The organism is Nocardioides ultimimeridianus, from assembly GCF_054777895.1.
Genome location: NZ_BAAHAB010000017.1, coordinates 278,379 through 319,406, shown reverse-complemented (window position 1 = coordinate 319,406; position 41,028 = coordinate 278,379). Strand labels below are relative to the sequence as shown.

Below are 41,028 nucleotides of genomic sequence, written 5' to 3'. Positions count from 1 at the left end.
GGCCCAGGCCAGGACCGCGGTGAGCTCGTCGAGGTCGGCTTGGCGTCGGGTGGTCACCGCACCGCTGATGGCGGCGAGGATGCCGCCGCAGCTGGAGTGATCGCCCGAGATCATGTCCCTATTTTAGTCGAACATAGTAGCGATACAAGTGGATAAGCCTGTGGATTGTGTGGATAACGGATCGCCTTCCGCGGGGCTGTCCACAGTCGTGCGGGCGGCCGCGCAGCGGCGGCGCGGGCGAAGCCCGTGCCGTTGTCGCGCCGTCCAGCCGTGCGCCAGGGCCCCGCGGTCAAGGACGGCCGAAGCCAGGGTCCAGTCATCGCGGTTGCCTTGCAGCCCGGTCGAACCGAGGCGGAGCGAGTCGTGTCGGCCGAGTTGGTTTCGATACGTCGCTCGCTGGCGCTCGCGACTACTCAACCAACGACAAGGGCTGATCGGCACTCGCCGCTTCTCAACCAGCGCGGCCGGCCCTCATCCCCGCCACCGCGCCGCATCGGAGCGCAGCAGCTGGATCGTGCTCACCAGGCAGCCGACCGCGACGAGCAGGAGGGGAAGGAAGGCGATGGCGCCGATGAGGGCGCAGACCCCGGCCCCGATCGCGGAGACGGCGAGCATGATCCGGGCCCAGCCGTGGCCGAACCACGCCAGGGCCGCCAGCGCCATCGCGAGGAGGCACCAGAGCAGCAGGAGCGCGAGGACGACGTACAGCTCGGTGCGGACCTGGGTCTCGGTGAGGCTGTCGGCCATCGAGCCCCACATCGCGTGCGAGCGGTCGATGACGTCGGCGATGAACGCGTCGCCGGATCGCGCCAGCCACACCATCGCGGCCACCATGCCGATCGCGGTGAGGCCCGAGCAGACCCACGCGGTCACGCAGGCGCGGACCAGGGAGACGGGCCGCCGAGTCAGGGGTGGGTACGCCGACGGGGCCCACGTCGGGGGCAGGGCCGTCGGAGGCGCGGCGGGTCCGGGCGGCGGCGGAGCGGCCACGGGCGTCGACACCGGCCGGGTGCGGGCCGCGGGCTCGCGCCCGGCGTACCAGTCCGCCACCGGGGGCAGCCAGAGCAGCGCGATGCCGACCAGCACGAACGGCTCGAAGTAGCCGGAGGTGCCGAACCACCCCACCAGCACGAACGGCGCGAGCACGCTCAGGCCGATCCGCGCGCTGCGCGAGCGCTTCGGCACCTGACCGGCCAGGACCGCCGCCGCGGCGGCGGCCCCGCCACCGATCAGGCACAGCACCCGCAGGACGGTCGCGAGCGAGGACACGGTGAGCCCGCCCAGCTGGCCTCGCGAGACCACCTCGGCGAGCTGCTCCTGCACCTCCAGGCTGTGCAGCCCGGCGATCCGCTCCCAGGCCGTCGCGATCACCAGCACCGACCCGCCCGCGATCAGCGCCGTCGCAAGGGGGACCTGGGCGGGGCGCGGCGCACTCATGCGCGCCATTCCACCAGATGCCGAACGGCCCCCGGGATTCCCCAGGGGCCGTTCGGGTGAGACGGTCTCAGCTCAGGACCAGGCCGTCCTCGCCGACGTCGACGGTGACCGATCCGCCGTCGGAGACGGTGCCCGAGATCAGCAGCCGCGCCAGCGGGTCGCCGATCGCGGACTGCACCAGCCGCCGCAGCGGACGGGCGCCGTACGCCGGGTCGTAGCCCACGTCGGCCAGCCAGGTCCGCGCGGCGTCGGTGACCTCGATGGAGATCCGCCGCACGGCCAGCCGCTTCTCGAGCGAGGCCAGCTGCAGGTCGACGATGTGGGCCAGGTCGTCCTTCGAGAGCGCGTCGAAGGTGACGATCTCGTCGAGCCGGTTGAGGAACTCCGGCTTGAACGCCTGCCGGACGATGCCCAGCACCGCCTCCTTCTGCGCCTCGGGATCCAGGGTCGGGTCGACCAGGAACTGCGAGCCCAGGTTGGAGGTCAGGATCAGGATCGTGTTGCGGAAGTCCACCGTCCGCCCCTGGCCGTCGGTGAGCCGACCGTCATCGAGCACCTGCAGCAGGATGTCGAAGACCTCGGGGTGGGCCTTCTCGACCTCGTCCAGCAGCACGACCGAGTAGGGACGCCGGCGGACCGCCTCGGTGAGCTGGCCGCCCTCGTCGTACCCGACGTAGCCCGGAGGGGCACCGACCAGACGCGCCACGGAGTGCTTCTCGGCGTACTCGCTCATGTCGATGCGGACGATCGCCCGCTCGTCGTCGAACAGGAAGTCCGCCAGCGACTTGGCGAGCTCGGTCTTGCCGACACCGGTGGGGCCGAGGAACAGGAACGAGCCGGTGGGGCGGTCGGGGTCGGCGATGCCGGCCCGCGCGCGTCGTACGGCGTCGCTCACGGCCTCGACCGCGGGACGCTGGCCGATCAGCCGCTCGCCGATGACCTGCTCCATCTCCAGCAGCTTGGCGGTCTCGCCCTGCAGCATCCGGCCGGTCGGGATGCCGGTCCAGGCCTCCACGACCTCGGCGATCTGCTCGGCGCCGACCTCCTCGCCGACCAGCTTGTCGCTGGGCGACTCGGCGTCCTCGGCGGCCTCGACGGCCTTGATCTGCAGCTCCAGTGCGGGGATCTGGCCGTAGAGCAGCTCGCTGGCCTTCTCGTACTGCTGCTCGCGCTGCAGCTTGTCGGCCTCGATCCGGAGCTGGTCGAGCTGGCGGCGCAGGTCGCCCTCGCCCTCGAGCTCGGCCTTCTCCCGCTCCCAGCGCAGCTCCAGCCCGCGCAGCTCCTCCTCCTTGTCGGCGAGGTCCTCGCGCAGGTCGGCGAGCCGCTCGGCGCTGGCAGCGTCGGACTCCTTGGCGAGCGCGAACTCCTCCATCTTCATCCGGTCGACCTGGCGGCGCAGCTGGTCGATCTCCTCCGGGGAGGACTCGATCTCCATCCGCAGCCGGGAGGCCGCCTCGTCGACGAGGTCGATCGCCTTGTCGGGCAGCTGCCGGCCGGTGATGTAGCGGTCCGACAGGGTCGCCGCCGCGACGAGCGCCGCGTCGGTGATCCGCACCCCGTGGTGCGCCTCGTACTTCTCCTGGATGCCGCGCAGGATCTGGATGGTGTCCTCGACGGACGGCTCGCCGACGTACACCTGCTGGAAGCGGCGCTCCAGCGCCGGGTCCTTCTCGATGGACTCGCGGTACTCGTCGAGCGTGGTGGCGCCGATCATGTGCAGCTCGCCGCGCGCCAGCATCGGCTTGAGCATGTTGCCGGCGTCCATCTGGCTGTCGCCGCCGGCGCCCGCGCCGACGACGGTGTGCAGCTCGTCGATGAAGGTGATGACCTGGCCCTCGGCCTGCTTGATCTCCTCCAGGACGGCCTTGAGCCGCTCCTCGAACTCGCCGCGGTACTTCGCGCCCGCGACCATGCCCATCAGGTCCAGGGACAGCACCCGCCGGCCCTTGAGGGAGTCCGGTACGTCGCCCGCGACGACCCGCTGCGCGAGCCCCTCGACGACGGCGGTCTTGCCGACGCCGGGCTCGCCGATGAGCACCGGGTTGTTCTTGGTACGCCGCGACAGCACCTGTACGACGCGGCGGATCTCCTGGTCGCGACCGATGACCGGGTCGAGCCTGCCCTCCTCGGCGGCCGCGGTCAGGTCGACGGAGTACTTCTCCAGCGCCTCGTAGGTGTCCTCGGCGTTCTCGCTGGTGACCCGGCGGCCGCCGCGCATCGCGCCGACGACCTCGCGCAGCCCGTCGGCGGTGAGTCCGGCCTGCTCGAGCACCGTCTTCGCGGTGGACTCGACGGTGGCGAGCGCGATCAGCAGGTGCTCGGAGGCGACGTACTCGTCCTGCATCGACTGCGCGAGGTCCAGCGCCGAGGCCAGCACCCGCGTGGTGGCCGGGGAGGCCGTGGGCTGCTTGACGGTCGCGCCGCTCGCGGACGGCAGCTTGTCGCGCTCGGCGACCGCGGCGCGCACGAGGGCAGGGGCGTCGACGCCCGCCTTCGTGACGACGTTGGCAGCCGATCCCTCGCTCTGCAGCAGCAGGGCGACGAGGAGGTGGATGGGCTCGAGGGTGCTGTTGCCCGCCGAGGTGGCGGCAAGGTTGGCGGCCTCGATCGCCTCGCGTGCGCGCGTGGTGAACTTGTCGGCCCCGAACTGGCTCAATGCAGGCTCCTGTGGTTGTCCGTCGGATAGATCATCTGGGGTGGCCCCCGGCAGCGCCAGGGACCATCGTCATCTGTCTCAACGTCGACAAAGTTGAGTCCATTCCACTCAACTTTAGATTCGTCGGCCTGTCTAGACCCGGAAGCCCCGATCGGGCCAAATCGGCCCGCGCCGGCGCGGCCACGCGGTACACATCGGGGATGCAGCGACCCACCTCGAACCGCAGCGGGCTCGTCGCCGCCCTGCTCGCCCTCGGCCTCGCCCTCCTCATCGCGGGAGTGGGCGCGGTCGGATTCGGATCCGGTACGGCGGCCACCGCGACCACCGCGACCTCCACGGACGCGCCGTCGCCCGGCACCACGACGATCGACGACTCGCACATGGTCATCGGCCTGCGGTACTTCCGGGTCCGCCACCTCTCCGGCCACCGCTACCGGATCGCCTGGGCGACCCAGAACGCCCCGACCACCACCGTGCAGCTGGTACGCCGCGACGGCACCGTCGTGCGCACCGTCCTGACCAGCCACGGCTCCTCCGGGAGCACCGCGGTGACCGTGCGACACCCGCGCCTGCGCAGGCTGCGCGTCCTGCTCCTCGCCCCGGACGTCCGCTACACCAGGGACTTCCGCTTCCCGACCTCGTGACGAACGGCCGGCGGACGGCTACTCCGCGTCGATCTCCGGCGGCGCGTCGTGCACGGGCAGGTCGTCGCTGGCGGCGACCCGCTCGTCGACCAGCGCCAGCTTGGTGAACTCCTCACCGAACGGCGTGAGGTGGATCGAGCGCCGCACGACCTTGGCGAACTTCACCGAGTGCAGGGCCGCCAGGACGTCCGGCTGCGCCTCGAGCACCTGGTACTCCTGGTGCTCCCTGACGGCCTCACGGGAGAACCAGATCAGGCCGAGCCGGAACAGGTTGTTGAGGTACGCCGGCACCTGGTCCAGGTAGCGCAGGCCGGCCCGCGCGCCCACCATGTTGAGCCCGGGCGCGACCAGCTGCGAGGAGACCATGCCGATCGGGCCGCCGGTGCGCACGTCGACGCTGGGCTGCGGGCCACGCTCGAGCAGCATCACCAGGATCCGCGCCTCGTCGGGCGCCATCTCGTCGAGGATCCGGTCGAAGGCGGGGTGCCGGTTGTCGCTGCTCCACACGTCGCGCGACTTGGCGAGGAGGTCCTGGCCACGCTCGCGCAGCGAGGTGGGGCGGCTGTCGATCACCTGGCCGTCCACGGTGGGCGTGGCCGCTGAGGGGCGCGACGGCGCGCCGCCGCCGAGCGCGCTGCCGGCATTCATCAGCGCGTTCGCGACGGGGATGCCGTCGGCGACCTGCTTGGCGATCTCGCTCAGCGCGCCGACGTACTGGCTCACGTCGCGGACCAGCGAGGCCGCCTCCTCGCGGCTCGTCACCGCGCGGCCGACCCGCATCCAGTTGCGGCTGGTGGTGCGCAGGCCCCAGCCGGCCGTGTGCAGCGCGGCCGAGCCGGCGACCCGGGCCAGACCCGGCAGCGTCTCGACGACCGCCGGGGTCGAGAGCGACCCGGGCACCGCGGGGAGGCGCGGCAGCCCCTCCTCGTCGTACGCCTCGTCCTTCGTCGCCCGCTTCGCCACGTCCACTCCCAAGTTCACTGTTCGTTGCGCCCGGTCACGCCGGCGGGAAGCCGGGGATCAGGCCGTAGTTGAAGATCGCCAGGTGCAGGAAGCCGCCGGCGGCGCCCATGATCGCGCCGTGCGCGTAGAGCATCCACTCGTCCTCCTTGATCGCCGAGCGCATCATCTCGACGAAGTCGCGGGGCGGGAGCTCCTTGGTACGCCGGGCGATGAGCGTCTTGATCTTGCTCGACTGCTTCGCGCTGAACTCCGGGTCGCGGAACGGCGTGATCGTGCGACCGACCGCCTCCAGCGCGAAGGAGTCCTTGATGCTGTTGTAGCGCTTGGCGCCCATGGCGATGTTGACCGCGCCGCGCAGCGGGCCGGCGGCCTTGTCGATCGCGGGCTTCATCGCGGTCCCGATCATCTGCCGGGTGCGGTCGCCGCGCGGGCCGTCCATGAGGAAGTCGCCGATCCGCTCGAGCGTGATGACGTCGTCGGCGATGATCTTGGCGTAGACCTCGGCGCACTCGTCCTGGCGGCGCAGGAACAGTCCCTGCACCTTGATGCCGAGGATCCGGTGCGGCTCCGGCGGGTCGAAGATCAGCCACATGCCGAGCAGGTTGGTGACCCACCCGACCACGATGCCCATGACCGGCAGCAGCCACTCCAGGTGCCAGGTCTGGTCGATGAGGGCGACCGGGATGCCGAGCAGGAAGCCGAAGATGAAGCCGAACGCCACCATCAGGTTCAACTCGCGCTGGCCGACGTCCTTGAAGACCTTGACCACCAGGTCCGGGTTCTTCCGGAAGTGGTCGATGACCATGATCTTCGGGTCGAGCAGCTGGTTGATGTGCACGCCGATCTCGTCGGTGATCGTCTTCACGACCGACGGCAGCTGGGCCTGGACCCGGTCCACGACCGCCTGGCGGACGCCGACGGGGAGGTCACGCCACAGCTTCGGGTGCTCCCGCATCATGACCTGGTCGACCAGCTCGGGCAGGTCGGGACGGAACACCGACACGATGTGCTCGGCGATCTGATCGGGCTCGAGCTGGGCGTAGAACTCCGCCGGCGTGCCGAGCTTCGCGATCACCTTGTCGACGGCGATGGAGCCCATCTTGGCGGCGCGCGCGGGCACGATGCCCTGCCAGCCGAAGCCGCCGTCCATCCAGCCCGGGATCTCCTGGAGCTTGCGCGGCAGGACACCGGCGATCTCCTTGAGGCCGGGCACCTTGAAACCGACGAACTTCACCGGGCTGAACAGCATCCACAGGCCCGACCAGTTGATCAGCCAGCCGATGATGCCGGTGAAGAAGGGGATGGAGACGAAGGCGAACCAGTCGACGCCGTCCGCCCAGTGGTTGAGCCAATCCAGCACGCGAAACCCTTCGTCCAGCCCTCTCCCTGGCCGAAGGCTAGTGCCTCAGCGACTCCGCGTCACACGTAACCGCAGATCAGACGGGGCGTGGCGATCGCTCAGCGCGGGCGGCGCCACACCACGACCGCCTGCTGGGCCGTCGTGGGGCGCAGGACCGGCAACCGGTCCGACGGCGTGGGAGGTACGACGGGCGGCGTGGCCGTCGCGCGGCGCAGCGCCTCGCGCGTGGCCTCCAGCTCGGCCATCAGCTCGGCGTTGCGGGACCGCAGGGCGTGCACCGAGCTCTCCAGCTCCAGGATCCGGCGGACGCCCTCGATGCCGATGCCCGAGGACGTCAGCTGCGCGATCGTGCGCAGCCGGTCGATGTCGTCGCTGGAGTAGCGGCGGCCACCGCCGCCGGTGCGGCCGGGCGTGATCAGACCCATACGCTCGTAGGTGCGCAGCGTCTGCGGGTGCAGCCCGCTGAGCTCGGCGGCCACGCTGATCACGAAGACCGCGGCCGCCGGGTCGTGCGACCCGGCGGCCTCGTCGGTCGGCCGGCCGGCCATCACGACGCCTCGAACAGGTTGGCCCGCAGCGGCGTCGAGGCCGTGACGGCGGCGTACGCCTCCAGCGCTGCCCGCGCCTCGTCGTCGAGGTGGGCGGGCACCTGGACCGCCACCGTGGCGAGCAGGTCGCCGTGGCTGCCGTCCTTGCGCTGCACGCCCTTGCCGCGCACCCGGAAGGTGCGGCCGTCGGGCGTGCCCGCGGGGATCCGCAGCGTGACCGGCGCGCCGCCGAGCGTCGGGATCTTCACCTCCGCGCCCAGGGCGAGCTCGGTGAAGGAGACCGGCACGTCCAGGGTCAGGTTGTCGTCCTTGCGCCCGAAGACGCGGTGGCCGGTGACCTTGACCGTGACGTAGAGGTCGCCGGCGGGACCGCCGTGCTCCCCCGGCGCGCCCTTTCCGCGCAGCTTGATCCGCTGCCCGTCCTTGACGCCGGCCGGGATCTTGGCCTGGACCGTGCGCGTGGCCTTGCCGTGGCCGGTGCCGTGGCAGACCGGGCAGGGCTCGTCGTACACCATCTGGCGTCCGCCGCAGGTCGGGCAGGTCTCGTTCATGGAGAACGCGCCGCCCATCGAGGCCACGACGTACCCGCTGCCGTCGCAGGTCGGGCAGACGTGCGGCTGGGTGCCCGGCTTGCCGCCGGACCCACGGCAGGTCTGGCAGACGCTGTCGGAGGAGATCCGCAGCGACACCGTGGCGCCCTCGAGCGCATCGCTGAAGCCGATGGTCGCCGTGGTCTCCAGGTCGCCGCCGCGCACCGCCCGTTGGGTACGCCGCCCGCCACCGCCGCCTCCGAAGAGGTCGCCGAACAGGTCGCCGAACCCACCGCCGCCCCCGGACCGCTCGCGGAGCAGGTCCTCGAGGTTGACGCTGCCGCCGCCCCCGAAGCCGCCCGAGCCGCCGCCGAAGCCCCCGCCGGCCGGGTAGCCGCCGAAGCGGCCGCCCGCGAACATCTCCCGCGCCTGGTCGTACTTCTTGCGCTTGTCGGGATCGCCGATCACGTCGTTGGCCTCGGAGGCGGCCTTGTACTTGTCGTGCTTCGCGCTGTCGCCGGGATGGGTGTCCGGGTGGTTGGCCTTGGCGATCTTGCGCCACGCCTTCTTGATCTCGTCGGCCGTGGCCGTCTTGGCGACGCCCAGCTCCTTGTAGAAGTCCTTGTTCGCCCAGTCGGCCCGGATGCCGTCCATCGGGTCACTCATCGCACACCTCCCATCCGTTCACTCCATCCGTCACTCAGGGTCGACGACCAGCACCTGCGCGGCACGCACGACCCGGTCGCCGATCTTGTAGCCGGCCTTCGCGACCAGCTTGATCGTGGTGACCTGTACGTCGGCATCCGCACCCAGGTGGCTGAGCGCCTCGTGCAGGGTCGGGTCGAACGGCTCGCCGGGCTCGCCGAACTTGACCAGGCCCACGCCGGCGACCACGCGCTCCAACTGCTCGGCGACGGCCTTGAAGCCGCCCTCGAGCGGCTCGTGCTCACGGGCCCGGTCGATGGTGTCGAGGACCTCGACGATCGGGGCGAGCGCGGCGTACGTCGCGTTCTCCTTGATCAGCTCGCGGTCCCGCTCCACGCGGCGCTTGTAGTTGAGGTACTCGGCCTGCAGCCGCTGGAGGTCCAGCGTCAGCTCGGAGACCTTGCTCTCTGCGGCCGCGAGGGGCTCGTCGGCCTGCTCGACCTCCGCGACGTCCTGGGGCTCCAACGGGCCGCCCTCCTCCAGCAGGTTGTCGATCCCGCTGATGTCAGTGTCACTGGCGGGGACCTCGACCCCGGCCCCTTCCGGGGCCGGAGTCGGGTCAGGCTGGCTGCCTTCGGTCACTTGGACTCGTCCTCGTCGACGATCTCGGCCTCGACGACGTCGTCGTCGGCCTCGCCGGTCGCACCGGTGGACCCACCGGCGGCGGCCTGCTCGGCCTCGGCGGCGGCGTACATCGCGGCACCCATCTTCTGGCTGGACTCACCCAGCTTGGAGATGGCCGGGGTGAGCTCGTCGGCGCCGGCCTCGGCGTTCTCGAGGACGGCCTTCAGCGCGTCGACGTCGGCCTGGACCTCGGTCTTGACGTCCTCGGGCAGCTTCTCGCCGTTGTCGGCCAGGAACTTCTCGGTCTGGTAGACGAGCTGGTCGGCCTGGTTGCGGACCTCGACCGTCTCGCGACGGGCGGCGTCCTCGGCGGCGTACTGCTCGGCCTCCTTGACCATCCGGTCGATGTCGTCCTTGCTCAGCGCCGAGCCACCGGAGATCGTCATCGACTGCTCGCGGCCGGACGCCTGGTCCTTGGCGGAGACGTGCACGATGCCGTTGGCGTCGATGTCGAAGGTGACCTCGATCTTCGGGACGCCCCGCGGCGCCGGCGGCAGGCCGGTCAGCTCGAAGTTGCCGAGCTGCTGGTTCTGCGCCCACATCTGGCGCTCGCCCTGGGCGACCTTGATCTCGACCGACGGCTGGTTGTCGTCGGCGGTGGTGAAGATCTCGGACCGCTTGGTCGGGATCGTGGTGTTGCGCTCGATCAGCGTGGTCATCACGCCGCCCTTGGTCTCGATGCCGAGGGACAGCGGGGTGACGTCGAGGAGCAGCACGTCCTTGACCTCGCCCTTGAGCACACCGGCCTGGAGCGCGGCACCCAGCGCCACGACCTCGTCGGGGTTGACGCCCTTGTTGGGCTCCTTGCCGCCGAGCAGGTCCTTGACGACGTCGGTGACCGCGGGCATGCGGGTCGAGCCGCCGACGAGGACCACGTGGTCGATGTCGGAGACCTTGACGCCGGCGTCCTTGAGCACGCTCTGGAAGGGCGCCTTGGTCCGGTCGAGCAGGTCGGCGGTGATCTTCTGGAACTCCGAGCGGGTCAGCTTCTCCTCGAAGTGCAGCGGGCCGTTCTCACCGTGGGTGATGTAGGGCAGGTGGATCGTGGTCTCCTGGCTGGAGGAGAGCTCGATCTTCGCCTTCTCCGCCGCCTCCTGGAGCCGCTGGGCCGCGATCTTGTCGGAGGCCAGGTCGACGCCGTTGGCGTCCTTGAACTTCTTGACCATCCAGTCGACGATCCGCTGGTCCCAGTCGTCGCCACCGAGGTGGTTGTCACCGCTGGTGGCCTTCACCTCGACGACGCCCTCACCGATCTCCAGCAGCGAGACGTCGAACGTGCCGCCACCGAGGTCGAAGACCAGGATGGTCTGGTCCTCGCCCTTGTCCAGGCCGTAGGCCAGCGCGGCCGCGGTCGGCTCGTTGACGATCCGGGCGACGTTCAGGCCCGCGATCTCGCCGGCCTCCTTGGTGGCCTGGCGCTGTGCGTCGTTGAAGTACGCCGGGACGGTGATCACCGCGTCGGTGACCGTCTCGCCGAGGTAGGCCTCCGCGTCGCGCTTCAGCTTCTGCAGCACGAACGCGCTGATCTGCTGGGGGGTGAAGTCCTTGCCGTCGATGTCGACGGTCCAGTCCGTGCCCATGTGCCGCTTGACCGACCGGATGGTCCGGTCGACGTTGGTGACGGCCTGGCGCTTGGCAACCTCGCCGACCAGCACCTCACCGCTCTTCGCGAACGCGACCACCGACGGGGTCGTGCGGGCGCCCTCGGCGTTCGCGATGACCGTGGGCTCGCCGCCCTCCAGGACCGCGACGACGCTGTTCGTCGTACCGAGGTCGATGCCGACAGCTCGTGCCATGTTGTGTTCCTCCTGATTGCTGTGCTTGAAGATCTTGGGTGCAACTTACTTGAGCCGCAACGACTCAACTCTACATCGATGCCAACGAGGGTGGTGGGCGGGATGTTCCCGGGCGCCCGAACTTTCTCGGCAGGGACCTCGCGGGGATCTCGCGGGGATCTCGCGGGGGATCCGGGGAGCGTGCCGGCGGGGCGACGGGGTACCGAGCGGACCCCACGCACCCGAGCACGGAGGTCACCCATGGACGCCAACGTCGTCGACCTGATCATGAACGATCACCGCGAGCTGGAGCGGATCTTCCAGCAGCTGCAGACCCAGCCCGACCAGCGCCCCACCCTGGTGCCGGTCATGATCTCGCTGCTCACCGCCCACAGCCGCGCCGAGGAGAGCGAGGTCTACCCGGCCGCGACCGAGGCGGGCATCGCCGACGACGTCGAGCACAGCCAGAAGGAGCACCTCGAGGCCGACCAGCTGGCCGCCGACGTGGCCGCCACCGACGTCGACGCCCCGGACTTCGACGAGAAGCTGCAGAAGCTCATCGACGCGGTGAGCCACCACGTCGAGGAGGAGGAGTCGACGGTGCTGCCCGGCATGAGCAGCGGCCTCAGCAGCGAGCGTCTCGCCGAGCTCGGCAAGGCGTTCCTCGCCAGCCGGGAGGAGCACCTCGGCGAGATGCCCGCCGACACCACGAAGGCCGAGCTCGAGCAGCAGGCGGCCAACGCGGGCATCAGCGGCGCCTCCTCGCAGACCAAGGAGGAGCTGGCCTCGACCCTGCGCAACGCCGCGGAGGAGTAGGCGGCGCTACTGGACCGTGACGTCGACCGGGTTCGAGGCGATGTTGCGCGACTTGTCGAGCACCCGGAAGGTGTTCTTGCCGCTCACGCCGGTCTGGATGTAGGTCGAGAAGGTCGCATTGCTCACCGGGACCGTGGCCGCGAAGTCGACCCACGCGCCGCTCTGCTTGCGCTGCACCTGGAGGATCTCGCCCTCGCCGCCCGGATAGACGCCGGTGAGGTCGATCTTGCCGAAGTTCGGCACCGTGGTCTCCAGGGCCTGCAGCGAGATCTCGCCGAGCGAGGGCTTGTCGCTCTTCGAGGCGGTGGGCTCGCTCGCGGCGGAGTCCGTGGACCCGGTGTCCGCAGGCCCGGTGGGCTCCTCGGTGTTGAGGGTGATCAGCGGGCCACCGGTGTCGGTCGTCCGCTCCGGCGGCGGGAGGTACATCGACTCACCCTGCCCGGCGCCGGCGTCGGAGCTGCCGCCCCCGGCGATGCCCAGCACGTGGGTGCCGACGAGCGCCGCGATCGCGAGGATCAGCCCGACCGCAAGCGAGACACCGACGAGCGCCACGAGGCCGGTGCGGACGGGGTTGTCGTCGTCGAACGGGCTCTGGCTCACGCGGCCAGTGTAAGGAGACTGCTCAGAAACCCCGCGTCCACACGACCTGCTCGTGCAGCTGCCGGCTGCGCCAGCCCACGTCGGTCCGCACGAAGGCGTGCCGGTAGACGCCGCCCACCTCGACGACGCGATGGCCGCCCTCGCCGTCGGAGACGACCATCGGGTTGTGGAAGTACGCCGCGACCTGCGCCGAGTCGCCCACGCCCTCGAAGTCGTAGGAGATCTGGCCGAGCGTGTGCAGGTAGCGCGTCGAGAAGGCCGGCAGGTTCTCGGCCAGCCACGCCTTGACCGTCGCGAAGTCGGCCGCGATGCCGCCGGACTCGGTGTAGTCGATCTGCGCATCCGGGGTGAACACCGTGTCGAGGCCGTCCCAGACCCGGGTGTCGACGGCGAGCGTGTAGCGGGTGATCGCATCGGCGATCTCGGTGCGGTCGAGCAGCTCGGCGACGTCCATCACGCGTCCTCCTCGGTCATCGGGGCTCGAGGACGACGACCGGGATCTCCCGGTCGGTCCAGGACTGGTAGCTGTCGAAGTCGGCGTACAGGTCGACCAGGCGGGGCCACAGCGCGGCACGCTCCTCCGGGCCGGCGACGCGCGCGCGGACCTTCCGGCCGCGCGCGCCGGGCAGGTCGATGGTGGTGTCGGGGTGGGCCTGCAGGTTGTGGAACCACTGCGGATTCCTCGGCAGGCCGCCCTGGGAGGCGACGACGACAGCATTCGGGCCGTCGGCCAGGTGCAGCAGCGGAGTCGTGAACGTCGTACCGCTCTTGCGGCCGACGTGGTCCAGCAGCAGGACCGGCACCGGCTTGCGCCAGCCGGCGCCGACGCGCCACTTCGCGCCGAGCCGGCCGTTGGTGAGCCGGAAGAGCGTGACGTTGGCGCGGGCGCCGTACTTGATGATCTTCGCGACGATCGGCTTGTCGAGGCCCTCGGGCTTCGGCTTGATCCCTGCCATGAGGCTCACTCTGGCACAGATCTAGAACACGTTCTAGTGTTGCCCCATGAGGTTCACCTACGCCGAGGCGATGACCCAGGCCACGTACTACGCGCCGCTCGCGCAGGCGGCCGAGGCCGCCGGCTACACCTCGATGACGGTCGCCGACTCGCTGATCTACCCGCAGGAGTCGGACTCGACGTACCCCTACACCGACACCGGGGACCGGGAGTTCCTGCTCGGCAAGGAGTTCATCGAGACCTTCATCCTGTGCGCGCACCTGTTCGCCGTGACCTCCACCCTCCGGTTGACCCCGTTCGTGCTCAAGCTGCCGATCCGGCCGCCGGTGCTCGTCGCCAAGCAGGCGTCGTCGCTGGCGTACCTGTCGGGCAACCGGCTCGGCCTGGGCGTCGGGCTGAGCCCGTGGCCCGAGGACTTCGCGGCGATGGGGGTGCCGTGGGAGCGGCGCGGGAAGCGGATGGACGAGTGCATGGACATCCTGCGCGGGCTGACGTCCGGTGAGTTCTTCGGCTACTCCGGCGAGTTCTACGACCTCGAGCCGCTGCAGCAGTGCCCCGCGCCGACCGAGCGCATCCCGCTGCTGGTCGGCGGGCACTCCGACGCGGCGCTGCGCCGCGCGGTGGTCAAGGGCGACGGGTGGATGCACGCCGGCGGCGACGGCGAGGAGCTCGACCGGCTGCTGACCCGGCTCGCGGAGATCCGCAAGGAGGAGGGCGACACCCGCGAGGACTTCGAGGTCCACGTGATCTCCTACGACGCCTATTCCCCCGACGGCGTGAGGCGGCTCGAGGACAGGGGCGTCACCGACTGCATCGTGGGCTTCCGGGTGCCCTACATCAAGGGCCCGGACACCGAGCCGCTCGAGCCGAAGATCCGGCACCTGGAGCAGTACGCCGAGAGCGTGATCGCGAAGGTGAACCCGTGAGCGCGGCGTACGGGCTGACCAAGCCGTTCCAGGACGCCATCGCGGAGGCCGAGGAGCTGATCGCGAACGCTCCCTTCATCCGCACCGAGGCGGACCGGCTGGAGGGCTACGAGTACCTCTCCGGCCGGATCCGGATGGCGATGCAGAACGCCTTCGACTACGACCTCGACCAGCCGGTGTTCATCAACCCGACCCACCAGTTCTCCAAGCAGGGCCTGGACAACCCCGACGCGATCTACTTCAACGCCTACCTGCGCGAGGGGGTCGAGTACGTCGTCCGCGGCCGCCGTGGCACCTCCGCGGACCTGTCCTTCCAGGTGATGGGCGGGATGTACTCGGCGTCGTCGACGGCGACCTCGATGCTGGCCATCGACGACCGCTCGCTGTCCATCGACGACGACGGCACCTTCGAGCTGCGCTACACCGCCGAGCCGGGCGCCAAGACGCTCATCGTGCGCGAGGTCTTCAACGACTGGGACCACGAGTCGCGGGGGACGTTGTGGCTGGAGCGGCCCGACACGCTCGGACTGCCGCGCAAGGAGCGGACCCGCGAGTCGCTGGCGAGGAAGTACGACGTCGCGGCCCGCTCGCTGACCGGCTCCATCCAGACCTGGTTCGCCTTCCCCCACTTCTTCCAGTACAAGGAGCCGGCCAACACCCTCACCGCCCCGGCCTCCACGCCGGGCGGGCTGGCCTCGCAGTTCTCCTCGATCGGCCACTACGACCTCGCCGAGGACGAGGCGATGATCGTGACGGTGCCCGCCTGCGGCGACTGCGCCTACCAGGGCATGCAGATCGGGTCCGACTGGTACGCCTCGACTGACTACGAGACCCACCAGACCTCGTTGACCAAGGCCCAGGCGTCGGTCGACGACGACGGGATGATCCGCTTCGTCATCTCCGAGCGCCCGCCCGGCGGCACCCCGATCGCGAACTGGCTGGAGGCCACCGGTCACCGCACCGGCCCGGTCATGCTGCGCTGGCAGCGGGTCGAGCGCGACCTCACCCCCGACGACGGCCCGACCATCGAGATCGTGAGGGCCGCCGACGCCGCGGCCGTCGCCGGCGCCGTACCGCTCACGGAGGAGGAGTACGCCGCCCGCATCGCCGCCCGCCAGATCGCGGTCGCCCGGCGGATGATCTCCTAGCCGCCGATCAGGGCACGTCGACGGTGCCGACGATGGCGGAGATCGGCACCCAGGGCGACATCGCGCAGTGCTTGAGGCGCCCCGGACAGATGTGCGATCTGGAGTCGGCTGAGTTCTCACGGTTGTCGCCCATCACGAAGACCTCGCCCGCCGGCACGGGGCCTATCCGCCAAGCGCAAGGTGTCCGCGTCACCGTGACCGGCAGCTCGGCTGCGCAGCGTCCGTGGACCGCGGCGAGATACGGCTCCGCGACAGGACGGCCGTCGATCTCGATCCGACCATTCGGCGTGCAGCACACGATGCGGTCACCCGCAATCGCGACGACCCGACTGATCAGTCGTCCGACATCGGGCGTGGAAGGCCCATCGAGCCCTGGCAGCCAACCGTGAGGTTCGTTGAACTCGATGATGTCGCCGCGCCGAGGCCCGTAACCCGCAGGAACCCCCACTACGACGATGCTCTCGCCACGTTCGAGCGTCGGCGACATGTTCGAGCCCCCGAACTGCAATCGTTCGCTGGGAGCGTTGGCGCGACCGCCACAGCCGGCCATCGCAAGCGCAGCCGCAAGGAGCAGGGCTACTGCCCCGATCCGGCGTACGCGGCAGACCTGACGAGCCATAGCGCCGACACTACGACGACATCCCCGCCACCGGATCGACTCGCTCCCCGTGTCACGACCGTCGAATCAAGGCTTGTGGCCCTCCGAGATCGCGATCTCGCAGGGCCACAAGCCTTGATTCGCGGGGCCAGAACTGTGGATTCGCGTGGGTAGGGTCGGGACATGACGGAGCGCATCGCCCTCGACCTGCCCGACGGACGCGTGCTGGATGTCCAGGTGTCCGGGCCGGCGGACGGGATCCCGCTGGTGTGGCACCACGGCACACCGGGGTGCAGCTACCAGTCGGCGCAGAAGCAGCAGGCCGCCCACGAGCGGGGGCTGCGGCTGGTGAGCTACTCGCGCGCAGGGGCGGCCGGCTCGACGCGCAACCAGGGCCGCACGGTCGCCGACATCGCGGGCGACGTCGCCGCGATCGCCGACCACCTCGGCGCGGAGCGGATCTACACCGGCGGGCAGTCCGGTGGCGGCCCGCACGCGCTCGCGACCGGCGCCGGGCTGCCCGACCGGGTGCTGGGCGTCCTGGCCGTCTGCTCGGTCAAGCCGTACGTCGGCCAGCCCGACTTCCTCGAGGGCATGGGCGCCGCCAACATCGAGGAGTTCGGGCTCGCGCTGGAGGGCGAGGACGCGCTGCTGCCGTTCCTGCTCAGCGACCGGGAGGGCATCATCACCGCCGACGCGCAGAGCGTGATCACGACCCTGGACAGCCTGCTCCCCGACGTCGACCGGGCGGTCCTCTCCGGCGAGGTCGGGGCCGACCTGCTGGCCAACCTCGCCGGCGGCGTCGAGGAGGTCTACGGCTGGCTCGACGACGACCTGGCGTTCACCCGCGACTGGGGCTTCGCACTCGACGACATCCGCATGCCGACGTACCTCTGGCAGGGGTCGGCGGACCTGATGGTGCCGTTCCACCACGGCCAGTGGCTGGCCGAGAACATCCCCGGCGTGGTCCCGCACCTGATCGAGGGCGAGGGCCACCTGTCGATCCAGGTGAACCGGTTCGAGGAGATGCTCGACGAGCTGATCCGTTAGGCCGGACCGTCGATGCTGGTTCGCTTGATCACGGAATCCAGTCGAAGGTGTCCGGGTTCGGGCCGGTCCGACCCGCCTCGCCCTTGTCGAGCGCGGTGAGGGCGGCGACGTCGTCGGCGGTCAGCGCGAAGTCGAAGATGTCGGCGTTCTCGGCGAGGCGCGCCTTGCTCATCGACTTCGGGAAGACGACGTCGCCACGGTCCAGCGCCCAGCGCAGCAGGACCTGAGCGGGCGTCTTGCCGAACCTCTCGGCCAGCGCCACGACGGCGGGATCCTCGAGCTCGCCACCGCCCTGACCCAGCGGCGACCAGGCCTCCACGACCGCGCCGTGCTGGGCCGTGGCGGCGCGCGCGGCGTCGTTGGCGAAGTAGGGGTGCGCCTCGATCTGGTTCACGGCCGGTACGACGCCGGTGGCGGCCACGATCCGGTCCAGATGGTCGGGCTGGAAGTTGGAGACGCCGACCGAGGTGGTCAGGCCGGCGGCCTGCAGCTCGACGAGCGCCTCCCAGGTGGAGACGTAGTCGCCGTCGTACTGGGTGGGCAGGGGCCAGTGGATGAGGAACAGGTCGACCTTGTCCAGGCCGAGCTTCTCCAGCGAGACCTCGAGCGCGGGGCGCACGTCGCCCTTGGCGTGGAAGCCGTTGTTGAGCTTGGTGGTCACGTAGAGGTCGTCGCGGGGGATGCCCGCCGCCTCGATGGCAGCACCGACGCCCTCCTCGTTGCCGTACATCTGCGCGGTGTCGAGGTGGCGGTAGCCGAGCTCGAAGGCGTCGGTCACGACGCGCTCGGCCTCACCCTGCGGCACCTGCCACAGGCCCAGGCCGAACTGCGGGATGGAGGTCTTGTCGTTGAGATCGATCCGAGGGGTGCTCATGCAGAGGTGCAACCCGTCCGTGCCGGACCTATTCCAGCGATGGCGAAAAACTGGAACACGTTCTAGTCTGTGCCCATGGTTGAGCTGCTCAAGGACAAGGTCGTCGTCCTCTCCGGTGTCGGTCCCGGCCTCGGCCGCGCGCTGGGCGAGGAGGCGGCCCTGATGGGCGCCGACCTCGTTCTCGCGAGCCGGACCCCGAAGCGCCTGGAGCGCATGGCCGAGGTGGTTCGCGAGCACGGTCGCCGCGCCCTCGTCGTACCGACCGACATCACCGACGAGTCCGCGCGGGCCGAGCTGGTGGCGGCGTCGCTCGAGGAGTTCGGCAAGGTCGACTGCCTGATCAACAACGCCTTCGGGATCCCGCCCATGGACCCCATCTCGACCCTGGAGCTGGACGGGCTGCGCACCGCGCAGGAGACCAATGTCTTCGCGCCCCTGCGGCTCTCCGCGCTCTTCGCCGACGCCCTCGCCGCGAGCAAGGGCTCGATCATCATGGTCAACTCGTGCGTCATCTACTCCAGCCAGCCCGAGTACTCCGGCTACAAGCTCTCCAAGGGCACCCTGGAGCACCTCGCGCAGTCGCTGGCCACCGAGCTCGGCCCGCGCGGCATCCGGGTCAACAGCATCGCGCCGTCCTACATCTACGAGGACGTCAACAAGGCCTACTTCGACTGGATCGCGTCCGAGACCGGCCGCACCCATGCGGAGGTGTACGCCGAGAAGGCCGCGCCGACCGACCTGAAGCGGCTCGCCACCCCCGACGAGGTGGCGCGGGCCGCCCTGTTCCTCGCCTCCGACCTGGCCAGCGCGGTGACCGGCCAGATGCTCAACGTCGACTGCGGGGAATTCCACGCATGAGCGCACCGCGGGAGCGCCCCGACATCGGCAGCCTCGAGGACATCCAGGCCGCGGCGACCCGCACCACGGGGCTGACCGACTTCGGCTTCGCCGACGCGCCCGGCCACGAGGAGGCGTTCCGGGTCCTGGTCGACGATCTGGCCTCCCCGGAGGCGGGCCTGACCGGGGTCGGCAACTACTTCATGCGCTCCCAGGTCAAGAGCGCGCTGGTGGCGCGGCTGCTGACCCAGGCGCGGTTCGCCGAGCTCCCGGAGCATGCCGAGGTCAGCATCGAGCGGCCGATCTTCGTGGTCGGCCTCCCCCGCACCGGTACGACGGCCCTGAGCCGCCTGCTCTGCGCCGACCCGGGCAACCAGGGCCTGGAGATGTGGCTCAGCGAGTTCCCGCAGCCGCGGCCGCCGCGGGAGACCTGGGAGAGCGACCCGATCTTCACCGCCATGCAGGCGGCCTTCCAGGAGCACCACATCAGCAACCCCGAGTTCATGGGGATCCACTACTCCGACGCGACCGAGCCCGAGGAGTGCTGGCGGATCCTGCGCCAGACCGGCAAGTCGATCGGCTTCGAGTCGCTGGCCCACATCCCGCGCTACTCGCAGTGGCTGAGCACCCAGGACTGGACCGACGCCTACGAGCGGCACAAGCAGAACCTGCAGCTGATCGGCCTCAACGACCAGGACCGGCGGTGGGTGCTGAAGAACCCCTCGCACCTGATCGCGCTGGACGCGCTGATGTCGGTCTACCCCGACGCGCTCGTGGTGATGACCCAGCGCGATCCCGTCACCTCGGTCGCCTCAGCGTGCTCGCTGTCGGCGGAGGCCACCGAGGGGCACTCGACCACCTTCGTCGGCGAGACGCTCGGCCGGGACCAGCTCGGCCACCTGTCGCGGCAGTGGGAGGCCTTCTGGACCGCCCGCCCGTCGTACGACGAGAGGCAGTTCTTCGACGTGGACTACCGCGGCTTCGTGGCGGATCCGGTCGGGACCGTCGGCGCGATCTACGACCACTTCGGGCTGACGTGGAGCCAGGACGCGCAGGGCGCCGTGCGGCGGCTGGACGAGGAGTCGCGCAGCGGGCCGCGGCGGCCCTCGCACCGCTACGACCTGGCCGACTACGGGCTCACCGAGGCGGAGATCCTCGCGACGTTCAGTCGATGAGGCCGCGGGCGCGGTTCTTGATCGCCGCCCACGAGCCGCGCTGCCGCAGGGTGGCGCCGCTCGGGGCGTCCGCGCTGACCCGCGCCCACTCGGAGTAGTCGGCGAAGGAGCCGGTCGCCCCCGGGGACTCCAGGTAGCGGGCCACGATCGCGACGACCTCGTCGTCGGTCCACCGCCGGCTGGTCGAGCGGGTCGAGTTGGCCCGCAGGCCCGCCGCCTCGCACGCCCCGCGCCAGGAGCCGAGCCGGCGGATGAGCAGCGCGGGCGACGCGGCATCGGAACGGCCGCGCTGCCAGGTGTCGTAGGCGCCGGCCGTGAGCGGCTCGCCGAGCTCCGCCGCCGCGGCGCGCAGGCCCGCGATCAGCTGGTCATCGGAGAAGTCGGGGCCGCGCACCTCGGTGACACTAGACGAGGGCCTGGAACCGGTCGACCGCGAGCGTGGAGCGGAGCTCGGCGCGGTCGCCGGGGTGCTCGAGGTAGTGCCGCAGGACCGCCAGTGCGTGCCACGGGTCGACGGCCAGCTCCGCGACGGCGATCGTCGGGTCTGCGGTGAGGGCGAGCGCCGAGAGGTGGGTGCGGCCCGCGACCTGCTCGGGATCGGCCGCCAGCGACAGCCAGTTGCTGACCAGGTCGTCGGAGCGGAACCAGCCCTGCCGCCGCGAGGTCCAGTGCGGGCGGACGGCGCGGATCGCGGTCCACGGCACGCGGACCGGCCTGCGCTCCGAGGTCAGCACGACGGCCTCCGGGGTGAGCAGCACGAACCGTCCCCGCGTGGGCCGGCGCTGCAGCACGCCGCCGACCGCTCCCAGCAGGAACAGCGCGGCGAGGGCAGCGCACAGGACCCCGCCGAGCACCGCGGCCACCGGGCTGTCGGCACGCGCCCGGCCCGTCACGATCAGGGTGAGGCCGGCGAGGGCGGTGCAGCCGAAGATCGTGCACCCGAGGACGGCGGGCCATGACATCGGGTTGAGCGGCAGCGCCAGCCCGGAGCCCTCCGGCCCCTCGTAGTCGTACGCCGGCAGCCGGCGCCGGCTGCGCCACCACGGCGCCAGCAGCGGGCCGACCGCGATCACCGCGAGCAGCACCGCGGCCGCCGGCCTCCCCGACCGGGCGGCGACCACCGCCGACCCGGCGAGGAGCACGCCCACACCGATGCCGACCACGGCGAGCCAGGTGTTGCGGGCCAGCCCGAGGTGCCAGCCCTCACCGGCGTCATGGCCGCGCAGCGGCGTGGCCGGCTCCCCCGATGGCTGCAGCGTCACCCCACCAGTCCATCACGCCGGGCGATGGCCGCGGCCTCGGTCCGCCCGGAGGCGCCGAGCTTGCCCAGGATGTTGGAGACGTGGACGCTGACCGTCTTGGTGCTGATGAACAGCTGCTTGCCGATCTCTCCGTTGGTGCGCCCCTCGGCGACCAGCGCCAGGATCTCGGTCTCGCGCTCGGTCAGCCTGCCGGGCTGCGCGACCGACCGGGTGGGCGCAGCTCCGGCCGCGGTGAGCGCGTCGTTGAGCCGCACCCAGCCGAGCTCCTTGGCGGTCGCCCGCGCGGCGTCCGCCAGCCGGCGCGCGCCCTCCCGGTCGCCGAGCTGCCGCAGGATCGAGGAGTACGTCGAGCGCACCCGCGCCCCCTCGACCACCTGGCCCATCGCGTCGGCCCGCTCGAGCACGAGGTCCCAGGCCGCGACCAGCTCGTCGCGCGCGGGCGGGTCCTCGCCGGCCAGCCAGCGGACCCGCAGCTCCTCGGCGACGAGCCGGGCCTGCCAGAGCAGCCCCTCGATCCCCCACTCGTGAGCCTTGACCACCAGCCGGCCGTCCTCGGCGACCCGAGCGGCCTCGGCCGCGAGCCGCGCGCGATCGGCACCGCTCGCCGTGGGAAGCGCCGCCGCCACGGCCGCCAGGGTCTGGGCGGCCATCCGCACCCCCGCCGGGAACCGCGGCTGCCAGATCTCGGTGAGCAGGCCGGTGACCCGGTCGTAGAGGTCCAGCGCAGCATCGGCGTCGACCGCATCGGCGTACACCTCGAGCTCGACGCCGGAGGAGAAGATCGCGATCGCGCCCTCCGCCCGCCAGAGGTCGCGCAGGGCGATCAGCTCGTCGAGGACGTCCTCCCCGCGCGCGTGGCGGATGCTGAGCCGGGTCGGCGCCAGGACCCCTTGGGGCACCGGGGGCGCGGCCTCGATGTCGGTGGACTCGATGACCTCGAGCGCGCCCTCCCAGTCGCCGCGCATCCAGCGCACGATGCCCAGCTGCCAGCGCGCGTCGAGGACGTAGAGCGCCCAGGGCTGGCCCACGCCGCGGTCCAGGATCGACCGGAACCACGTCTCCGCCTCGTCCCACTCGGCCGCGTCCTGGTGCGAGCGCGCGATGAGCCACCGCGCGCGGAGCTCGGGACGCATCGCACCCGACTCCTCGGCCTGCCGGACCGCCGCGAGGAGGGCGCGGCGCAGGTCGAGCGGCTCATCGCGCAGGCCGCTCAGCGTGGTGACCAGGTCGGACACGACCGCGGCGATGCCGAGCCGCTCGGCGAGCGCGAGCCCCTCCGTGGCCGCCGCCTCCGCCCGCGCGGTGAGGGACGGGTCGACCTGCTTGGCGTGCTTGGCGAGCAGTCGCGCGTAGGTGGCCAGGGCCTTCGCGCGCAGCGGTCCGCCCTCGGGCGCCAGGGACGCGGCCTTCGCCGCGACCTGCACCGCGTCGACGTCGGACTCGACGTAGCCGAGCAGGTCGGCGTAGGACTCCAGCAGCCGGGCCTCGCCCTCGGTCGAGCCGTGCCAGGACGCGAGCTGCTCCTCGAGCAGCGCGACCGCGCGTTGGACGTCGCCGCTCGCGGTCAGCGCCTCCGCGGCCTTGACGACGACCTTGGACACCGCCAGGCCGAGCCGGTCGGCCCGGTCGCCGTCGGCGAGCAGCTCCAGCACGCTCTCGTAGTGACCGGCCGCGTCGTCGGGGCCGCCGACCGACATCGCCTCGTCGCCGGCCGCGATGCCGGCGGTCACGGCGCGGTCCAGGTCGCGGGCGCGCCAGGCGTGGCGGGCGAGCTCGGCGGCGGTGCCGGCGGCGCCGGAGGTGAGCGCGGCGACGTACTGCTGGTGCAGGCGGACCCGCTCGCCGGGCAGCAGGTCGTCGTAGACGGCCTCGGCGAGCAGCGCGTGCCGGAAGGAGTACGCCGAGGCGCCGGCCTCCAGCAGGTTCGTCTCGACCGCGGCCCGGACGCCCGCCTCGAAGTCGGCCGGCGACAGGGTGGAGGCCGCCGCGAGCAGCTCGTGGCGCACCCGCCGCCCGGCGGCGCTGGCCAGCCGGACCACCTCGCGGGCCTCGTCGGGCAGGCGGTCCAGGCTCACGAGCAGCACGTCGGCGAGCTCGCCGGGCAGGCACTCGCCGCCACACTCGGAGGCGACCAGCTCCTCGACGAAGAACGCGTTGCCCTCGGCGCGGCGCACGATCGCCGCGGTGCGCTCGGCCGCGAACGGGGTCGGCGCGAGCTCGGCGACGAGCGCGCGGACGGCGGCGTCCGGGAGCGGCGCGAGGGAGAGCCGGCTCATCTGCGGCAGCCGCGCCCACTCCGCGACCTGACGGCGCAGCGGGTGGCGGCGGTGGAGATCCTCGGTGCGGTAGGAGGCGACGATCGCGACGGTCCCGGCGTACTGCCGGGCGAAGAGGAAGCCGAGCAGGTCGCGCGAGGACTGGTCGGCCCAGTGGGCGTCCTCGATGACCAGCAGCACGGGAGCCTGCGCCGCGGCGGCGTCGAGCAGCGCGTGCACCCCGGTGAAGAGGGCGGCACGGTCGGTGGCCTGCTTGTCGCCGGCACCCATCCGGTGGCCGGGCTGGAGCCGGTCGAGCGCGGGGTGGGCGGCGGCGACCTGCGCGAGCAGCTCGGGCTGCTCGGCGGCGAACCGGCCCACGACCACCGAGAACGGCAGGTAGGGCAGGGCGCTCTCGCCGAAGTCCAGGCAGGCGCCGGCATGGACCTGCCAGCCGGCGGCGACCGCGCGGTCGCGCAGCGCCATCAGCAGCCGGGTCTTGCCGACCCCGGCGTCGCCGGACAGCAGCACGTTGGCGCTCGCGCCGCCGTTGATGCCGAGCAGGTCGGCGAGCTCGTCCAGCTCGCTGTCGCGGCCGATCATGATCGGGCTGGAGCGGGCTGCCATGCCCACCATCATGGCGGTCGCCGGGGACACCCGGCGACCGCCTTTCCCGATGCTCACCTCCGGCTCGCCCCCGGCTCACTTCCAGGTGGACTCGGCCTGCCGGCGGCGCGCCCGCTCGGCCCGGGCCCGCGACCCCTCGCGGCGGCTCATCGAGCGCTGGTAGCCCTCGAGACGGGCCTCCTGGTAGGACATCGCGGCGTACATCTGCAGCTGGCTCATCGACTTCTCCTGTCGTTGTTGATGACCCGAATCTGCGCCTCTGAGGTAGGCACCCACATCGGGCGACCTCCCTATTCGTGCCTGCGCGCGACCTCCTCAGGCGCCGCGGCCGGGAATGAGGTAGCGACCGGGAATCGGCTGGGGGCGCGGTGCTGTTGGATGGGGATGTGGAGTTCGCGGAGGTCGTACGCCGGCGGCGGATGACCCGCGCCTACGACCCGGCTCCCCTGGACCCCGGCGTGGTCGAGCAGCTGCTCGCCCAGGCCCACCGCGCGCCCAGCGCCGGCAACTCGGCCGGGTGGGCGTTCGTCGTGCTGGACACCCCCGAGGACGTCGCCCGCTTCTGGCAGGCCCAGACCGACGAGGCGCTGCCCGGCGGCTCCCCCGACGCCTGGCTGACCGGGATGATGCGGGCGCCGGTCGTGGTCGTGCCGTGCAGCCGCCGGTCGGTCTACCTGGAGCGCTACGCGAGCACGGACAAGGCCCGGGCCGGTCTCGGCGACCGCGACGAGCGGCAGTGGGCCATGCCCTACTGGGACCTCGACACCGCGATGGCCGCGCTGCTGGTGCTCCAGGGCGCCACCGACCTGGGGCTCGGGTCGTGCTTCTTCGGGCTGGTGCCGGACCGGGTCAACGCGGTGAAGGCGGCGCTGGGGCTGACCGGCCCGGACGCCCCGCACCCGATCGGCGCCATCACCCTCGGCCGGCCCGACCCGGCCGGCCCGCCGGCGCGGTCGCTGCGGCGGCGTACCGACTGGAGAGCGGTGGCCCACCGCGGCGCCTACGGCAACGGCTGGCCCTCATGAGGTGCTCGTGAGGCCCGGGATCAGCGCCGACCACCTGACGAAGGCCGACCTGGCGCGCACCGACCCGGTGCTGCCGCGCATCGCCCGGCTGCTGCGGCCCTACCGCAGCCAGATCGTGCTCGTGCTCGTGGCGGTCGTGGTCGCGGCGGGCCTGAACTCGGTGCCGCCGTTCCTGACCCGGGCCATCTTCGACAAGGCGCTGTTCCCGCTGGACGGCTCGCGGCCGCACCTGACGCTGCTGGCCTGGCTGGTCGGCGGCATGTGCCTGATCCCGATCGTCGCCTCGATGATCTCCATCGTCCAGAACTGGCTGACCTCCACGATCGGCAACTCGGCGATGGCCGACCTGCGCGGCGACCTGTTCGAGCACCTGCAGACCATGGAGCTGGCGTTCTTCACCGCCACCAAGACCGGCGCGATCCAGAGCCGGCTGGCCAACGACGTCGCCGGCGTGCGGACGGTCCTCACCGACACCGCCACGAGCATCGTGCAGAACTCCGTGACCGTCACCGCCGCGTTCGTGTCGATGGTCGTGCTGTCCTGGCAGCTGACGATCCTGACCCTGGTCCTGATGCCGCTGTTCGTGTGGCTGCAGCTCAAAGTCGGCAAGCGCCGCCAGCGGCTGGCCCGCAAGACCCAGGAGTCGCTGTCGGAGATGACCGCGATCACCGAGGAGGCGCTGTCGGTCTCCGGCATCCTGCTCGCGAAGGTCTTCAACCAGCACGCCTTCGAGGTCGACCGCTACCGCGAGGCCAACCGCCGCCAGACCCGGCTGCAGGTCGAGCAGGCGATGACCGGCCGCACGTTCTTCGCGGTCGTGCAGACCTCGTTCGCGATCACCCCCGCACTGATCTACCTGGCGGCGGGCTGGATCCTGGCCGGCCGGCTCCCGATCGGCACCGGCGCGCTCACCGCCGGCACCATCGTCGCCTTCACCACCCTGCAGGGCCGGCTGCAGATGCCGCTGCTGCAGCTGATGCGGGTGTCCCTGGACGTCCAGACGTCGCTCGCACTGTTCCGCCGGATCTTCGAGTACGTCGACCTCGAGCCGGCCATCACCGACCGGCCCGGCGCGATCGCGCTGCCGGTGGCGGAGGCGAAGGGCCGCGTCGAGCTGGACGGGGTGTGGTTCCGCTACCCCGAGCCGCGCTCGCTCTCCGGCGACAAGCCGATCGTGACGACCCCTGCGGCGGCCGAGGAGCCGGTCGAGCCCGTCGAGCCCGTCGAGCAGTGGGCCCTGCGCGACGTGAGCCTCGTCGTCGAGCCCGGCCAGCTGGCCGCGATCGTGGGTCCGTCGGGCTCGGGCAAGACCACGACGACGTACCTCATCCCGCGCTTCTTCGACGTGAGTCGCGGGGCGGTGCGGATCGACGGGCACGACGTCCGCGACCTGACCCTGGACTCGCTCGCCGACCTGGTCGGCATGGTCACCCAGGAGCCGTACCTCTTCCACGGCACGATCCGCGACAACCTCGCCTACGCGCGGCCCGACGCGACCCAGGACGAGATCGAGCAGGCGGCGCGCGACGCCAACATCCACGACCGGATCATGGGCTTCCCGCTCGGCTACGACACGATCACCGGCGAGCGCGGCTACCGGCTGTCGGGCGGCGAGAAGCAGCGCCTCGCCATCGCCCGGGTGCTGCTCAAGGACCCGCCGGTGCTGATCCTCGACGAGGCCACGTCGGCCCTCGACAACGAGACCGAGCGGCTGGTGCAGGAGGCGCTCGAGCGCGCCACCCGCTCCCGCACCACGATCGCGATCGCCCACCGGCTCTCCACGATCCGCTCCTCGGACGTCATCTTCGGCCTGGTCGACGGCCGGGTGGTCGAGCGCGGCACCCACGACGAGCTGCTCGCCGACCCGGAGGGCCTCTACGCCCGGCTGTGGCAGGAGCAGCTGCGAGCGCGCCGGGGCTGACGCGTCGCGCGGTCAGGCCAGGCCGAGGATCCGCGCGCACTCCAGGGCGACGTACAGCTCGGCGGCGTCGACCGGCAGGGCGAGGTCGCGCCCGGTGACCTCCTCGAGGCGGCGGACGCGGTAGCGGACGGTGTTGCGGTGCACGTGCAGCTCGCGGGCCGCCGTCGACGTCGAGCCGCCGACCGCCAGCCAGGTGCGGGCGGTCTCGATGACGACCCCGCGGTCATCGGGTGGCAGGGCGAGGACCGGGCCGAGCACAGCCTCGGCGAGCTGGCGCGCCTGGTCCGGGCTGCCGGCCAGGAGCACCGCCAGCGGCTGCTGCTCGAAGCGCACGACCGCCACGGCCCCCGGGGTCGCGGCCGCGCAGGCGACCCGCGCCTGCTGCCGGGCCCGCGTGGCGTCCTCCAGCGAGGCGAAGACCCGGCTGACCCCGACCCGGCCGGTGGCCAGCTCGACCAGGGACGCGGTCAGCGCGTCGAGGTCGAACCCGACCCGCAGCGCGACGACGCCCTCCTGGTGGTCGCGGTCCAGCCGCCACGCCGACGCCACGTTGGTACGCCGGAGCAGGCGCTCCACGTCGCCGAGCGCGTCCTGCCCCGGCCCGGGTGTCTCGGCCGCCACGACCACGAAGCCCCGCCCGCCGTCGAGGGCGAGCACGTTCTCGCCCTCCATGCCACCCGGGTCGCCGTCGAGCAGCGCGCCGACCACGACCGAGCGCTCCTGGCTGTCGCGCCGGACCCGTTCGGCGAGGGCGCGCCGGTAGGCGTCGGTGACGTGCACCGCGAGGTCGTCGCTGACCGTCCAGATGTCGGCTGCCGCGCGCAGCAGCACCTCCTGCTCCTCCGGCGCGGCGTGCTCGACCAGCAGCTCCCAGACATAGCGGCCGCCGATCCGGAACGCCTGCAGCACCGCGGCGTAGGGGAAGCCCTGCGCGGCGCGCATGGCCCCGGTCGCGCGCGGGCTGTCGAGGCTGACCGGCTCGTCGCCGGCGAGCTGGCCGAGGATGTAGCGCACGTTGTCGGTGCAGGACTCGTCGACGCTCGCGCGGTCCTCGGGACGGGCGGCGTACTCGGGGATCTCCGCACAGATCCGGTCCGCCATCAGCCGGCCCAGCCGCTCGGCGTCGGCCAGCAGCCGCCGGCTCAGGTCGCGCACCTCGGCCGCCACCTCCGGACCCGGTGACGACGCGGACGGCGACCCGGAGGAGGGGACAGAGATGGCCACGTCCTGAACCTAGCCCGAACGGAGCGAGGTGACTGTGCACGTGCACACAGGCGAGGGCCGGAGTTTCGTGCCGCGGCCCGATGACGCGGCACCCCCGCGAGCACCACAGTTGAGTCATCCCCGGAAGCGCCGCCGCAGTCGCGATCCACACCGCTCGAGCCCCACGAACACCTGGAGACCCCGATGAGCGACCTGTCCACCCTCGCCGCCGACGCCGCACCCCTCGACGTCCTGCTCGTCGACGCCGCCCTCGGCCCGCTGCGCCGGTTCCAGCCCGACCTGTCCACCGCCAAGTGGGCGCTGTCGATGGCCCGTACGCCGCGCAACACCGCCCGCCGGATCGGCGACCTCGGAGCGGAGGCGGGCCGGATCCTGATCGGCTCCTCCGACGTCGTCCCGAGGCGTGGCGACCGCCGGTTCACCGACGCCGCCTGGCGCGACAACCCGCTGCTCAAGCGGCTGTCCCAGGTCTACCTCGCCGCCGGTACGACGATCGACCAGCTCGTCTCCGACGCCGACCTCGACCCGCGCGACCGCAAGCGGGTGCGGTTCCTGATGGAGAACCTGGTCGAGGCGCTCGCGCCGAGCAACGTCCCGCTGGTCAACCCCGAGTCCGCGAAGGCCGTCATCGACACCGCCGGGCTCAGCCTGGTCCGCGGCGGCGCCCAGCTGGTCAAGGACCTCGCCTCCGCGCCGCGCATCCCGGACATGGTCGACACCAGCGGGTTCACGCTCGGCGAGAACGTCGCCGCGACGCCCGGCGAGGTCGTCTTCCGCAGCGAGGTGCTGGAGCTGATCCAGTACGCCCCCACCACCGACGAGGTGTACGACGTCCCGCTGATGATCGTGCCGCCGACGATCAACAAGTTCTACGCCGTCGACCTGGCGCCCGGCCGCAGCCTGATCGAGCACAGCCTGCAGGCGGGCCGGCAGACCTTCGTCATCTCGTGGCGCAACCCCGACGCCCGGCACGCCTCCTGGAACTTCGACACCTACGTCCGCGCGATCCTCGACGCGCTCGACGCGGTCGAGGAGATCACCGGCTCCGAGCGGACCTTCCTGGGCGGCATCTGCTCGGGCGGCATCCTGGCCAGCATCACCGCGGCGTACCTCGCCGGCATCGGCCGGCAGGACCGGATCGCCGCCCTGTGCCTGGCGGTCACCGTGATCGACAACCACGACGCCGGCACCGTCTCCGCGCTGTCCGACCCGCGCCTGGCGAAGCTGGCGAAGGCCAAGTCGGCCCGCAACGGCTACCTGGACGGCCGGGCCCTGGCCGAGGTGTTCGCCTGGCTGCGGCCCAGCGACCTGATCTGGAACTACTGGGTCAACAACTACCTGCTCGGCAAGCGGCCGCCGGCCTTCGACATCCTGTTCTGGAACGCCGACACCACCCGGATGTCGGCCGGCCTGCACGCCGACTTCGTCGACATGGCGGTCGACAACGCGCTCACCCAGGCCGACGCGATCACCGTCATGGGCGTGCCGATCGACCTGGCCAAGGTCACCGTGGACTCCTACATCGTGGCCGGCATCGCCGACCACATCACGCCGTGGGAGAACTGCTACCGGACCACCCAGCTGCTCGGCGGCACCAGCCGGTTCATCCTCTCCACCAGCGGCCACATCGCCGCCCTGGTGAACCCTCCGGGCAACCCGAAGGCCAGCTTCCACACCAACGACGACACCACGGCCGACGCCAAGGCGTGGCTCAAGGGCGCCGAGACGCACCAGGGCACCTGGTGGACCGACGTGTCGACGTGGCTCGCCGAGCGCAGCGGGGAGATGATCCCTGCACCGAAGGAGCTCGGATCGACCCGGCTCCAGCCGCTGGCGCCCGCCCCCGGCACGTACGTCTTCGACAAGTGAGGTCGCCCGTGGAGCACCTGCAGCAGCGGACCGTGCTCGGGCACGAGGTGCGCGTCGCCGTGCGCCCCGGCACCGAGCCCGGTCCCCCGCTGCTGCTCTGCAACGGGATCGGGGCCAGCCTCGACCTGCTGCAGCCGTTCATCGACGCGCTCGACCCGCGGATCCCGGTGGTGCGCTTCGACGTGCCGGGCGTGGGCGGCTCGCCGGACCCGGTGCTGCCCTACAACTTCGCCCTGCTCGCACTGGGCGTGAGCCGGCTGATGACCGACCTCGGCTTCGAGCGGTACGACGTCCTCGGGATCTCCTGGGGCGGCGGCCTCGCGCAGCAGATCGCCTTCCAGAGTCCCCGTCGGGTACGCCGGCTGGTGCTCGTCAGCACGGCCACCGGGTCGCTGATGGTGCCGGCCTCGCCCCGCGTCCTGCGCAAGATGGTCACCCCGCAGCGCTACCGCGACGCCGACTACGCCGTGGAGGTCGCCGCCGAGCTCTACGGCGGCCGGATGCGCGAGCGGCCCGACGACGTGCGGCGCCTGATGCACGACCGCTCGCGGGTCGGGTCGCGCAAGGGCTACCTGTTCCAGCTGCTCGCCGGTGCGGGCTGGTCGAGCATCCCGGGGCTGCCGTTCCTGCGCCAGCCCACGCTGATCCTCGCCGGCCGCGACGACCCGATCATCCCGCTGGTCAACGCCCGGATCATGAAGCGGCTGATCCCCCGCTCGGCCCTGCACGTGTACGACGACGGCCACCTCGGTCTCGTCACCTCCGCCGACACGCTCGCGCCGCTGATCGCGGGGTTCTTGCGCCCCGAGGGATAGTCGAGGGGTGGCGGCGGACGCTGAGGAGGACCGGCCGCTCGACCCTCAGGCCGAGCGCAAGGCCGCCCGTGCCCGCATCGACCAGCAGCACACCTGGGTCGAGCTGCAGGTGCGCCGGGCCATCGAGCGCGGCGAGTTCGACGACCTGCCCGGCGCGGGCAAGCCGATCGAGGGCCTCGGGGAGGAGCACGACCCCGACTGGTGGGTGAAGCGGCTGATCGAGCGCGAACGGATCGTGGTCCTGCCGCCGGCGATCCAGCTGCGCAAGGACGACGCCGCGCTGGACGAGCGGCTGGACCGGCTCTGGTCCGAGGCCGAGGTCCGCCGCGAGGTCGAGTCCTTCAACGCGCGGGTCGTGCGGGCCCGCCTCGCCCCGGGCGACTGGCCGCCCCTGGTGACCCAGCCGCGCGACGTCGACGCCACGGTCGCGGCCTGGCAGGAGCGGCGCTCCCGGCGTACCTCTCCAGCGCCGGAGGCGCCGCGCCGCAAGCGCCGCTGGCGCCGTTCCTGACCGTCTCGCGAGACATCGGTCATACCGCCCGGCCCGCACCGGTCGGTAAGGTCGCGGAACGTGAGCCACAAGAGTGCCAAGGACTTCTTCCGTCCCCTCGCGGTCGGCGCGCCCCAGCCGCTGCGCGAGATCCCCGCCCGGCCCAGCCGCGCGATCCACTTCTTCGACCCGAGCAACGAGAAGATGGCAGCCAAGGTCCCCGCCATGGTCGGCACCGTCGACGTGCTGCTCGGCAACCTCGAGGACGCCATCAAGGCCGACAACAAGGTCGCCGCCCGTGAGGGCCTGGTGAAGATCGCCCAGGAGACCGACTTCGGCCCGACCCAGCTGTGGACGCGGATCAACGCGCTCGACAGCCCGTGGGTGCTCGACGACCTGACCACCCTCGTGCCCGCCATCGGCGAGAAGCTCGACGTGATCATGGTCCCGAAGGTGCAGGGCGCCGAGGACATCCACTACGTCGACCGGATCCTGGCCCAGCTCGAGGCCAAGGGCGGCATCACCAAGCCGATCCTGATCCACGCGATCCTCGAGACCGCCCGTGGCGTCGCGAACATCGAGGAGATCTGCGGCGCCTCGCCGCGGATGCAGGGCCTCTCCCTCGGCCCGGCCGACCTCGCCGCCGACCGCCGGATGAAGACCACCCGCGTCGGCGGCCCGCACCCGGGCTACCTGGTCCGCGCGGACGCTCCCCGCACCGACGACGGCGGCTTCGCCTACGACGCCGAGCGGACGACGTACCAGCAGGACCTCTACCACTACACGATCGCCCGGATGGTCGACGCGTGCGTGACCCACGGGATCTACCCCTACTGGGGCCCGTTCGGCGACATCAAGGACACCGTGGCGTGCGAGGACCAGTTCCGCAACGCGTTCCTGCTCGGCTGCGTCGGCGCCTGGTCGCTGCACCCGGCCCAGATCAAGATCGCCAATAAGGTCTTCGCGCCGAGCGTCGAGGACATCGCCCACGCCCGCCGCGTGGTCGCCGCGATGGGCGACGGCACCGGCGCGGTCATGATCGACGGCAAGATGGAGGACGACGCCTCCCTCAAGCAGTGTCTGGTGCAGGTCGAGCTCGCCGAGCAGCTCTCCGCGATCGACCCCGACCTGAAGGCCATGTACGACGCGATCCCCGCTCCCCAGGAGGCGTGATGTCCACCGAGTTCAAGCCGCTGCGCTCCGTCCTCTACATGCCCAGCTCCAACGAGCGGGCGCTGGAGAAGGCCAAGACGCTCCCCGCCGACGCGATCATCTTCGACCTCGAGGACGCGGTCGCGCCCGACGCCAAGGTCGAGGCGCGCGGCAAGGCCGCCGCCGCCGTCCAGTCCGGTGAGTACGGCGAGCGCCACCTGATCATCCGGGTCAACGGCATCGGCACCGAGTGGCACGCCGACGACATCAAGGCGGCCGCCGCGGGGGGCCCCGACGTCGTCCTGGTCCCCAAGGTCAACTCCGCCGAGGAGGTCCTCGAGCTGGTCGACGCGCTCGCCGCCGCCGACGCCCCCGAGAAGACCACGCTCTGGGCGATGGTCGAGACCCCGATCGGCATGCTCAACGCGCTCTCGATCGCGACCGCCTCCGAGCGCCTCACCGGCTTCGTCATGGGCACCAACGACCTCGTCAAGGAGCTGTACGCCGAGCACGTCCCCGGCCGCCAGCCCGTGATCACCGGCCTCGGTCTCGCGCTGCTCGCGGCCCGCGCCGCCGGCATCGTGATCATCGACGGCGTCTACAACGACGTGAAGGACACCGAGGGCTTCCTGGCCGAGGTCGAGCAGGGCCGTCAGATGGGCTTCGACGGCAAGACGCTGATCCACCCCGGCCAGGTCGAGGGCGCCAACGCCGGCTTCGCGCCGAGCGCGCAGGCGGTCGAGGACGCCCAGGGCCTGATCGAGGCCTTCGAGAGCTCGACGGGCGGCGTGGTCACCTACAACGGCAAGATGGTGGAGAACCTCCACGTCGAGTCCGCCAAGCGGACCCTCGCGATCGCCGAGGCGATCGCGGCGCTGCAGGCCTAGCCCAGCGCCTTCTCGACGAGCCCGGCCACGGCCCGCTGCTCCACCGCGTAGGGGTGGAACGGCGCGGCCGGGCCGTCCGGCACCGCGCCCGCGATCCACGGATCGGCCGCGCAGATGTCGTGCCCGGCCGAGGCGGTCCAGGTGTCGACGTACGTCGCTCCCCCCGCACTCGCCGCCTGCTGCATGCCGCTGTTGAGGCCCTCGATGATCCCGCGCGCGTAGGCGTAGTCGCCCGCCGCCAGCGGCATCTGCGCGCAGTGCCCCTGCGCCGGCACGATCTGCGGGTAGCCGACCAGCAGGATCCGCGCGTGGGGCGACCGCGCCGCGATCTCGGCGATGACCGCGGAGAGCCTGCCCGCGAGCACGCCCGCGATCGTGTGCGACGCCGTCGCGACGTCCATCCCCGACGCCTGGGTGCACGGGGCCCCGGTCGGGTCCTGCTGGGCCAGGGCGAAGCAGGTGCTGACGAGGTGGACGAAGACCGCGTCGTCGTTGCCGCCGATGCCCAGCGTCACCAGTGCGGTGTCGGGCGTGAGGGCGTCCAGCTGAGGAGCGGCGGAGGCCGTGCCGACCTGCTGGTGGCCGGCGAGGTCGGAGGTGGTGGCGCCGTTGCAGGTGGCGTCGGCGAGGGTCAGGCCCAGTCGTCGCGCGACCAGGTGCGGGTAGCTGCGGCGCGACCGGCCGCAGCCCGTCGGCTCACCGGCCGGCCCGCGGACCGCCCCGCCGGCGATCTCCGGGGCCGCGGAGTAGGAGTCGCCGAGGGCGACGTACCGACCGGAGAGGGCGGTGGGGGTCGGCGAGGCGGCGGGTGCGGGACCGGCCTCCGGCGTACCGCAGCCGGCGAGCGCCAGCACGGCCACGACGGCCAGCGCGGACTTCCTCACCCGTCCCCCTCGTCGGTCTCGGGCTCGTTCCCGAGCGCGATGGTCAGCGCCATCACCGTAGACGGGTCGGACAACCGGTCCCCGAACAGCTCACGCAGCTGGCTCACGCGGTAGCGCACGGTCTGCGGGTGCACGAACAGCGCGGCCGCGATGTCCTCGCGCCGGCCCTGGTGCAGCAGCCACGCGCGCAGGGTCTCGGTCAGCTTCGCCGCAGCATTGGGACGTACGCCGGCGAGCGGGGCCAGTGCCTGGCGCCGGAGGTCCTCGAGCGCGGAGGGGTCGGCGCGGCGTACCAGCTCGACGAGGTGCTCATCGGAGTCGCCGGGCAGCCCGAGGTCGCGGGCCCGCAGGGCGCGCGTGTAGGACTCGTGGACCTGCGCCCAGGGGCGGGACGGGCCCACGAAGCAGCCCCGGTCGCGCACGATCTCCAGCAGCAGGGAGCGTCCCCGGCCGTGCACGTCGGGCACGAGCAGCACGCCGACCCCGTCGAGCCCGGCCTGGCCCGAGGCCTGCAGCGCCCGCGGGGAGACCAGCTGGCGCACCGCGGTGGCCTGCGCCCCCGGCACCAGCACCGCGGTCAGCGTCTCCGGGAGCCGCCAGTCGGCCTCCTCGGCCGCGGCGGCCAGGTCCTGCTCCAGGCGGCCCTCGAGCAGGCCCTGCGCGAGACGCTCCAGCAGCCGCTGCCGGACCCGGCCGGTCCGCTCCTCCTCGTCGCGGTGGCCCGCCACCGAGATCGCGGACAGCTCGTCGATCCAGGCGAAGACCAGCCCCGCGAACTCGGCCACCGTCCCCGCATCGACCCCGAGCTCGACGGCCTGCTGGGAGAGGTGCTGCCAGGCCGTCCGCGAGCCGATCCGGTACGCCGAGAGCAGCGCGTCGGTCGTCCGTCCGCTGCGGGCCTCGCCGCGACCGAGCTGGTAGACGCCGTCGGTCGCGATGGTCCGCGCCTGCTGGTCGACCTCGTCGCCCGCGACCAGTGCCACGAAGCCCGCGAGCGCGAACTCGACCGCCCGCCGGATGGTGTCGCCCATCGGGCCGCCGAAGGCGTTCGCGTACGCCGGGACCTCGGCCACGACCCGGTCGATGACGTCATCGGCGACGGCCGGCAGCTGGGCGCGGATCGCCGCCGCCTGGGCGGCGCTCAGCAGGGCGCGGGAGGCGGGACCCGGGCGCTCGCTCATGCGCACCTCTTTTATCCACTGCGAACAAGGAATGGCTCTTGATTCATCGACGCCACACAGGACTTTAGCGCGATTCCTCAGCACTATGGAGTCATGAGCACGATCTCGGTGGACGCCCCCCGCGCCACCCCCGTACGCCGATCCCCGCGTGCCCTGCTGCGCGCCGTCGCCGACGCCGCGGTCAGCCCGCTGACCGTCGACGACCTGCTCGACCACTTCCACCCGCTGCGCGGCGGCACCGGCCCCGAGCAGGTCCAGGGCCGGATCGTCGAGGTCCGCGCCGAGACGGCCGAGGCCGCGACCGTAGTGATCAAGCCGGGCCGCGACTGGGCCGGCCACCTGCCCGGGCAGTACGTCCGGGTCGGCGTCGACGTCGACGGCGTCCGCATGTGGCGCTGCTACTCGCTGACCCACGGCCCGCGCCGCGACGGCCGGATCTCCATCACCGTCAAGGCCATCCCCGGCGGCACCGTGTCGAACCACCTCGTGCACGCGGCCACGGCCGGCCAGCTGGTGCAGCTCGCGCAGGCCGAGGGCGAGTTCGTCCTCGACCCGGCGCACCGCCAGCTGCTGCTCATCACCGGCGGCTCCGGCATCACCCCGGTCATCGGGATGCTGCGCAACCTCTTCTCCAAGGCCCGGCCCGAGGACCGCTACGACATCGTGCTGGTCCACTCCGCGCTCACCCACGACGACGTCATCTTCGGCGCCGAGCTGCGTGCGCACGCCGCCGCGGGTCGAATCCGCCTCATCGAGCGGCACACCGACACCGACGGCCTGCTCACCACCGCCGACCTCGACGCCGAGGTCCCCGACCTCGCCGACCGGGTCGCCTACGCCTGCGGGCCCGCCGGGCTCCTCGACACCCTCGAGGCCTTCTACGGCGAGCGCGGCCTGAGCCTGTACACCGAGCGGTTCCGGCCGCCGGCCAGCGACATCACCGCCGAGGGCGGCACCGTGTCCTTCGGCCGCACCGGGCTCGACATCGAGGCCGACGGCTCCACTCCGATCCTCGACGCCGCCGAGAACGCCGGCGTGCTGATGCCGAGCGGCTGCCGGATGGGCATCTGCATGGGCTGCGTGCTCCCGATGACCCAGGGCAGCGTCCGCGACCTGCGCACCGGCGAGCTGACGACCGCGGTTCCCGGCGAGACCGACGCCGCCGGCGTACTCATCCAGACGTGCATCAACGCGGCCGCCGGGCCGTGCCACCTCGACCACTGATCCGTCCCTCGATCGCCCCCAGGAGATCTGCATGACCACCGTGACCCAGAAGGCCGACAACCCGATCGCCCACCTCACCGAGGACGACATCGCCGAGATCGGCCGCCGCCTCGACGCCATCCGCCAGTCGGTCATCGACACCCGCGGCGAGAAGGACGCGGCGTACATCCGCACGATGGTCGACCGCCAGCGCAAGCTGGAGCTCGGCTCGCGCGCGGTGCTGCTGTTCTCGATCTTCCCGCCGGCGTGGGTGCTCGGCACCGCCGGCCTGACGGTGGCCAAGATCCTGGAGAACATGGAGATCGGCCACAACGTCATGCACGGCCAGTGGGACTGGATGCGCGACCCGAAGATCCACTCCACCACCTGGGAGTGGGACAACGCGACGCCGGCCGAGGCCTGGAAGCACTCGCACAACCAGGTCCACCACACCTACACCAACATCGTCGGCAAGGACAACGACCTCGGCTACGGCATCATGCGCGTGGACGAGGAGCAGCGCTGGTACCCGATGTTCCTGGCCCAGCCGCTGTGGAACTTCATCAACGCCTGCTTCTTCGAGTACGGCATCGCGGCGTACGACCTCGAGCTCGGCCGCAACCTCTCCCTGCCCAAGGACAAGCGCCCGGAGTCCTTCCGGACCAACGTCAAGGCGACCCTGCGCAAGATCCGCAAGCAGGCCACCAAGGACTACGTCGTCAACCCGCTGCTCGCGCTCCCGACCGGCTCGGCCCTGCCGGCCCTCGCCGCGAACTTCGTCGCCAACCTCGGCCGCAACCTGTGGTCGCACTCGGTGATCATGTGCGGCCACTTCCCCGAGGGCGTCGAGACCTTCGAGAAGGCGGCGCTGCCGGAGAAGGAGACCCGCGGCGAGTGGTACGTCCGCCAGATGCTCGGCTCGGCCAACATCTCCGGCTCCAAGGCGATGCACACGATGAGCGGCAACCTGAGCCACCAGATCGAGCACCACCTGTTCCCCGACCTGCCCAGCAACCGGTACGCCGAGGTGGCGCCCCAGGTCCGCGAGGTCTTCGACGACTACGGCCTGACCTACCTGGCCCGGCCGCTCCCGCAGCAGGTGTACAGCGCCTGGCACAAGGTCGTGCGGCTGTCCTTCCCGAACGGCTGGCTCGAGACCACCCGCGCCACCAACCTCCCGAGCCAGCTCACGCTGCTCGCGAAGATCGCGCGCGCGGACAAGAAGACCCGGCGTCGCCTCCTCGCCGAGCTCGAGGCGCGTGCCGCCGACACCGGCGCCGAGGCGTCCGAGCTCGTCCCCGCCTGACAGCCCGGTCGTCAGGTTGAGCGGTGCGGATAGTGAGCCGCCCAACCTGACGACCCGGCATAGCATGGCGCCCATGAGCAACGTGACCTGCGAGATCGTCGACGGCATCGCCCAGGTCCGGTTGAACCGGCCGGACAAGCTGAACGCGCTGACCCTCGGCATCCTCGACGAGCTCGTCGACACGGGTCGCACGCTGGCCAAGGACAAGGATCTCCGGGCCGTGGTGATCGCGGGCGAGGGCGACGCGTTCTGCGCCGGCCTGGACTTCGCGTCGGTGATGCGCGACCCGGCCGGGGTGGCCAAGGCCTTCGTCCCCCGCCCCTGGCGCGGCACGAACACCTTCCAGGAGGCGCCCTGGACGTTCCGCCGGATCCCGGTCCCGGTGATCGCGGCCGTCCACGGCCACTGCCTCGGCGGCGGGCTGCAGATCGCGCTGGCCGCCGACTTCCGGATCGCCACCCCCGACTCGCGGTGGTCGGTGCTCGAGGGCAAGTGGGGCCTCATCCCGGACATGTCGGGCATCCAGGCGCTCAAGGAGGTCGTGGGGATCGACCGGGCGAAGCTGCTCACCATGACCGCCGAGGTCTTCGACGGCTCCCAGGCCCGCGAGCTCGGCCTGGTCACCGACCTCTCCGTGGATCCGCTCGCCTCCGCCAACGCCCTGGCCCGCAAGCTGTCCGCCAAGTCGCCGGACGCCCTCGCAGCGGCCAAGCGGCTGTTCAACGACACCTGGACCGCCAGCCCCCGCAAGACGTTCGCCCGCGAGCGCCTGGAGCAGGCCTTCCTGCTCGCCGCCCGCAACACCAGGGCCGCCCGCGAGGCCGCCTTCAAGAAGGCCGAGCCGGTCTTCGGGCCGCGGGGGCGCTGACCCCCACCCTCACGGCGTACGACGGACGCGGCGCGGCACCAGCAGGGCCCACACCGCGATCCAGGCGGCCGCCGCGTGCAGCAGCCAGTGCGCCGGCAGGGCCAGGGCGCCCAGGGCCACGCGCCATCCCCGGTGCTGCAGCATGAGCGCCGCCACGATGATGACGAACGCCGAGAGCAGCATCGCCGTCATCGCCAGCGCGACCCAGGCGACCGGGGCGGCGCCCGAGGCGTCGAGGGTGCGTCCGCGCACCGACTCGACCAGCGCCCCGCCCAGCACGACGGGGTAGGCGAGGAACATGACGACCGCGCCCAGGCGCCGGGTCGCAGCGTCGGTACGCCGGGGGTGGCCCGCCTCCACCATGACCTGTGCCAGCCGCTCGGCGCGCGCGTGCAGCCACCCGCGTGTCGTCGGGCTGGCTCCCCGCTGCGAGTGGGAGTCGAGCACCTCGATCCGGGGCGGCCGCACACCGGGATCGCGGGCCTGCGTCCCGTGGACCAGGAGCCCGAAGCCACCGCGCCGGCGCAGCAGGTTCGTGTTGAAGTGCACCGAGGTCACGTCCGAGGAGCGCACGGGTCCGGGGCGGTCCGCCCACGCGCTGTCCACGGGCAGCACCTGGTCGACGGCGGCGAGCAGGTCCAGGACCGTCCGGCCGCCGGGGCCCGTGCGCTCGCCCACCCGCAGCCCGACCAGCGGGGCGCCGTACGCCCGGCCGTCGATCCGGGCGACGAGGTCCGCCTCGAAGGCCTCCACGGCCCGGCGCAGCTGGTCGGGAGCCGGCCGCTCGTCCTGGTCGTAGGCCACGACGTACCGTCCCCGGGCCAGCGCCAGCGCGTGGTCGCACGCACGGACCACGTCGAGGAAGTCGCCGTCGGACACCTTGGCGACCCGCAGCCAGCCGCGCGGCGGGCGCGTCCGCAGCTCCTCGCGCATCGCGTGGTCGCCCTCGGCGACCACCAGGATCGCGTCCACCCGGTCGCGCGGGTAGTCGATCTGCCGGAAGTTGCCGAACATCTCCTCCAGGCCCGCGGCGCCACCGGCGACCCGCACGATGACGCTGTAGAGCGGCAGGGTCCCGTCCTGGTCATCGGGCGCATCGGGGTCGCCGGCCGCGGCCGGGCCGGGGCGGCGCTCACGCTGCTCGGCCATCACCAGGGACACGAACCCACCCGTCCACTGCGCCGCGCCGCCCAGCACGAACGCCAGGCAGCCCACCAGGACCACCGCGACCAGGGGACGCACCGGCATCAGCACCGCGGCCGCCAACGACATCGCCGCGCCCGCGGCCGCCAGCGCTGCGTGGAACGGCCACACCCGCGGCTCGGCGGTGGCGCGCGTCCGGGAGCCGATCCGGCGACGGCGCTCACCGAGTGCGACGGTGTCGATCTCGGCGCGGCTGCACGCCATGAACTCGACATCCAGGTTCGGGAAGCGGTCCAGCACCTCGGCCACCACGAGTGCGTCGGGGCGGACGCAGGAGGCCACGACGACGGTCTTGTCGTCGGTCACCTCGCAGGCCAGCCAGCCCAGCTCGGCCGCCTCCTCGACGTCCAGCTCGGCCAGGAGCTCCGCCGCCGGCGGCTCGGCCAGCAGGTCGCGGCGGTTCAGCTCCCAGGCCTCCGCCAGCGCCTCGTGGAAGTCGGCCGAGGAGATGGCACCATCGGCGATGAGGTGCTCGCCGACGTACCCACCCTCGCGCGCCTGCCGGGCCAGCGCCCGCGCGAGCTGCTCGGGCGTGATGAGGCCTGCGGCCACCAAGCGGCTGCCGATGGGTACGACAATTGCCACGGCTCCCCCAGACCTATCCGTTCCCACCCCTACGGACCCGAGCCGCTCCC

The 41,028-nt window shown here is 71.9% G+C and carries 38 protein-coding genes; 17 read left to right on the top strand and 21 right to left on the bottom strand.

Annotation, left to right across the window (positions count from 1 at the left end; genetic code table 11):
• Positions 1 to 471: 471 nt before the first annotated feature.
• Together ACYU8V_RS16890 and clpB are read right to left on the bottom strand one after the other, a co-directional pair.
• On the bottom strand, positions 472 to 1,437 hold the full coding sequence (locus ACYU8V_RS16890) for a hypothetical protein (protein WP_460849000.1): 966 nt from the start codon (positions 1,435 to 1,437) through the stop codon (positions 472 to 474).
• Positions 1,438 to 1,504: 67 nt separating this feature from the next.
• The gene (clpB, locus tag ACYU8V_RS16885; RefSeq protein ID WP_460848999.1) at positions 1,505 to 4,093 is read right to left on the bottom strand and encodes an ATP-dependent chaperone ClpB; all 2,589 of its coding nucleotides are present in this window, start codon (positions 4,091 to 4,093) and stop codon (positions 1,505 to 1,507) included.
• A gap of 200 nt (positions 4,094 to 4,293) precedes the next feature.
• Between clpB and ACYU8V_RS16880 the strand changes: the two genes are divergently transcribed.
• Positions 4,294 to 4,737, top strand: coding sequence for a hypothetical protein (locus ACYU8V_RS16880; protein WP_460848998.1), 444 nt, complete (start codon positions 4,294 to 4,296; stop codon positions 4,735 to 4,737).
• A gap of 18 nt (positions 4,738 to 4,755) precedes the next feature.
• On the opposite strand, the gene ACYU8V_RS16875 is transcribed toward ACYU8V_RS16880, so the two are convergent.
• The 6 genes from ACYU8V_RS16875 to dnaK all read right to left on the bottom strand — a co-directional run bounded on the left by ACYU8V_RS16875 (position 4,756) and on the right by dnaK (position 11,263).
• Positions 4,756 to 5,700 (bottom strand): Abi-alpha family protein, encoded by a 945-nt coding sequence (locus tag ACYU8V_RS16875; RefSeq protein ID WP_460848997.1) that lies wholly within the window; start codon positions 5,698 to 5,700, stop codon positions 4,756 to 4,758.
• A gap of 34 nt (positions 5,701 to 5,734) precedes the next feature.
• Positions 5,735 to 7,060 (bottom strand): hypothetical protein, encoded by a 1,326-nt coding sequence (locus tag ACYU8V_RS16870; RefSeq protein ID WP_460848995.1) that lies wholly within the window; start codon positions 7,058 to 7,060, stop codon positions 5,735 to 5,737.
• A 98-nt stretch (positions 7,061 to 7,158) separates the two neighbouring features.
• On the bottom strand, positions 7,159 to 7,608 hold the full coding sequence (locus tag ACYU8V_RS16865; RefSeq protein WP_460848994.1) for a heat shock protein transcriptional repressor HspR: 450 nt from the start codon (positions 7,606 to 7,608) through the stop codon (positions 7,159 to 7,161).
• Positions 7,608 to 8,804 (bottom strand): molecular chaperone DnaJ, encoded by a 1,197-nt coding sequence (gene dnaJ, locus ACYU8V_RS16860; protein ID WP_460848993.1) that lies wholly within the window; start codon positions 8,802 to 8,804, stop codon positions 7,608 to 7,610. Before dnaJ ends, ACYU8V_RS16865 begins: the two co-directional genes overlap by 1 nt.
• Before the next feature lie 30 nt (positions 8,805 to 8,834).
• Positions 8,835 to 9,425, bottom strand: coding sequence for a nucleotide exchange factor GrpE (grpE, locus tag ACYU8V_RS16855; protein WP_460848992.1), 591 nt, complete (start codon positions 9,423 to 9,425; stop codon positions 8,835 to 8,837).
• Positions 9,422 to 11,263, bottom strand: coding sequence for a molecular chaperone DnaK (gene dnaK, locus ACYU8V_RS16850; protein ID WP_460848990.1), 1,842 nt, complete (start codon positions 11,261 to 11,263; stop codon positions 9,422 to 9,424). The genes grpE and dnaK overlap by 4 nt, the downstream gene beginning before the upstream one ends.
• Before the next feature lie 240 nt (positions 11,264 to 11,503).
• On the opposite strand from dnaK, the gene ACYU8V_RS16845 reads away from it, so the two are divergent.
• Positions 11,504 to 12,058: a hemerythrin domain-containing protein gene (locus tag ACYU8V_RS16845; RefSeq protein ID WP_460848989.1), complete on the top strand. Its 555-nt coding sequence runs from the start codon at positions 11,504 to 11,506 to the stop codon at positions 12,056 to 12,058.
• 6 nt (positions 12,059 to 12,064) lie between these two features.
• Here ACYU8V_RS16845 and ACYU8V_RS16840 read toward each other — a convergent pair whose 3' ends face one another.
• From ACYU8V_RS16840 to ACYU8V_RS16830, 3 genes are read right to left on the bottom strand one after another with little or no spacing between them, the layout of a single operon-like run.
• On the bottom strand, positions 12,065 to 12,658 hold the full coding sequence (locus tag ACYU8V_RS16840; protein WP_460848988.1) for a hypothetical protein: 594 nt from the start codon (positions 12,656 to 12,658) through the stop codon (positions 12,065 to 12,067).
• A gap of 22 nt (positions 12,659 to 12,680) precedes the next feature.
• Positions 12,681 to 13,112 (bottom strand): nuclear transport factor 2 family protein, encoded by a 432-nt coding sequence (locus tag ACYU8V_RS16835; protein WP_460848987.1) that lies wholly within the window; start codon positions 13,110 to 13,112, stop codon positions 12,681 to 12,683.
• Between the two features lie 16 nt (positions 13,113 to 13,128).
• Positions 13,129 to 13,614, bottom strand: coding sequence for a nitroreductase/quinone reductase family protein (locus tag ACYU8V_RS16830; RefSeq protein ID WP_460848985.1), 486 nt, complete (start codon positions 13,612 to 13,614; stop codon positions 13,129 to 13,131).
• 46 nt (positions 13,615 to 13,660) lie between these two features.
• Here ACYU8V_RS16830 and ACYU8V_RS16825 point away from each other — a divergent pair, with 46 nt between their 5' ends.
• A complete protein-coding gene (locus tag ACYU8V_RS16825; protein ID WP_460848984.1) occupies positions 13,661 to 14,539 on the top strand; it encodes a TIGR03619 family F420-dependent LLM class oxidoreductase in 879 nt (292 codons plus the stop codon).
• The gene (locus ACYU8V_RS16820) at positions 14,536 to 15,687 is read left to right on the top strand and encodes a hypothetical protein (protein WP_460848983.1); all 1,152 of its coding nucleotides are present in this window, start codon (positions 14,536 to 14,538) and stop codon (positions 15,685 to 15,687) included. The genes ACYU8V_RS16825 and ACYU8V_RS16820 overlap by 4 nt, the downstream gene beginning before the upstream one ends.
• 7 nt (positions 15,688 to 15,694) lie before the next feature.
• Here the strand turns inward: ACYU8V_RS16820 and lepB are convergent, their stop codons facing one another.
• Positions 15,695 to 16,306 (bottom strand): signal peptidase I, encoded by a 612-nt coding sequence (gene lepB, locus ACYU8V_RS16815; protein ID WP_460848982.1) that lies wholly within the window; start codon positions 16,304 to 16,306, stop codon positions 15,695 to 15,697.
• A 162-nt stretch (positions 16,307 to 16,468) separates the two neighbouring features.
• Between lepB and ACYU8V_RS16810 the strand changes: the two genes are divergently transcribed.
• Positions 16,469 to 17,335, top strand: coding sequence for an alpha/beta fold hydrolase (locus ACYU8V_RS16810; protein ID WP_460848980.1), 867 nt, complete (start codon positions 16,469 to 16,471; stop codon positions 17,333 to 17,335).
• A gap of 28 nt (positions 17,336 to 17,363) precedes the next feature.
• Here ACYU8V_RS16810 and ACYU8V_RS16805 read toward each other — a convergent pair whose 3' ends face one another.
• On the bottom strand, positions 17,364 to 18,209 hold the full coding sequence (locus ACYU8V_RS16805) for an aldo/keto reductase (RefSeq protein ID WP_460848979.1): 846 nt from the start codon (positions 18,207 to 18,209) through the stop codon (positions 17,364 to 17,366).
• A gap of 75 nt (positions 18,210 to 18,284) precedes the next feature.
• On the opposite strand from ACYU8V_RS16805, the gene ACYU8V_RS16800 reads away from it, so the two are divergent.
• Entirely contained in the window at positions 18,285 to 19,067 is a 783-nt protein-coding gene (locus tag ACYU8V_RS16800; RefSeq protein WP_460848977.1) for an SDR family oxidoreductase, read from the top strand.
• Entirely contained in the window at positions 19,064 to 20,221 is a 1,158-nt protein-coding gene (locus ACYU8V_RS16795; protein ID WP_460848976.1) for a sulfotransferase family protein, read from the top strand. Before ACYU8V_RS16800 ends, ACYU8V_RS16795 begins: the two co-directional genes overlap by 4 nt.
• On the opposite strand, the gene ACYU8V_RS16790 is transcribed toward ACYU8V_RS16795, so the two are convergent.
• The 4 genes from ACYU8V_RS16790 to ACYU8V_RS16775 form a co-directional block, all read right to left on the bottom strand.
• Entirely contained in the window at positions 20,211 to 20,615 is a 405-nt protein-coding gene (locus tag ACYU8V_RS16790; protein WP_460848974.1) for a homing endonuclease associated repeat-containing protein, read from the bottom strand. The genes ACYU8V_RS16795 and ACYU8V_RS16790 overlap by 11 nt on opposite strands.
• 10 nt (positions 20,616 to 20,625) lie before the next feature.
• On the bottom strand, positions 20,626 to 21,483 hold the full coding sequence (locus ACYU8V_RS16785) for a hypothetical protein (RefSeq protein ID WP_460848973.1): 858 nt from the start codon (positions 21,481 to 21,483) through the stop codon (positions 20,626 to 20,628).
• On the bottom strand, positions 21,480 to 24,365 hold the full coding sequence (locus ACYU8V_RS16780; protein ID WP_460848972.1) for a helix-turn-helix transcriptional regulator: 2,886 nt from the start codon (positions 24,363 to 24,365) through the stop codon (positions 21,480 to 21,482). Before ACYU8V_RS16780 ends, ACYU8V_RS16785 begins: the two co-directional genes overlap by 4 nt.
• Positions 24,366 to 24,440: 75 nt before the next feature.
• Positions 24,441 to 24,584, bottom strand: coding sequence for a hypothetical protein (locus ACYU8V_RS16775; RefSeq protein WP_460848971.1), 144 nt, complete (start codon positions 24,582 to 24,584; stop codon positions 24,441 to 24,443).
• A 167-nt stretch (positions 24,585 to 24,751) separates the two neighbouring features.
• On the opposite strand from ACYU8V_RS16775, the gene ACYU8V_RS16770 reads away from it, so the two are divergent.
• Both ACYU8V_RS16770 and ACYU8V_RS16765 read left to right on the top strand, forming a co-directional pair.
• On the top strand, positions 24,752 to 25,390 hold the full coding sequence (locus tag ACYU8V_RS16770; protein WP_460848970.1) for a nitroreductase family protein: 639 nt from the start codon (positions 24,752 to 24,754) through the stop codon (positions 25,388 to 25,390).
• Between the two features lie 7 nt (positions 25,391 to 25,397).
• Positions 25,398 to 27,311, top strand: a complete 1,914-nt coding sequence (locus ACYU8V_RS16765; protein WP_460848969.1) for an ABC transporter ATP-binding protein — start codon at positions 25,398 to 25,400, stop codon at positions 27,309 to 27,311.
• A 12-nt stretch (positions 27,312 to 27,323) separates the two neighbouring features.
• Here ACYU8V_RS16765 and ACYU8V_RS16760 read toward each other — a convergent pair whose 3' ends face one another.
• On the bottom strand, positions 27,324 to 28,535 hold the full coding sequence (locus ACYU8V_RS16760) for a PucR family transcriptional regulator (protein WP_460848968.1): 1,212 nt from the start codon (positions 28,533 to 28,535) through the stop codon (positions 27,324 to 27,326).
• 183 nt (positions 28,536 to 28,718) lie between these two features.
• Here ACYU8V_RS16760 and ACYU8V_RS16755 point away from each other — a divergent pair, with 183 nt between their 5' ends.
• Genes ACYU8V_RS16755 through ACYU8V_RS16735 form a run of 5 tightly spaced genes read left to right on the top strand, consistent with a single transcriptional unit; the run spans position 28,719 to position 33,748 of the window.
• A complete protein-coding gene (locus ACYU8V_RS16755; RefSeq protein WP_460848966.1) occupies positions 28,719 to 30,404 on the top strand; it encodes a PHA/PHB synthase family protein in 1,686 nt (561 codons plus the stop codon).
• Positions 30,405 to 30,412: 8 nt separating this feature from the next.
• A complete protein-coding gene (gene phaZ, locus ACYU8V_RS16750) occupies positions 30,413 to 31,219 on the top strand; it encodes a poly(3-hydroxyalkanoate) depolymerase (protein WP_460848964.1) in 807 nt (268 codons plus the stop codon).
• A gap of 7 nt (positions 31,220 to 31,226) precedes the next feature.
• The gene (locus ACYU8V_RS16745; protein ID WP_460848962.1) at positions 31,227 to 31,730 is read left to right on the top strand and encodes a DnaJ family domain-containing protein; all 504 of its coding nucleotides are present in this window, start codon (positions 31,227 to 31,229) and stop codon (positions 31,728 to 31,730) included.
• A gap of 60 nt (positions 31,731 to 31,790) precedes the next feature.
• Entirely contained in the window at positions 31,791 to 32,882 is a 1,092-nt protein-coding gene (locus ACYU8V_RS16740; protein WP_460848961.1) for an HpcH/HpaI aldolase/citrate lyase family protein, read from the top strand.
• On the top strand, positions 32,882 to 33,748 hold the full coding sequence (locus ACYU8V_RS16735; protein ID WP_460848959.1) for an HpcH/HpaI aldolase/citrate lyase family protein: 867 nt from the start codon (positions 32,882 to 32,884) through the stop codon (positions 33,746 to 33,748). The genes ACYU8V_RS16740 and ACYU8V_RS16735 overlap by 1 nt, the downstream gene beginning before the upstream one ends.
• Here ACYU8V_RS16735 and ACYU8V_RS16730 read toward each other — a convergent pair.
• Entirely contained in the window at positions 33,745 to 34,632 is an 888-nt protein-coding gene (locus tag ACYU8V_RS16730) for an SGNH/GDSL hydrolase family protein (protein ID WP_460848958.1), read from the bottom strand. The genes ACYU8V_RS16735 and ACYU8V_RS16730 overlap by 4 nt on opposite strands.
• Positions 34,629 to 35,813: a PucR family transcriptional regulator gene (locus tag ACYU8V_RS16725; RefSeq protein ID WP_460848957.1), complete on the bottom strand. Its 1,185-nt coding sequence runs from the start codon at positions 35,811 to 35,813 to the stop codon at positions 34,629 to 34,631. Before ACYU8V_RS16725 ends, ACYU8V_RS16730 begins: the two co-directional genes overlap by 4 nt.
• 93 nt (positions 35,814 to 35,906) lie before the next feature.
• Between ACYU8V_RS16725 and ACYU8V_RS16720 the strand changes: the two genes are divergently transcribed.
• From ACYU8V_RS16720 to ACYU8V_RS16710, 3 genes are all read left to right on the top strand, one after another.
• Positions 35,907 to 37,037, top strand: a complete 1,131-nt coding sequence (locus tag ACYU8V_RS16720) for a ferredoxin reductase (RefSeq protein WP_460848955.1) — start codon at positions 35,907 to 35,909, stop codon at positions 37,035 to 37,037.
• Positions 37,038 to 37,068: 31 nt separating this feature from the next.
• Positions 37,069 to 38,322, top strand: a complete 1,254-nt coding sequence (locus ACYU8V_RS16715) for a fatty acid desaturase family protein (RefSeq protein WP_460848953.1) — start codon at positions 37,069 to 37,071, stop codon at positions 38,320 to 38,322.
• Positions 38,323 to 38,395: 73 nt separating this feature from the next.
• Positions 38,396 to 39,190, top strand: coding sequence for a crotonase/enoyl-CoA hydratase family protein (locus tag ACYU8V_RS16710; RefSeq protein ID WP_460848952.1), 795 nt, complete (start codon positions 38,396 to 38,398; stop codon positions 39,188 to 39,190).
• A gap of 9 nt (positions 39,191 to 39,199) precedes the next feature.
• On the opposite strand, the gene ACYU8V_RS16705 is transcribed toward ACYU8V_RS16710, so the two are convergent.
• The gene (locus ACYU8V_RS16705) at positions 39,200 to 40,945 is read right to left on the bottom strand and encodes a hypothetical protein (protein WP_460848950.1); all 1,746 of its coding nucleotides are present in this window, start codon (positions 40,943 to 40,945) and stop codon (positions 39,200 to 39,202) included.
• Positions 40,946 to 41,028 lie beyond the last annotated feature (83 nt).

What these genes read in the sequence shown, in the direction of transcription:
- lepB (WP_460848982.1), bottom strand. Translation starts at nt 16,306, where the DNA reads ATGGCTCGTCAGGTCTGCCGCGTACGCCGGATCGGGGCAGTAGCCCTG.
- ACYU8V_RS16810 (WP_460848980.1), top strand. Translation starts at nt 16,469, where the DNA reads ATGACGGAGCGCATCGCCCTCGACCTGCCCGACGGACGCGTGCTGGAT.
- ACYU8V_RS16835 (WP_460848987.1), bottom strand. Translation starts at nt 13,112, where the DNA reads ATGGACGTCGCCGAGCTGCTCGACCGCACCGAGATCGCCGATGCGATC.
- ACYU8V_RS16880 (WP_460848998.1), top strand. Translation starts at nt 4,294, where the DNA reads ATGCAGCGACCCACCTCGAACCGCAGCGGGCTCGTCGCCGCCCTGCTC.
- ACYU8V_RS16710 (WP_460848952.1), top strand. Translation starts at nt 38,396, where the DNA reads ATGAGCAACGTGACCTGCGAGATCGTCGACGGCATCGCCCAGGTCCGG.
- ACYU8V_RS16775 (WP_460848971.1), bottom strand. Translation starts at nt 24,584, where the DNA reads ATGAGCCAGCTGCAGATGTACGCCGCGATGTCCTACCAGGAGGCCCGT.
- ACYU8V_RS16780 (WP_460848972.1), bottom strand. Translation starts at nt 24,365, where the DNA reads ATGGCAGCCCGCTCCAGCCCGATCATGATCGGCCGCGACAGCGAGCTG.
- ACYU8V_RS16715 (WP_460848953.1), top strand. Translation starts at nt 37,069, where the DNA reads ATGACCACCGTGACCCAGAAGGCCGACAACCCGATCGCCCACCTCACC.
- ACYU8V_RS16795 (WP_460848976.1), top strand. Translation starts at nt 19,064, where the DNA reads ATGAGCGCACCGCGGGAGCGCCCCGACATCGGCAGCCTCGAGGACATC.
- ACYU8V_RS16735 (WP_460848959.1), top strand. Translation starts at nt 32,882, where the DNA reads ATGTCCACCGAGTTCAAGCCGCTGCGCTCCGTCCTCTACATGCCCAGC.
- ACYU8V_RS16830 (WP_460848985.1), bottom strand. Translation starts at nt 13,614, where the DNA reads ATGGCAGGGATCAAGCCGAAGCCCGAGGGCCTCGACAAGCCGATCGTC.
- dnaK (WP_460848990.1), bottom strand. Translation starts at nt 11,263, where the DNA reads ATGGCACGAGCTGTCGGCATCGACCTCGGTACGACGAACAGCGTCGTC.
- ACYU8V_RS16845 (WP_460848989.1), top strand. Translation starts at nt 11,504, where the DNA reads ATGGACGCCAACGTCGTCGACCTGATCATGAACGATCACCGCGAGCTG.
- ACYU8V_RS16725 (WP_460848957.1), bottom strand. Translation starts at nt 35,813, where the DNA reads ATGAGCGAGCGCCCGGGTCCCGCCTCCCGCGCCCTGCTGAGCGCCGCC.
- ACYU8V_RS16720 (WP_460848955.1), top strand. Translation starts at nt 35,907, where the DNA reads ATGAGCACGATCTCGGTGGACGCCCCCCGCGCCACCCCCGTACGCCGA.
- ACYU8V_RS16755 (WP_460848966.1), top strand. Translation starts at nt 28,719, where the DNA reads ATGAGCGACCTGTCCACCCTCGCCGCCGACGCCGCACCCCTCGACGTC.
- ACYU8V_RS16800 (WP_460848977.1), top strand. Translation starts at nt 18,285, where the DNA reads ATGGTTGAGCTGCTCAAGGACAAGGTCGTCGTCCTCTCCGGTGTCGGT.
- ACYU8V_RS16805 (WP_460848979.1), bottom strand. Translation starts at nt 18,209, where the DNA reads ATGAGCACCCCTCGGATCGATCTCAACGACAAGACCTCCATCCCGCAG.
- ACYU8V_RS16890 (WP_460849000.1), bottom strand. Translation starts at nt 1,437, where the DNA reads ATGAGTGCGCCGCGCCCCGCCCAGGTCCCCCTTGCGACGGCGCTGATC.
- dnaJ (WP_460848993.1), bottom strand. Translation starts at nt 8,804, where the DNA reads ATGAGTGACCCGATGGACGGCATCCGGGCCGACTGGGCGAACAAGGAC.
- ACYU8V_RS16865 (WP_460848994.1), bottom strand. Translation starts at nt 7,608, where the DNA reads ATGGCCGGCCGGCCGACCGACGAGGCCGCCGGGTCGCACGACCCGGCG.
- ACYU8V_RS16825 (WP_460848984.1), top strand. Translation starts at nt 13,661, where the DNA reads ATGAGGTTCACCTACGCCGAGGCGATGACCCAGGCCACGTACTACGCG.